This window comes from Burkholderia sp. BCC0322, from assembly GCF_902833045.1.
Lineage (GTDB): Bacteria > Pseudomonadota > Gammaproteobacteria > Burkholderiales > Burkholderiaceae > Burkholderia.
Genome location: NZ_CADFDU010000013.1, coordinates 169,008 through 211,497, shown reverse-complemented (window position 1 = coordinate 211,497; position 42,490 = coordinate 169,008). Strand labels below are relative to the sequence as shown.

General features: G+C 58.8%; 36 protein-coding genes (1 of these 36 running past the window's edge). 19 read left to right on the top strand and 17 right to left on the bottom strand.

From position 1 onward, the window contains the following. From HWX39_RS29080 to HWX39_RS35965, 9 genes are all read left to right on the top strand, one after another. The coding region (locus HWX39_RS29080; protein ID WP_244135121.1) for a hypothetical protein at window positions 1-548 on the top strand (548 nt) is incomplete at its 5' end. Between the two features lie 118 nt (window positions 549-666). Continuing rightward, entirely contained in the window at window positions 667-2,280 is a 1,614-nt protein-coding gene (locus HWX39_RS29075) for a recombinase family protein (RefSeq protein ID WP_175971168.1), read from the top strand. Then, entirely contained in the window at window positions 2,277-3,179 is a 903-nt protein-coding gene (locus tag HWX39_RS29070) for a ParB/RepB/Spo0J family partition protein (protein ID WP_025992349.1), read from the top strand. Before HWX39_RS29075 ends, HWX39_RS29070 begins: the two co-directional genes overlap by 4 nt. After that, window positions 3,176-4,078 carry a plasmid partitioning protein RepB C-terminal domain-containing protein gene (locus tag HWX39_RS29065; RefSeq protein WP_175971157.1) on the top strand — a complete coding sequence of 301 codons (903 nt, stop codon included), beginning with the start codon at window positions 3,176-3,178 and terminating at the stop codon, window positions 4,076-4,078. The genes HWX39_RS29070 and HWX39_RS29065 overlap by 4 nt, the downstream gene beginning before the upstream one ends. A gap of 304 nt (window positions 4,079-4,382) precedes the next feature. Then, on the top strand, window positions 4,383-6,284 hold the full coding sequence (locus tag HWX39_RS29060) for an AAA family ATPase (protein WP_175971155.1): 1,902 nt from the start codon (window positions 4,383-4,385) through the stop codon (window positions 6,282-6,284). Between the two features lie 19 nt (window positions 6,285-6,303). Next, window positions 6,304-7,578, top strand: a complete 1,275-nt coding sequence (locus HWX39_RS29055; protein ID WP_175971153.1) for a restriction endonuclease — start codon at window positions 6,304-6,306, stop codon at window positions 7,576-7,578. Window positions 7,579-8,009: 431 nt separating this feature from the next. After that, the gene (locus tag HWX39_RS29050; protein ID WP_175971151.1) at window positions 8,010-8,234 is read left to right on the top strand and encodes a DUF6471 domain-containing protein; all 225 of its coding nucleotides are present in this window, start codon (window positions 8,010-8,012) and stop codon (window positions 8,232-8,234) included. Between the two features lie 73 nt (window positions 8,235-8,307). Next, complete coding sequence (locus tag HWX39_RS29045; RefSeq protein ID WP_175971149.1) at window positions 8,308-10,299, top strand: N-6 DNA methylase; 1,992 nt, start codon at window positions 8,308-8,310, stop codon at window positions 10,297-10,299. After that, the gene (locus tag HWX39_RS35965; protein ID WP_208458860.1) at window positions 10,296-11,456 is read left to right on the top strand and encodes a restriction endonuclease subunit S; all 1,161 of its coding nucleotides are present in this window, start codon (window positions 10,296-10,298) and stop codon (window positions 11,454-11,456) included. Before HWX39_RS29045 ends, HWX39_RS35965 begins: the two co-directional genes overlap by 4 nt. A gap of 123 nt (window positions 11,457-11,579) precedes the next feature. Here the strand turns inward: HWX39_RS35965 and HWX39_RS36450 are convergent, their stop codons facing one another. The 9 genes from HWX39_RS36450 to HWX39_RS28990 all read right to left on the bottom strand — a co-directional run bounded on the left by HWX39_RS36450 (window position 11,580) and on the right by HWX39_RS28990 (window position 23,884). Beyond that, on the bottom strand, window positions 11,580-12,287 hold the full coding sequence (locus HWX39_RS36450) for a hypothetical protein (RefSeq protein WP_244135120.1): 708 nt from the start codon (window positions 12,285-12,287) through the stop codon (window positions 11,580-11,582). Between the two features lie 24 nt (window positions 12,288-12,311). Then, complete coding sequence (locus HWX39_RS29025) at window positions 12,312-13,121, bottom strand: restriction endonuclease (protein WP_175971147.1); 810 nt, start codon at window positions 13,119-13,121, stop codon at window positions 12,312-12,314. A gap of 359 nt (window positions 13,122-13,480) precedes the next feature. Continuing rightward, complete coding sequence (locus tag HWX39_RS29020; RefSeq protein WP_175971145.1) at window positions 13,481-15,424, bottom strand: UvrD-helicase domain-containing protein; 1,944 nt, start codon at window positions 15,422-15,424, stop codon at window positions 13,481-13,483. Beyond that, a complete protein-coding gene (locus tag HWX39_RS29015) occupies window positions 15,421-17,733 on the bottom strand; it encodes an ATP-dependent endonuclease (RefSeq protein WP_175971143.1) in 2,313 nt (770 codons plus the stop codon). Before HWX39_RS29015 ends, HWX39_RS29020 begins: the two co-directional genes overlap by 4 nt. Window positions 17,734-17,845: 112 nt before the next feature. Then, window positions 17,846-18,316: a 3'-5' exoribonuclease gene (locus HWX39_RS29010; protein WP_175971142.1), complete on the bottom strand. Its 471-nt coding sequence runs from the start codon at window positions 18,314-18,316 to the stop codon at window positions 17,846-17,848. Between the two features lie 50 nt (window positions 18,317-18,366). Beyond that, the gene (locus tag HWX39_RS29005) at window positions 18,367-19,716 is read right to left on the bottom strand and encodes a hypothetical protein (protein WP_244135119.1); all 1,350 of its coding nucleotides are present in this window, start codon (window positions 19,714-19,716) and stop codon (window positions 18,367-18,369) included. A 526-nt stretch (window positions 19,717-20,242) separates the two neighbouring features. After that, entirely contained in the window at window positions 20,243-21,223 is a 981-nt protein-coding gene (locus tag HWX39_RS29000; protein WP_175971138.1) for a TniB family NTP-binding protein, read from the bottom strand. Further along, a complete protein-coding gene (locus HWX39_RS28995) occupies window positions 21,220-23,205 on the bottom strand; it encodes a Mu transposase C-terminal domain-containing protein (protein ID WP_175971136.1) in 1,986 nt (661 codons plus the stop codon). The genes HWX39_RS29000 and HWX39_RS28995 overlap by 4 nt, the downstream gene beginning before the upstream one ends. Then, a complete protein-coding gene (locus HWX39_RS28990) occupies window positions 23,186-23,884 on the bottom strand; it encodes a TnsA endonuclease N-terminal domain-containing protein (RefSeq protein WP_175971134.1) in 699 nt (232 codons plus the stop codon). Before HWX39_RS28990 ends, HWX39_RS28995 begins: the two co-directional genes overlap by 20 nt. A 547-nt stretch (window positions 23,885-24,431) precedes the next feature. On the opposite strand from HWX39_RS28990, the gene HWX39_RS28985 reads away from it, so the two are divergent. Continuing rightward, on the top strand, window positions 24,432-25,700 hold the full coding sequence (locus tag HWX39_RS28985) for an IS256 family transposase (protein WP_175971162.1): 1,269 nt from the start codon (window positions 24,432-24,434) through the stop codon (window positions 25,698-25,700). A gap of 137 nt (window positions 25,701-25,837) precedes the next feature. On the opposite strand, the gene gyrB is transcribed toward HWX39_RS28985, so the two are convergent. The 3 genes from gyrB to dnaA form a co-directional block, all read right to left on the bottom strand. Beyond that, the gene (gene gyrB / locus HWX39_RS28980; RefSeq protein ID WP_175951185.1) at window positions 25,838-28,312 is read right to left on the bottom strand and encodes a DNA topoisomerase (ATP-hydrolyzing) subunit B; all 2,475 of its coding nucleotides are present in this window, start codon (window positions 28,310-28,312) and stop codon (window positions 25,838-25,840) included. Window positions 28,313-28,503: 191 nt separating this feature from the next. Continuing rightward, window positions 28,504-29,610 (bottom strand): DNA polymerase III subunit beta, encoded by a 1,107-nt coding sequence (gene dnaN / locus HWX39_RS28975; protein WP_059605245.1) that lies wholly within the window; start codon window positions 29,608-29,610, stop codon window positions 28,504-28,506. Between the two features lie 169 nt (window positions 29,611-29,779). Then, window positions 29,780-31,357, bottom strand: coding sequence for a chromosomal replication initiator protein DnaA (gene dnaA, locus HWX39_RS28970; protein WP_244135118.1), 1,578 nt, complete (start codon window positions 31,355-31,357; stop codon window positions 29,780-29,782). A 421-nt stretch (window positions 31,358-31,778) separates the two neighbouring features. On the opposite strand from dnaA, the gene rpmH reads away from it, so the two are divergent. The 4 genes from rpmH (at window position 31,779) to yidC (ending at window position 34,405) form a co-directional block, all read left to right on the top strand. Beyond that, window positions 31,779-31,913, top strand: coding sequence for a 50S ribosomal protein L34 (gene rpmH / locus HWX39_RS28965; RefSeq protein WP_004198824.1), 135 nt, complete (start codon window positions 31,779-31,781; stop codon window positions 31,911-31,913). A 15-nt stretch (window positions 31,914-31,928) separates the two neighbouring features. After that, a complete protein-coding gene (gene rnpA / locus HWX39_RS28960; RefSeq protein WP_175971130.1) occupies window positions 31,929-32,390 on the top strand; it encodes a ribonuclease P protein component in 462 nt (153 codons plus the stop codon). A 75-nt stretch (window positions 32,391-32,465) separates the two neighbouring features. Next, entirely contained in the window at window positions 32,466-32,732 is a 267-nt protein-coding gene (yidD, locus tag HWX39_RS28955; RefSeq protein WP_006750110.1) for a membrane protein insertion efficiency factor YidD, read from the top strand. Between the two features lie 8 nt (window positions 32,733-32,740). Further along, window positions 32,741-34,405: a membrane protein insertase YidC gene (yidC, locus tag HWX39_RS28950; RefSeq protein WP_175971128.1), complete on the top strand. Its 1,665-nt coding sequence runs from the start codon at window positions 32,741-32,743 to the stop codon at window positions 34,403-34,405. 107 nt (window positions 34,406-34,512) lie between these two features. On the opposite strand, the gene HWX39_RS28945 is transcribed toward yidC, so the two are convergent. Next, entirely contained in the window at window positions 34,513-34,944 is a 432-nt protein-coding gene (locus HWX39_RS28945) for a transcriptional regulator (RefSeq protein WP_175971127.1), read from the bottom strand. 345 nt (window positions 34,945-35,289) lie between these two features. Here HWX39_RS28945 and mnmE point away from each other — a divergent pair, with 345 nt between their 5' ends. Both mnmE and HWX39_RS28935 read left to right on the top strand, forming a co-directional pair. After that, a complete protein-coding gene (gene mnmE, locus HWX39_RS28940; RefSeq protein ID WP_089426680.1) occupies window positions 35,290-36,684 on the top strand; it encodes a tRNA uridine-5-carboxymethylaminomethyl(34) synthesis GTPase MnmE in 1,395 nt (464 codons plus the stop codon). Window positions 36,685-36,800: 116 nt separating this feature from the next. Beyond that, window positions 36,801-37,496 carry a hypothetical protein gene (locus tag HWX39_RS28935; RefSeq protein WP_175971125.1) on the top strand — a complete coding sequence of 232 codons (696 nt, stop codon included), beginning with the start codon at window positions 36,801-36,803 and terminating at the stop codon, window positions 37,494-37,496. Between the two features lie 314 nt (window positions 37,497-37,810). Here HWX39_RS28935 and HWX39_RS28930 read toward each other — a convergent pair whose 3' ends face one another. From HWX39_RS28930 to HWX39_RS28920, 3 genes are all read right to left on the bottom strand, one after another. Continuing rightward, window positions 37,811-39,169, bottom strand: a complete 1,359-nt coding sequence (locus HWX39_RS28930) for a sensor domain-containing diguanylate cyclase (RefSeq protein WP_175971123.1) — start codon at window positions 39,167-39,169, stop codon at window positions 37,811-37,813. Window positions 39,170-39,278: 109 nt separating this feature from the next. Continuing rightward, window positions 39,279-39,527, bottom strand: coding sequence for a DUF2795 domain-containing protein (locus HWX39_RS28925; RefSeq protein ID WP_175971121.1), 249 nt, complete (start codon window positions 39,525-39,527; stop codon window positions 39,279-39,281). 161 nt (window positions 39,528-39,688) lie between these two features. After that, window positions 39,689-39,859, bottom strand: a complete 171-nt coding sequence (locus HWX39_RS28920; RefSeq protein WP_041492990.1) for a hypothetical protein — start codon at window positions 39,857-39,859, stop codon at window positions 39,689-39,691. A gap of 138 nt (window positions 39,860-39,997) precedes the next feature. Here HWX39_RS28920 and speG point away from each other — a divergent pair, with 138 nt between their 5' ends. The 3 genes from speG (at window position 39,998) to HWX39_RS28905 (ending at window position 42,135) form a co-directional block, all read left to right on the top strand. After that, complete coding sequence (gene speG / locus HWX39_RS28915) at window positions 39,998-40,555, top strand: spermidine N1-acetyltransferase (RefSeq protein WP_175971119.1); 558 nt, start codon at window positions 39,998-40,000, stop codon at window positions 40,553-40,555. A gap of 488 nt (window positions 40,556-41,043) precedes the next feature. Then, window positions 41,044-41,391 (top strand): hypothetical protein, encoded by a 348-nt coding sequence (locus tag HWX39_RS28910; RefSeq protein ID WP_175951200.1) that lies wholly within the window; start codon window positions 41,044-41,046, stop codon window positions 41,389-41,391. 189 nt (window positions 41,392-41,580) lie between these two features. After that, window positions 41,581-42,135, top strand: a complete 555-nt coding sequence (locus HWX39_RS28905) for a YaeQ family protein (RefSeq protein WP_039364653.1) — start codon at window positions 41,581-41,583, stop codon at window positions 42,133-42,135. A 21-nt stretch (window positions 42,136-42,156) separates the two neighbouring features. Here the strand turns inward: HWX39_RS28905 and HWX39_RS28900 are convergent, their stop codons facing one another. Then, a protein-coding gene (locus HWX39_RS28900; protein ID WP_175971118.1) for a VOC family protein crosses the window boundary here: on the bottom strand, window positions 42,157-42,490 show its 3' portion. It continues 80 nt past the right edge of the window; 334 of the gene's 414 nt are visible here — the last part of the coding sequence; its start codon lies beyond the right edge, outside the window; it ends in the stop codon at window positions 42,157-42,159.

The following is a 42,490-nucleotide window of genomic DNA, read 5'->3' as shown; positions in this document are numbered from 1 at the left end:
GAAGCGCTTGCGTTTCATCGTACGGCTCCTTTCATACTGAAAAAGTCCGCCGAAAACTCGCTTACATCATGGCACTGTTTACTGGGGGCCGCTCAAGCACGGCCATGAAATCGGATCGGATCTGTGCCGCCTGCGGCACACCCTTCACTCCGCTCTTACACATCCCGCATCAACGCTTCTGCTCGGCCAAGGCGTGTCAGCGTGCTCGCCGGCGTGCATGGCAGCACCAGCGCATGCGAGTCGATCCCGACTATCGCGAGAATCAGATCCGCGCCCAGGCCAGCTGGCGGGCCCGACATCCTGACTACTGGCGGTACTACCGCGAAACGCACCCGGCCTATCGCGATCGCAATTGCGCGATGCAGCGACGACGAAATGCGCGGCGCACTGCTAGTGCTGTTGCAAACATGGACGTGTGGCCGGCCCATCGCCCGCTGGCATCTGGGTTCTATATCCTGCGCAACGCGGTTGAGGCCGGCGTTGCAAAGATGAACGCGTGGACGGTGCACATTGCCGTGCTGTCTGAGCCGAAGCCAGTTCCGGCGTGATTGCAAAGAGATGACGTGTACGACAAGGGTCTATGGCCTGCTACCTTGGCTGTGTACTCGCTCGCATTCGACGTCATTGCAAGGCGCGACGCGTTCGCCGATACAAATCCCCTAGTTGATGTCGGGGGTGGCGCAGCGAGGGGCGGTTGCCAGTGGGAGCTGGATCGTGGACCTCGATTGCACATGCGAATCCGCTGACGGGCAGGCCTGCAGGATACGGGCTGCTGAATACGTTCGGATGTCGACGGAGCACCAACAATACTCGACGGAGAATCAGCGTGATCGCATTCGCGACTACGCTGCTCGTCGCGATCTTGAGATCGTGCGGACCTACGCCGACGAGGGTAAAAGTGGTTTGCGAATCGATGGGCGCCAAGCGCTGCAGCAACTGATCCGGGACGTGGAAACCGGCATGGCCGATTTCCAGGTGATCCTCGTCTACGACGTAAGCCGCTGGGGACGATTCCAGGATGCAGACGAAAGTGCCTATTACGAGTACATCTGCCGGCGCGCAGGCATCCAGGTCGCCTATTGCGCCGAACAGTTCGAGAACGATGGCTCGCCAGTGTCGACGATCGTCAAAGGTGTGAAGCGTGCGATGGCCGGTGAGTACAGCCGCGAGTTGTCAGCGAAGGTCTTCGCTGGCCAGTGTCGATTGATCGAGCTCGGTTTCCGGCAAGGCGGGCCTGCAGGCTATGCGTTACGCCGGATCCTCGTGGATGAACATGGCCTCATGAAGGGGGAACTGCAACGCGGTCAGCACAAGTGCCTGCAGACAGACCGCGTCATTCTGATGCCGGGCCCGGACAGCGAGGTTCGAATCGTCAACCTCATCTACAGCTGGTTCATCAATGAGTCACTCAATGAGCACGAGATCGCCGCACGCCTGAACGGCATGAACGTTCAGACGGACCTTGGGCGGCCCTGGACTCGGGCCACGATTCGGGAGGTGCTGACCAACGAAAAGTACATCGGCAACAACGTCTACAACCGTGTGTCGTTCAAGCTGAAGAAATCGCGTGTCACGAATCCGGCCGAGATGTGGGTACGCAAGGAGGGTGCGTTCGAATCCATCGTGCCGAGTGAAACCTTCTATACCGCGCAGGGCATCATGCGGGCGCGTGCTCGGCGCTACTCGAGTGAGGAGCTTATCGAGCGTCTGCGAAACCTGTATCGAAGCCGAGGCTTTCTATCGGGCGTCGTGATTGACGAAACGGAGGGGATGCCGTCCACCTCGGTTTATGTGTATCGCTTCGGTAGCTTGATTCGTGCGTATCAGACGGTTGGCTTCACGCCAGGACGTGACTATCGTTATATCGAAACGAATCGCTTCATTCGGCAACTGCACCCAGAGATCGTTGCCGAGACGGAAAAGAAGATCGCGGACCTCGGCGGATCCGTATCGCGTGATCCGGCGACGGACCTGCTGACCGTGAATCGGGAGTTCACTGCCTGCATCGTGCTGTCACGGTGTCAGGTGCGCGGCAGCGGTCGTAACCACTGGAAGGTGCGGTTCGACACGAGCCTGCTGCCGGATATCACCGTGGCAGTCAGATTGGACCAGAGCAACTCGACGGCGCTCGACTACTACCTGCTGCCGCACATCGATTTTTGGCAGCCTCGTATCAGTCTCGCGGACTGGAATCCGATCGAGTTCGAGAGCTATCGCTTCGACACGCTGGACTACTTATACGGTATGGCACAGCGTGCTCGGCTGAGGAGAAGAGCATGACTCAGCGCGAGCAGCCCGGTGAGGTCCGGATGATCCCCATCAGCCAGATCGAAGTGATCAACCCTCGCGAGCGTAACGGTCGCGTCTTCGAGGAAATCGTCACCAACATCAAGACGATCGGCCTGAAGAAGCCGATTCTGGTTACGCCGCGGGCAACGGCCAGTGGCGTGGAGAAGTACCTTCTCGTGTGTGGGGAGGGACGACTGAAGGCGTTCCGATCACTCGGCGAAACGACGATACCAGCCCTGGTGGTGAGCGTGAGCGACGAAGACGCGTTCATCATGAGCCTGACGGAAAACATCGCGAGACGGCAGTGCCGACCGCTCGAGCTGCTCGCCGGCATACGCGAGCTGCAGGAGCGCGGCTATGCACCGAAGGCGATCGCCGAGAAGACGGGGCTCACGCAGCACTACGTGCAGGGGATCCTGACGCTGCTGCATCAGGGTGAAGAGCGTCTCGTGATCGCAGTCGAGAAAGGCCGAATTCCGCTGAACGCGGCGCTATCGATCGTTGGTGCTGGCGACGACGATGAGGCGATCCAGGCCGCACTGCAGGAAGCATATGAATCAGGGAGATTGCGTGGGCGCCAGTTGATGGACGCTCGGCGCGTCATCGAGCGTAGGAAGGCGCTTGGCCGTACGGCGAATCGAAACATGACGCGCAAGGTGATGGACGTGACCACATCGAGCCTCGTCCGAACGTATCAGCATGAAGTTGAACGGCAGAAAACGATGGTGCGCAAGGCAGAGTTTACGCAGCAGCGGTTGCTGTTCATTGTCGGCGCGCTCAGGCAGTTATTTGCCGACGAGAACTTCGTTAACCTGCTGCGCGCTGAAGAACTGGCGACTCTGCCGAAGTATCTGGCAGAACGTGTATGGCCGAGCGGGAGTCCAGCATGACCGGCGTAGCACTTGGGTTTATTCCGGAACCACTGTCGGTTCCGATCACGAGCATCCTGCCGTCGCGGCGCACACCCGCCGGCATGATGATCTCGCGCAAGTTCAAGCAGATCAGAAGCTCCATCGAAGAGGTGGGCTTGATCGAGCCGCTTTCGGTGACGCCGGTCGACCAGGCATCGGGCAACCACGTCCTGCTCGATGGGCATCTGCGATTGATCGCGTTGCAGGAACTTCAGTTCAACACCGTGTCCTGCCTCGTCGCAACCGATGACGAGAGCTACACGTACAACAATCGCGTCAATCGGCTATCGACCATCCAGGAGCACTTCATGATTCGTCGGGCCGTTGAACGAGGTGTGTCCCCGGAGCGGTTGGCGAAGGCGCTGTCGGTGGACGTGTCGCAGATCATCAAGAGGATGGCATTGCTGGATGGGATTTGTGCTGAGGCGACGGAGCTCCTGAAGGATCGGCAGTTTTCGCCAGAACTGGTGCGAGCCCTACGCAAGATGAAGCCAACGCGACAGGTCGAGTGTGTCGAACTGATGGGGGCAGCGAACAACCTATCCGTGTCGTATGCGGAAGCGTTGCTTGTTGCGACACCGGCTTCCCGTTTGGTCGAAGGAAAGAAACCGAAGAAGCTTGCTGGCGTGAGTCCAGAGCAAATGGCGAAGATGGAGCGGGAGATGAGCAATCTGCAGGGACAGTACAAGGTGGTCGAGCAGACTTATGGACAGGACGTGCTCAACCTCGTGCTTGCAAAGGGCTACCTTGTGAGGCTGCTTGAGAATGAATCAGTGCGCCAGTACTTGCAAGCACAACAGGCAGATTTGCTCGTCGAGATTCAGGCTATCGCGGATACGATCGCTTTAGATCAGCCCACACTGGAAGGAATGGCATGAGTCAAGGCCATCGCGCGGGCTCGTTAGCGATGGCCCTGCCTCAACACATCATTTTAGTCTCTGCGCCGGCGGCAATCGTGCCGAACCGCTGACGTTGCATCGCTAGCTGCTCCTGCGGATTGATCGCTATACGAGAGCCTAAACATCGATGATGTGCCGGACAGACCACATGAAAAGCTGCTAAGGTACTCGATAATCCGAGTGACTGGCTCATTCACTGCGGCGCTTCAATTGCGCTAAGTGAAAGCGGGGGATGAGCGCCGCCTCACACATTCATAACACAACGCCGTCGCGCCAGAAGCTAATGAGCCGATTCAATCCCGACCATCCGAATGCCCCGCAGGTATTTAAGGCCGCGCAGGAGTTCAAGCAGCAATGCCTGATCAATCAACAGTCGCTCTTTCTGCCAGGACAGGCGATCTGGACTACGCCGCACTTTCAGAATCTGATCGCGAACTTCGTTGACCAGCCGGATCCGGGAGAGGGCGGGTTCTATCAAAAGCTCGAACTGCAGTTATCTACGTGCACGGCTCTCGACGTTGCGTTGATGGCCGAGATTTTCTGGATCGTGGAGCTTCCCGCAACGAATCTGCGACCGCCCAAGAAGCTAAAACGGCTCGAAGGGATATGGAATCTCAATCCTGCCGCGCCATTTCCAACTCAATCTAGCTTTCTTGGAATACCGGTGCTTTCGGGGCTCGGAAGTGCCGGGCCCGGGTACAACCAGTACCTTCCATCCGAGATGGCGTTCGCAGTTCAGGCCTTCGCTGCGTTAGCCGCCATGCCGCCATCTGAGCGAACGAAACTGTTGAGCGGCAGCGGATTCGACTTCGCAGATTGGCTGAATTCTATTCCGTCAGGAAAGGGCCGTCAGCTTTATCACACGCTTTGCCACGTTTTGTTTCCAGAGTCGTTCGAGCGGATGTTCAGCCAGGACAACAAAAACAAGGTTATGCGAGCGCACAAGGTTTGGGCAAAGTCGATGGCCGGCAACCGCCCGTTGCAGGACGCTGCGCTGCTGGATCTGCGCAACAAGCTGGAGATCCAGTTTCCTGGCGCAGTTGACTACTACGTGGCGCCTGTAGGTACGCTTTTGAAGGAGAAGCCGGATCCGCAGGATCCGTCGGGTTCCGATATCCTCAATTTGCCAGGTGTGCGGCCGTCGAAGGAAGTCGAAGAGGAGGCCGAAATCGATGATGAGGAAAGTGACGATACCCCTCCTCCGCATCGTATTTCAGACAACGTAATATTCTATGGACCGCCTGGGACGGGAAAGACGCATCGGATGCAGTACCGTATGCGTGAAGCTTTCGAAGCAGGCGAGGATTTCGCGTTCGTATCGTTCCACCCGAGCTACTCGTATGAAGAGTTTGTCGGGGGCTTGAGGCCAATTGCCGCGCCGAGCGGCAATGGAATTGCCGTGGTTTATGAAAAGGGTCCATTCCGAAAGCTCTGCGAACTGGCTCATGCGGACCCAAGTCGACGTTTCACCCTCTTCATCGACGAGATTAACCGCGCAAACGTTGCGAAGGTTTTTGGTGAACTCATCACATTGATTGAACCGTCCAAGCGTGCAAGGGCGGGGAGTGAACCGAACGAAGGTGACGGTACATGGATTAGATTGCCAGGCTCGACGGACGAAGAATTCAGCGTACCTGACAACCTCGATATCGTCGCATCCATGAATACTGCGGATCGATCCGTAGCGACAATGGATGTCGCATTACGAAGACGTTTCCGCTTCGTGGAGTGCCCGCCGCAGCCAGAGCTTATCAGTGTTTCACCAGCTCTCGGCTCGATCGATCTCCGCAAACTCCTGACGCGGCTCAACGACCGGCTCGAGTTTATGCTCGACCGTAACCACGCTATCGGTCACGCAACGTTTATGTCCATCGACGACCTTCCTGAATTGCGGAGGCGGCTTGCGGAGCGCGTCATTCCGCTGCTGCAGGAATATTTTTTTGACGACATGGAGAAGGTCCGGTTGGCATTGACTGGGCGCGACAGGACCAGTGTTTTCTTTCTCGCGCGAACGCTCACACCGACGAATCTTTTTCCGGGTAGCGCCCATCTCGTTGGGACCGCGGCGCGCGTTTCGCTAACCCTTAGCGATCCATCGTCTTGGACTGCAGCGGATATCGTCGCGTTGTACGATGATGGCGTGGTGAACGCACCGGATATGCCGGACGAGGCGACAGTATCCTGACACGAGGCGAGGACCATCGATGCAAGTCCTACGCACTGTGACAGCGGTCGAACACATGCTAATTCCGGTGATAGACGAAGTCTCGCCCGCTGACGCAAACTGTCGACTGATACCGGTCGCTGCGCATCTCACTTCGCCAGAAGCGGAAGCACTGCTCAAGATCAACGATATGCGCCCGGGGTTCTGTCAGCGAACTGTCGGGGGCGTGAAGCTCGCTCAGCATTGTGGCATTGTCCGGACCGCGTCTTGTGTACTTGAGATCGTGCCCAAGGTCGACCTTGGGAGCCAAGCAGATACTGCATCGCGCGGGCGCGCCGCGCTGCTATCTATGCTGCAGCATGCAGGAAGGCTTAAGGTATCGTCGATGAGCAGCGCCCAGCAGGGTGCAGTGCACGCGCCGCTGCTCGAGATTTTCATCCGGGAATTTTTGCTCTGCGCCCTCGGCGTGGCGCAGACGGGACTAATTAGGCGCTATGTTCCGGAATTCGGTGACTTAACCGTGGTGCGAGGGCGTTTTCACGCCCGGGGACAGCTACGGCACAACATCGCGCGCCCTCATCTGCTTCATTGCGAGTACGACGAGTTCACAGTCGACAATCCATACAATCGCATCATTCGAGCGGCGCTCGATGCATGTCGTCATTGGGCGAAGCTTGCGTCGACGCAGCGCTTGTGGTTCGAATTGCACGCACGGATGACGAGTGTCGCGCAGGTTCATGTGACATCTGCCGATGTTCGACTGCTGCGTTACGATCGTCAGACTTTGCGTTATCGCGCGGTCATGCAATGGTGCGAGTGGTTGCTTGAGCTAGCGAGTCCCGACCTACGTAGCGGAAGCGCGGCTGCACCCGCGTTGCTCTTCGATATGAATAAACTGTTCGAAGACTATGTGTGCCACCGGGAAGAGTTGAAGGAGGCGGAGTCGCTGAACATTGTTATTCGGCAGGGGCCGCAACGTGCACTCATCGAGCAGGGCAAGCAGTCTTTCTTCACTCTCAAGCCGGATGTCACGGTCTGGACGAAAGCGTCAAAGGACGCACCCTACTCGCTTGATCGGATCATCGATGCGAAATGGAAGTCGCTGAATCCCAGCTCGGACGATTGGGGTGTCGATGAAGCGGACGTGTACCAGATGCTCGCGTATTCAAAGCGCTTTCGTTGTGCGCACCTCGAACTAGTCTATCCTCAGCCCATCGATATGATTGACGGTTGCGTGCCGCCCATTTTCCGAATCGACGATGGCGAGTCTGGCGGTGTTACCACGATTACGATTACGATGGCGCCCCTCTTGTGATAGAGAGTCGAAGTTGTGCACCGACACCAAGACACTTTGGGTGCACGAGTACGATTGTCACTGGCAGCACAACGAGCAGTGCATCGGACACGTTCTTCGTCCTTCTCCCGGATGCGGTGTCATTTCGCACTTGATTGGCTGAAGTAGATGGTGCCGATGCGGTTTGTTCGGGCTCTCCTATGCCCAAGACGATCGCGCGATCAGTGGCACTACTTCGTCGTCTCTCATACTGTCAATCGCGTGAGTGATAGTGAGCAGCCGTTAGTCGACGGCAAGAAGACTTGAGTGTGCAGATCCAAGGCCTGCCAGGACGCTGAAGTAACAGTGAACACAAGTTCGAGCCCCAAGCTTTACAGACTTCAAAATCAATACATTTGTGGAATGTGATGCGTTCACGTAGAATTTCGGACGTTAAACAATGACTGCTGCCGATGATTGCTGACGAGTGGAGCCGCTATGCATGTAACCTGCTCAAAGCCGAGCTGGCACGGGCGGGCGTTGGCTATGAAGAGCTAGTGAGTCGATTGAATGCAATCGGAGTGCACGAGACCTACAAGGGACTAGCCGCGAAGATTAATCGTGGCACGTTCAGTTTTGCATTCTTCGCTCAGTGCATGGCTGCATTGGGCATCAAGACGGTGCGGTTGGGCGAATAGCGAGTAGAGTTGTTCGCTTTGCGGAATGTTCTTGAAACATTCGACACAGACTTTGACATGGAGTGGGGTGTAGATGGGCAACGAGAAGGCCACCGATCAGTTCGTGCGCGACCTCCTGCGCGATATCGGAGTAACGAGACCGTGGGAGCAGGACGGTGGGCCGAAGTGGAAGCGTGATGCTCTCGCGGGCAGCTCCAAGTCGAAGACCGCAAAAGGCGAAGGCAAACCGGAGTTCGTGTTTGTCGTAGATCACTTCATTGTGATTGTTGAAGACAAGAAGGAGACGCGTTTCACACGGTTCCTCGAAGATGGTGAGGTGAATACCGACTTCCCGTACAGGCAGGACTATGCGCTCAATGGCGCGGTCCACTATGCGAGCGGGATGTTGCGCAACGGTGTGCCGTACAAGGGCATCTTCGCAGTCGGCATCGGAGGAGAAGAGCACCACCATGAGATCGCAGTAGCTTACGTCGGGCCCGGCCAGATCAAGTTGCTGGACGACCTCGACAATCTCGATGTCTTCGGAGCAGAAGCGATCGGCGAATACCATTCGGTTGCGGTGCTCGGGAATAAGCCGCAGGCGGAGGTTAGGCTCGACACCGTAAAGGCGGCTGCCTCGCGTTTGCACGAGGGAATGCGCAACTACGGCTCGGTCGAGAACGATCGCAAGGCGCCGCTTGTGTCGGCAATTCTGCTGGCCTTGGAGAAACCGGGCTTCGAGCTCGATGAGCTGAAAGGATCTTACGACCAGAATTTACCAGACGACTGGGACGGTGCTCGGATCTACAAAGCAGCGCATGCCTACATGCTCTCTAAGGGTTTTGGGCCGCAGCAGAAGATCGGTACGCTGCTTGATCAGTTCGCGTTCATCGAAAAATCGCCAGCATTGAACCGCGTACATAAGGAGCTGGGGATGACCCCGCTCAGGTGGTTCGCGCAGATCCTGAAGTCAGACGTGCAGAAGGTCGTCACTGACCCCACGATGAGCTCGTTCGATGTGCTCGGAAACTTCTACCACGAGTTTATTTCGTACGGCGGTGGAGACGGCAACACACTCGGCATCGTGCTTACCCCCGAACACGTCACTTCGCTAATGAGCGAGCTGATCGACGTTGGTGCTGGCGATTGGGTCCTCGACCCAACGGCAGGTACTGCATCGTTCCTTATCGCTGCGATGCACCGAATGTTCAAAGACGCCGGCGACGACGAGATTTTGAGGGAAGACATTCGCAAGAATCGACTCCACGGGATCGAGCTCCAGGACAAACTGTTCGCCATTGGTGCAACGAACATGATCTTGCGTGGTGACGGTAAGGCGAATTTCCGTCGCGACTCGATTTTTGAGGCTCCCTTGCATGAGATGCGTGGAGATAAGCGTGGTACAGGGGGCAGCTGGATCCCTGGGCACGGCTTCACGAAGGTGCTGCTGAATCCGCCTTACTCGCAGGCAAAGGATAAGACGACGCGCCACTTATCTGAACTGGCATTCATTGAGAGAGCGCTGGAGTTTCTCAACCCCGGTGGTCGTCTCGCAGCGATCGTTCCGCAGTCGGCTATGGTCGGGAAGACGACGGACGACAAGGGCCGAAAAGTGTCACTGTTGAAGAAACATACGCTCGACGCGGTGATCACAATGAACGGTGAAACCTTTGCTGACTCAGGCGTTGGGGTGCATGCGGTGATTGTGCTGTTTACGGCAGGACGACCGCATCCGCTGGATGCGAAGGTGAAGTTCGTCAACTTCCAGCACGATGGATACAAAGTGCAGATGCACCGGGGGCTTACGGATGACGGCACAGCAGCGTCGCGGCGTAGGCACCTGCTTGAGGTGCTGCGAGGAGATGCCGTCGATGACACCAGGTTTATCGTGCGATCGGAGGTCACTGCGCAGGATGAATGGCAGCATTCGTACTTTTATTTCAATGACCAACCTCCGACCGTCGAAGATTTCATGGCGACAGTTGCCGACTACCTCGTCTGGCAGGTGGATATGCACGCTCACGGCAATGGCGATCTCATCAAGTCCGCGAAAGAAGAGCGACGGAATGAGGGAGATGGCACGTGAGCGCATTTGAAAAGCTGACATTCGCCCCGGTGTATGTTGTTGACGTCAAGGGGCGTCAGACGGGACTCTTCCACGCTCACAAGGGAAGACGGTTGATCGCTGCTCATAGAAAGTCAGGAGCCACACCGTTTGTCGGCGCGTCGAGAATGAACAACAGCATTACCGATTTCGCTGATACCCCTGTACTATTTCCAGGGGGGTGGGTGACGCTGATATACAACGGAGACGGGGGAACTGGTCACGCGAAATACCAACCCGCTCCGTTCAGCGCGTCGGACGACGTCATCGCGCTTGAGCCGCTGTCCGACCAGGCCACTGAGCCAGCGTTGCTGTTGATCGCGAGCATGCTCACGCAACAATGTGTCCCGAAGTTCGGGTTCGGATACAAGCTGACGTTGCATCGGCTTGGTCGCCAGAAGATTATGGTTCCTATGACAACCAATGTTGACGGAGAGCATGTCGTCGATTGGGAAGGGATGACGCGGCTGGGTGAAGAGTTGCTCAGAGTTGCGAAGGAGCGAATGGTCGAGGCTCGCGTATCATCGTCAGACGATGACGATACGTTGCCGGAGTTCACCTTTGAACCGATGCTCATTACCGATGTCTTCAAATCGATGAAGGCGTCGTCGGCCTGGTACGATAAGTCGAAGTTGGTTCCGACAGGTGAGGGCCGGTATCCGTTTGTGTCTCGGACTCGTGAGAACAACGGGATCGACGGAACGTGTGTTCGTCAGGAGAAGAACCCAGAGCCCGGAAACGCAATCACCATTGGTCTTGACACCCAAACCGTCGCGTACCAACCGATGGCGTTCTACACGAGCCAGAACATTCAAGTGCTTCGGCATGAGCGTCTGTGTGCTGACAGTGCGCTTGTTCTGTCGACGCTCATCAAGCAGCAGATGAGCCGGTTCAGCTGGGGAGGAAACGGCGCAACGCTTGGACGCCTGCGGAAGACCCGCATCATGGTTCCGGTGACGACTAACGCCAGCGGTGAGCGGGTAGTAGACTGGGAAGGGATGAGTTGCTACGGGCGTGCACTACGCGTTAAGGCGGAACGCGCGATAAATGTCGTATTGGCAGACGTTCCGGAGCCTGTTGCACCAGTTCGCAACTCTCGGGGCGTGCGAAGTCGGCCACGAAGCGCAATCGCTGCTTAAGCTGTGGTGGGTTGAGACCTCTCGACTGTAACTCTTACTAAGGTCGACACGGCGCTCAGCCTCACCACAAGTAATTCAATGGCGTGCTAGCGATGCGCAGGCGCTGCAGACGGAATGCTGGTCTTAGTTGGTCTCAGCAGCCGGCGTTCTCGGCTCCGGTGCATAGATCTGAGACAAGATCTCCGCGACCAGTTCAATGGTTCCGATCACTTGATTTGTCAACATCGATGAGCCGTGAGCTAACTCGTTTCGCAAACTGGGAAGGTGCTTACGAAGTATCTGCACGAGATCCCAGCTTTGATCTTCAGGAGTGCTTGTGACTTGTGGGCTCTCGTCGATTTCTATGCTTTCGAGTTGCTGAGCAATCATGGATTGGAAGACGTCCATTGATCGGCGTTGTCGTGCACGGTCTTCTGCGGCCTGATGCCAGCGACGGAAACCCTCGTTTCGGATGAGACCTTGGTCTATCGCGTACGCCAGCAGGCCGGCCAGCATCGGTTGGGGCAGCCGCGGACTCTGATATCGCTCGGGCAGTCTATTGGGCAGCCGTGTTCGGAGCCCTAATTCCAGCGTGAATAGTGCCTGGCTTTGGGACACCGGGAAGAAGCGGTACACGTACCAAGCATAAAGGTAGAGATTCCGAGCCGTCTCGAATTGAATGCAAACAGCTTCCGGCACGTGGTCAGGGAGCTGAATGGCTTCGATGTCGCGGTGGTGAGCAGCGAAAGATGGCAGGTCCAGTCCAGTGAACATCGTCGTTCGCGGGTCCGGATCCAATGCGGTATCAGGATTCCGCAAACTTTCAGCGACATTTAAGATGATTGATTTCATTTTAGCCAATTGCGAGACAAACGCTCACGAATGACGATTTACGGCGTCTTCTATTGATGGAATTGGTTCGCCATAGTACTCTCGAATAAGATCGTCGCGCGATGCTGGAACTCCGATAAATTGAGCATTCGGTTTGGCGCCGGGTGGTAGATAACATATCACGGCACCACCTCCCATTTTCTTCTCATACAATTCAAGCGTTATAAGAAAGGCACGCAAAGCGAAGCGAGGCAGTCCCCGGACAGCCCACCTCGTAGGGTCTAGATTCGCCTCTTTGAAGATACGAAGAGCATGTTGTCGAGAGTACGTAAGCGGGATTGCTAACTTCCCACTCCCAGAGAACTGGGTCGCAAAATGCGATCCAGTAGCCTTTCCGTCCTCGATTTCCATTATCGTCCAGAATGGTTCGCCGTGGTAAGTTTCGTCTGGCAAGGCCACTGTCTTTAGTCGTGCAGCTAGCAAGACGTTGAAGGACGGAAGGTCTTCGAATTTTAGAGGCAGGATATCGTGATATTTGGCGAATCCCTCGGCTCCACTTTGATATCCATTTCTGGAGACGATTACTCCAGTGATATTCCCGATGTCTCTTAATTTTGATTCAAAATCTCGGATCTCCCCTTTTGATATCGGAGTTGCCCAATCTTTACATTCAATTGCAACGCGATGTCGGATTCCGGCTTTTAAGAACTCGTAATAGACATCGATCTCATGTTGCTCTCCAGATTTTCCAGTCATGTACACCTGATTGCCGACGACAACACCCTCATCTCGCATGTTGAGGAGAAAGGTGTAGACTCGTTGGACGTCCTTTTCGAGTGAGCTTCCTGGTTTCATAATCAGTTTGTTAAACCTAAAAATTAGCAATTATCCAATGCACAGCAACAACCCTCGGATCGGCTCAGGCCGTGTCACGGATCTGAGCAGCCGTGCCAACTGCACTCCGATGCTCATTCGCATCGTGCTGGCCATTCAACGATAAGTGGTCGACGGCATACAGCAATGCGGGAGCGTATGGGGCGGATCATTGTTAACCACTCGGACGCTTTTGTCGATTGATCTACTCTGATCAAAGTTACGGAGAAGTCCACGGCGAACGGCGATCCGTCAGATAGTTCCGCATTGGCAGAGTAAATCGACTTTTGTGTCCCTGCTCCGGTGACCCAGATGGTGAATGGCACGCAACAATCGTCGCATTAGTATCCGTTCAGCTCGGCCTCGAGATGAATCGCTTCCTCTGGAAATATTCCGCGTTCCACGACGTGCCGCCGAGCAGTCTCAATTTCGTCTGTAAACAACACGACGACCAGATCTTTCAATGCGCGCGTACAGCAGACATAGAATAGCCGTCGAGTTCGTTCGACAGCCGTATCTTTGCCTTCCCGAAGGTTGGCTTGATCGCGTGTCGACAGTGGCTTTATTCCCAGATACTTCTCGTACGAAAACTGAACGTGTGTACCTTCGTCGTCGTCGAGAATGACAAGCACGCGCTCAAATTCGGCACCCTTGATACCTTGCTGTGTTGAAAATGGCGATTCGTCGTTGATGTATTTGTAGTATCCCCAGAGCTGCGACGTCGGGCACGCCAGAAACGCTTCCATTGCGGAGATTTCCTTGGTCAGATCCTCTCCATCCTCTTCTGGCTCAGCTTGTGCACCGGCGTTCTCCCCGGCTTCCGCCCAGTCTTGCATTTCCAGATACGAAAGTATCCTTGGATCAAGCTCGATGATATGCAGATCGCGGATTGACTGGAGCACGTCACGGTTCGTCGCATTCGAACCTGGTTCCATCATTATTTTCAGCTCTTGCGTGAAGGTGCGCAATGTGGCCAGACGCTCCGCAACATTGACACCACCAAGGTTCTCTTTTCGCAATAACGGCGAGTGTGTTCGAAGAACTTGCATCACCTCGAAATCGTCCTCATTTGCAATCGCATCCGCAAGCGGCAGAAGAAAACTTTTGAAAGGACGTACGGGCCAGGCCGTCCCGTCAAGGAAGCCGTTTTTGAACGAATCAGGCGCATTGTCATTCAAGGCCGCGTACAGATCGCCAAATCCAAGCCGTTTGGCCGCCATCCGATGGACGATAACGAGAACCTTGACCGCGTCATCCGGCGCATCCCGATTCCAAAGAGGGTCGTCGTTATTTACGGCCCCCCAAGCACGAACTTGTGCGAGACGTTCATCGCGTCGATCATCGACGGGTAGGATGAACAAATGCGCGCTCCCGGGCATGCTTACTTCAGCCCCCGATTCTCCCGTTGTCCTCCCGCGAGTTTGCACCAACCCATCTCCGTCTCTGCGAATCGCATTGGCGACATTAAGCACGTTTGTCGGACAGCGGAAGTTTTCCGGCTTTGTAATGTTGGCCCAGTTTGTGGCGAACGGAATGGCTCCTATTCCAGTTGCGTAAATCTGCTGCATCGGGTCTCCAAAGAAGCCAAGACAGAACCTGTCACCGAAATCATGATCGACCGCTTTGAAGGCCTCCACAACGTTGTCCATTGTGTCCTGACTTTCATCGACGAACAGAATTGGATATTGATAGGCAAGCAGGCTCCGCATCAACGGACGCTCACTGATCAGTTGCGGCACCATCTTGATGACATCGTCGTGACCTAGTACACCCTTGAGATAGTCACTGCCCGTGCCATATGTGAATGATTTAACCTGACCTATGCGTGCCAGCTGGGCTTCCGCGCGATCTATATCGCTTTGGTTCTTGTCGCGAGTACGCTGCTGAACTCTTGGCCCGAACCCGGCTGCTGTCGCGCGCAGTTGGGTAATGCGTTCGTCGATGCGACCTACGACCCATTGCTGGATGTCGGATTGAAAAGAACGGACCAGCGACCAAAGGAAGCTGTGAATCGTGGACACATGCACGAGCGGATTGTTACCGACATCAGCCCAGATTTCACCTGCTGCAATTTCGGTATACGTGATGCAGGCGACTTTCTGACGCCGGAGGTTCAGCTGTTCGCCGTGGCTGCGGAGGATTTCGGTGAGCCCTTTGATCAGCGATGTCGTCTTGCCTGACCCTGCGCCCGCGATCATCATGAAACTGCGCGGAGGCTTTGCATTCAGGCACTCGTAGAGTTCGACATCCGCATTTGTATCTCGTTGATTGGCGCGGCTAGTCATGCGGGTGCTCCGTCTGGCGTGGGCTCGGGGGCGGCCGCAGCTGCAGCGGCGGGTTCGGTCGTTTCCGGTAACGGTGCAGGTATCTCCAAGCTTACAACGCTGGACAACCAGTGAAGGCCCTGCTTGATATAAAGGGGCACTGTCCAGCTCGACGGTTGTTCAGTCAGCACTCCAAGCGCGAACTTTGTTTTGTCGAACGATTTCCCTCCGACGCGCTTGTGAAGCCCCTCAGCGAGGGCATCCGGTGTGACAGGAGCGCTTTTCAGCTTCAGGCCGAGATGACGCTGGGTGACATCCTGGCACCATGCAGCATTTTCAAGGCCGAACGCCTCCTCCAGCGTGCGCCCGCAAAGGTTCACCGTCGCACCGTTCCACGTCACGTCAGTCGCCACCTGATAAGCCACTCGTACTCGGAAACCTTTTCCCCCCGCAGCCTGCTTCAGTTTTTCGTCCTCGGTCGCGACAAGCAGCTCAGCGATAGTTTGCTTGGCGGGAAGCCACTGGATCAACGTCTGGTTCGACGTAAGCGCTCCCGGAATCGATGGAAGGCAGGCAGAGCCAGACTTCTTTACGGCGGGTTGGCCGGGCGTGTCGTTCGGCACCTCAAATTCGGTTCCGTCGTCTTCGTCATCCGTGACTTCCGCGTTGGCCGCGCCAGGTGCTGCTGCGACACCGGTAACCGCTACACTATCCAGATCAGTAATGACGAGCGTGATCAGGCCGAGAAATTCGACCAGCGATTTGAACCGGTGCCCGAACGCACCGCCGACCTCAAGAATGGAAAGACAGGCTGAACGTAGCGAGCTGGCTTCCTTCTCGATCATCACGGGTAACAGGAGACGCTCAACATTCCCCTCGACCAGAATAGCGGCGTCTGCGAAAAAGAGATCGCAATGGGTCAGCTTCAAGTATCGCTGAAGGAACTCGCGCTCATCCGGATTCTGGTCGTAAAAGGCAGAGAGATTGAGGACCTTGGTGGATTGGCCGTCGTTTAGCGATTGCCGACGGAAGTATCTAATCGGCTTAAAGCCCCGCTCGTACAAGATGTGGGAGGAGTGTGTTGTCACGACCAGTTGGCTCTGAAATGCACTTCCGTCTTCCGTGCTGGCCTTGACAAGTTCAAGTACGTTGCGAATAAACACCTGCTGCAACTGCGCGTGCAAATGGGCCTCCGGCTCTTCGATAAACATCAGGTGGAGTGGTGCGCGCTGCTCTTTGTCAGAAACCCATCTGGCATGAAGATCAAGTATTTCAACAACCATATAGATAAGGTTTTTGAAACCGAGTCCGTTATATGTGTCCGGAAGTTGCAACGCGTTGTCACCGTCACCAAGAATATAGTGCACACGCGTATCTTGGCTGCTCATTATGGACGCGGGATTGAGCGCTGACTTAATTTCAAGGCGAGGATTGTGCAGGCCTGGATAGCCGAGTTTGGAAAGTCGGTTGAGAGTACCCTTGAAGACGTCGGCGAGATGCTCGTTAAGTCCGATCTCGGAATCGAATAGGGCTCGGAGCGCCTTATGGTCCTCTTGGCGTTGATCAAGATTCCGTTTGTAAAATCGACTCAACCTCCTGGACAGGTCCTCAGCCCTTCCGGTTGTCCCGCTGGCACTGCCGGTTGGATCTGCGAGATGTCTTTGAGCGCTTAGGTTATCAACCTTGATCAGAGAACGCAAAATTGCCCCGCCACCAGGATCCTTGGCGAGTGGTAGAGGCTTATAGTCTGCCGGTGCCTCGTGCTGGTCGTTGAACTGTGCACGATCGAGGACAAAATACTGAAATTCATACTCGTTCAGTAGTTCATTTTTAAGATAGTCAGTCAGGCTCTTCGGCCACGGGACGTACTTTTCATTTTCTCGGTGCTCAAGTGCGGCGGCCTTCGCTTGGGCATCGGCGCGTATCGTGCGAAATTTTTCGATAAGCTCAATCGGACTTCTTGGGGAAAATTCTATGCGCATTCCAACTTGAGTTCCATGCCACGAGGTGCTCGGTAGTAGCGGAATGACAAGGTAAAGATCGTGCGCGCTGACTTCGAACCAGAGGTCGAGACTGATCGACGGTAATGAAGGTGCTTCCCCGCCACTCTGAAGCTCCCCAAGTTCGTCGAATATCTTCCAACATGATGAGCTGAAGTCGTAAAGCGAAAATCGATCTTTTGCGCCGGACACAAACGCGTGAAGGACTTGCGTCGCGGAAGTCTTGCCGCTGTTGTTCGAGCCAACGAAAATGGAGATGTCGGATGCAAGCTCAATGCGTACGTCGCGCAGTCGCCGATAGTTTCTGATCTTATACGAATGAAGATGCATGTTGTATGGCCTCGCGTTATATAAATTATTAGTTTGAAACGAATCGGTGCCTGATTGTGCCCCACGTCACTAAGGTCAACAACGATCAGGCGTGGCTATTTGTGCCTCATGTCTATCGGTATGCAGCCCGGTTTGCACGCGCGTCATGAAGAGCGTGGTGACGTTCTCCATGCACCGCAAAATATTCCTCCTTCGCGGTGGAATCAATTCTTGAGCTGATGAGCTTTACTTTCCAGCCAACAGTTCGTTCGCCGAGGAGCTCCCACAGCAGCTGTAGATCAACGGGGTGATCGTAACAAATCACCGGTCGCTGCGTTTTTCCAGTGAACTTTGACATCCAAATTCGTACTGCCTCACGCAACGCTACTCGGTCCATTACACGCGTCGGATCCGCACCGAGTTGTGGCAAGACATAGGTCTGAACAAAGGGACTGCAAGCGTGGCTGTCCACGTCTGCTTGCTCAGCATAAAACTCAGGGCCGTCCTCAGCAACCATGGCCAAGCTAATTAAGCGTGGAGTCGCAATATCCGTAAATTCCGTGTCGATGAAGATTTTACGTTCCCATGGATGCAAAGTGCCCATGCTCTTCCTCCTTCTCAGTAGAGGCCAATACACCTGAGCAGAGAGTCTGACTATAAATGACTTGCTCTGGCATCGGCAAAAGCCTTTAGCGCTTCCGAAACGAGATCCACATCCTTACGTCGAAAGAAGTTTTGACGGCTACCGTCCGATCGTGGTCCGCAAATCGGCGATACACCGAGATCAGAAAGAACTGCTACGACCTCTACGGCTGACAGCGATATTTCAACAGCAAGCTCGACTGAGGAAATATAGCGCTGTTCGAAGTCCGAAAGCGAGTCCGACGTGATCAATATGGCGGTTCGTCGTCCACGAACAGCTACACTTCCTCTCAATAGACCCGATTTGACCAGGTGATACGCCACTTCTTGTTTGACATGAAGATGGACAGCCGCCTCTGAAACTGTCATACCTCCCATGCAACATTGTCGTCGATGCCAGTTGAGAAACTCTCGACGGCTGAAAGTCGCTCCTCCGATGCCGGGAGCATTCTCGTTCCACCTCCTTATGACGATGCGCCGTTCTTGCATTGCCCGGACAAGGGATACGAAATCTGCTCGTTGCGAGAGAAAGTATCTACATACTTCAGCGATCGAGATTTCTTGATCTGTGCATGCCGAGGCAAATCCACCACTTCTGATGCTATCGATCAATGCCAATGCCTCACGGCGTTGGAAAAGGGACGTTGAGACCATTCCGTGTGTAACTGTTCTCCGCGTTAGCATTCCTACGTCGGCAAGTTGTTCTACCCTCGAGGCCGAGATTCCGAGAAGTTTGCTCATGGCCCGAAGGCTTATTTCGTTCGTAAGATATTGCCTAAGCGACGATAGTGCGGTTCGCTGGATAAGGGTAAACTGCCGCCTCGTGCGCCCCGGCTTTCGAATCTCCTTGACGTCGACCCTTGTGGCCAACGCATGCAACGTGGAAACGCGAATTCCAAGCTGGCGCGCAGCAACATTTGCTGCTACGTATGCCTGTGACTGGATATCGTCCTCGGTTGCCCAAGGATGGCGATGGTCCAGAGTACGCAAGGACTGATCTCGCATGTATCCGCGAAAGCCGTCGAGCAGGAAGTTCAGATCAGGTGGCAGCTCGGAAAATAGGAACTTCTTCAATCGGCGCACGCGCGGTGATGGCCGCAACGCTACGGTGTCGTCCTCAATAGATTGATCTTCTTCGCGAAGGAAGTCGTGAAACTTGAGTGGCCAGTCAGTCAGGCGCGAATAGGCACCGGCTATGAGGCGGTGCGTGTCTGATGACGTGAGGTTGCGCCACACTTTGGGGGACAGCATGTGCTCTGTGGTCTCTGTCGTCGCTCCAAGTTGGCAAATTAACGACGCAATAGAAGGAAGGCTAACACCATCGAGTACGCCAACCTGTAAACGCTCGGCGTCGTTCGACATACCTATCACTTTCACAAACGCGCGCCAGATATGCTGAGCAACGTCCACGCTAACGTGAGACGCTTCGAGTTGTTCCCATGATGAGATCTCGCTCCCGCAGTGACATCTCGTCATGGATGCGCGCTTCCAAGAGAGTGCGCTTCCGCACGCATGGCATGTGCTTACCAACTGCATGCCGTGTAGGTGGCAAGCGACATACAGCCGATGTTCCCATATCGCTCGCCAGTATGGCGCCGCCGACAGGCATGCAGCGCAACATCGTGCTCGCCGCCCGAGGCAGAACCTTTGTTCGAACGCCGACGGAACTACGGCGTGCGTTTGGGATATGTCGAGCCATTTGGGTACGAATCCAAAAACGGTAGTGCCCACTAGAGCCCTAAGTTGCACTTGGAGACCGTCGACGCGCTGCAGCCACTCGACACTGGGATAGGCATTGGCTTCTGCCAATCGCAGAAGAAATCCCTGAGCGCTTTCGAAAGGGTGAGGTGGTGGGAGATTAATCAAAGATGATTTCATGGATGATCTTTTAATAACCGCCTCGTGTGCCCCGGGTTTCACCCCGACGACTTGTGGGCGCGAACGGCTCCCCTGGTCGATCCAGACGTCGAAACGAAAACTTCGAATGAAATGGATTTAGCTCATCCTGCCCACCTCGCCAGATCTCTTGGGTGAAAGCCTCTTGTAGCAATTCCTGATCGATACTGCATCGGTTCGCAGCTTCCATCAGTTCATACGCACCGGTTGTTAGCCTTCGGACATATCCGATAAGACCGTTGGTTGCCATGTATATCCGACGCGCAATTTCGGGCTCGGCAAGTCCTGAGCGACTTCGAGAGGGAAGCATTTCGTCCAACGCATTCAATATTGACCGGAACTCCATCTCTTCCTCATCGCGCTCGATTGAGAACGGAAGAAGCTCTATGCGAGCAGAGAATCGACGTCGCAGTTGCTCGTTAAGCGCAAGAATAGCTGTTGATCTCGGCAGCCCCATCAGCAAACATGGTATCTGCGCATCCTCCACGAAATTCTTTAGCCAATCGGCTACAGATTGAGGTGAATTGTGGGAGCCGTGATCGAGGAAATGCTGAAGCTCATCAACAATGAGCATCTGTACTCGGCACTGGCGAATGAGCGCCAGCGCCCTTAGCCTCTTGACTTCAGCGTTGCCAAGGCTTGCGAGCGGGTCTCCGAGTGCAACCAGTATGGCCTGCGCGAGGCTCTTCAATGTCGGTGACGTGGGCGTTTCCACAACAAGAACTGGCTTGACTCGTATACCGTCGTTTTCGGTTTCCGGCAGTATCGACCGGAGATAGCGCGCGATCCATGTCTTACCGGTTCCAGACTCGCCCACAAGGAGGGTATGGCGTGGGTCCGCATCGTGTCGCGCCAAGTCAAGTACGTGCTGCAAGCGATTAACCACGACCGTGAATTGTCGATGAGGAATGAGGATCCGCTCTACTTTGCGCACCCTGGCGTAGTAGTCATCGCTGGGCTGTCGATCAATCATGACGCACCCTTTCCGCGCGGAGGACTATCCAGCAGCAACCCGGTTAGTTTTGGTAGTTCCGACACCGGAACAGCCGACTGTGTCTCAAAGTGGGGTTGGGTCTTTGTGGACGGTGTCTTGGTCGGCGGCGTAGCAAATATGTCCGCAGCCTCAGTCCCAATGCCACGCCAGGTTGCACTTCTTTGCCGCTTCCGTTGTGACTTGCTCAAGGCAAACTCAGAAATCAACGTTCGGATTTCGCCTTTCGCCCGCGCAAGGGCGCTTTGGTCGACTAGCCCTTTACCGGTCTCGCGCGCACGTGCACATAGCAGTCGGTGTTGCTCTCGCGTTAGACCATTTGCGTATTCCTGGTCAAGTGCCGGCACAATGACGGGGACCTTGCTGTCGGGATCGATGACGGCAATGCGTGACACATCATCGAAATACGCGATGACGTCGACCTTGATTCGCGGGCCGTGTTTTCTGCGAATATGCAGAAGTGCGGGATCGTTGTAGCGTAAGTTGTCGAGTTCAATGCCCTGATGAGACAGAGTTCGGGTCTGCGTCTCGCCAATCATGATATCGATGTCTCCGACGCTCGACGGCAGAACCGGGGGGAAATGTGCTGCCCCCGTAACCCATTTCTCATGTGGTGTAGTTTGGATTCCTCGATGGAGGGAGTGTGCGTAGACATCTACTATCCAGCGCGTCAGAACATGCATCAGCTGATCGTACGTAACCAATGCCTGTTCCTGCGGATCGTAGTCCTCTCGATGAAACCATCGTGCGAAACTCGTTCCAGGCAGCGCGTGTGCAAACTGAAAATTCAACGTCTTTAGGAAGCGTTCAACGGCGCCTTTGAACCACGGTTGGCGTTTTGGACAAAACGTCACCATCATGCCCAACTCGAGCCCAACCCTTTTCAGCGTGTCACTGTGAAACTCCATTCCGTTATCGCAAACAAGTTCACGGATTCTTCCATGGCATGGCCAGTCATGCTGAAGGTCCGGATAGCGATCTCGAAGGTCCGCCTTAGGGACTACAGCGTGCCTCAGGCAGCGCAGCACGGATTGGACTGAGGGCCCCTGAAATCCAATGTGCATACCGACTGGCATTCTCGAATACCGATCAAGTGCGATGGTCACTGTCGGACGGCCTAAAGGCAGCATCGTCCTCTCGTCGATCACAAAAAGGTCCAGAGGAGAGTGATCGATCTCGACGCGCTCAAGGATTCGTTCAACATGGACGCCGAGACCACTCGTGCGAAATGTGATATTTGCTATGCGCTTTCCGCGGCGGGCCACTGTGACGTCAAAAGCATCAAGTGAACGGATCGCCCGATACACGGTGGCGAGACTCGGCATTGGAACCTTGTCGTTCCCGCTGCGAAATTCATTCTCGCGATCTACCCGGTAGCGAAGATCAGCGCACACGTCAGTCACAGAGCCTCGTTCTCGCGCCATGTATATTGAGTCGATCGATTGCTGGAGCAAAGTCAAACTCGTAAGGGGTAGCCTGCTGCCACGTCCCCTGCGGTCGAACCGGTCAATCAATGCCCTGTTGTCACCACCTGCGCGTGAAACTCGACGAGCCCATCTGTAAACACTGATCGTGCTTGGCGGATGAGGGTCGTTCAATTCTCGTGCACATTCCTGAATAAGCGGCGCAAGTACTGTTGGCGTCGACACTATTGGGCCACGAGAAAGCAGCATGTCAAGGTACCTCTTTTTTCGGATAGCCTTTTCTTGAACACCGCTAGGAAACGTCGACAGCGGGCGCCCTAACCGTGCGTGCGCTGGATCGCCTATAGTCATGACCTCGTCCAAAAAGCGAAGCTGGCCAGATTGGTACTGCCTCTGCAGCTCGGAGAGTGATGTCACTGTCATTGCACCGTTGGACACTGCTATCAGGTGTATCAGTCCATCCGCCGTAAGATGCACGATCCTATGAGTTTGGTCGTCCAGCACGACGGACACCCCAACTTTAAAAATATAGCTCTTCATCGCTCGGCTCACGTTTTTGTACGGACAATGCAGTCGAGTCGCTCAACGGCTGACGTAGGTCGCAGAACAGTAGATTGAGCGCGAGGAGCCGCCAAACTTCCGTGGTCGATCCGAGACGAGCGCGGGCATGTGCGACCGTTAGGAATGGCTCGTCGAGGAGCGGTGCTATAGCCATTCGTCGTTGAAGCCCTGACATCGAGTCACTTAGATAAGGGAACAACGTGTTCAGGTTCGACAGAAGCGCTCCGCTACGAATCTGGGTGTCCGTCAAAACTCGAAATGGCACACTGAACTCAGCGAAATGGTCGGTGATTCGGCGAAGCCGTTTGTCTTCGTCTGGTGCGCGCGCTCGTTCTTCTGGTTTGACCTCAATGAGTAGCACTGCGCCGCTGGCGAGAGTGAGTTCAAAGTCCGGGGTGTATCTCCGCGACCGACCGTTGAACGAGTAATAGATCGAGTAAGGTTGCTCTCGATAGCTGACGATGCCGCGAGAGAACTCGAAGAGAAGCAAAGCGTCACGCTCAATCAATGACTCGAACGCCACTGATCTGCCTGACTTTAAGGAAGGGAACCAGCCACGGAAATTCCCACCGGTCGGCCGTACCACGTGTCGTGCAGGAGTATGATGAATCCCCTGCCTAGCCATCGAACTGATAGCGGCATGCGGTTTGTTTTGCATGATTCGCTCCGATCGCAAATTAAAAGGGCGTATTAAGCCCTCTCGACTTGCGAGATCAGAAAAAATTGGGCGCAAAAACTTGACCGCAGGCGGGGGATTGACGATACTTCGATTGTCCAGATCGGGTAGCGCCAGCTCCCACCAGCGGGGCAAGCTTCCAATAGGGGGTTTGCTCCGTTTTTACATTCTGTCCTCCAGTTTTTGGATCACTGCAAAATCAATCGGCAAGCACAGTCCTGCTTAAAATTAGCATCTTTTTCCAGCGAAGACGTTATTTTATTGATTGTCGGCGCGCGGTCAATGATTATTGCAGTATTTTTGTGCCGAGAATTGCTCTTGCTGGGTGATATATGCAATGCCTTGAGATTATTGGTGCGCTGATTATTTTCACTAGTGCAATATGCAATATTTATTGCATTAACGTTGCCAGCTCGGGGGCGCCGTAGAATAAAATAGCCCGGAAGACATGGGTAGTCGACCGGGCTGGACCTATCCGTGATTTCGTGGGCGGGGCATATCATAAGAGGTAAAAATCATGGATATGCCGATGAAGCAGAAAAGACGAACGGTAGCCTCACAGGCAGCGGCCCGCGGGCCGCTGCCTGAACTGCCCAAGGAATTGCTGGACCAGTTGGTCAAGGGGCCGATGTCGCCCGCCGAGGTGCAGGACTTGATGCTGGCGTTCAACAAGGCGCTCATCGAACGCGCGATGGGCGCCGAGATGAATCTGCATCTGGGCTACTCGCCGGGCCAGCCCAAGCCGGCCGGGCAAGCCAACGAGCGTAACGGCGCCAGCGGCAAGACAGTCATCACCGATCGAGGCCCGGTCCGGGTCGAAGTGCCCCGCGACCGCGACGGCAGCTTCGAGCCGATCCTGATCCCCAAGCACGAACGCCGCTTCACCGGCTTTGACGAGCGCATCATCGCGATGTACGCGCGCGGCATGAGCGTGCGCGAGATTCAGGCGTTTCTGGCCGAGCACTACGGCACCGAGGTCTCGCCCGATTTCATCAGCTCGGTCACCGACGAGGTGATGGCCGACGCGCTGACCTGGCAGAACCGCCCGCTCGAGGCGATGTATCCGGTCGTGTTCTTCGACGCGTTGCGGGTCAAGATCCGCGACGACGGCGTGGTCAGCAACAAGGCGGTGTATCTCGCGCTGGGTATCCAGGCTGACGGCCAGCGCGACGTGCTGGGACTATGGATCGAGCAGACCGAGGGCGCCAAGTTCTGGCTCAAGGTGTTCAACGAGCTCAAGACGCGCGGCTGTCAGGACATCCTGATCGCCGTGGTCGATGGCCTGAAGGGGCTGACCGAGGCGATCGGCGCGGCCTATCCCAGGACGACCGTCCAGACCTGCATCGTGCATCTGATCCGCAACAGCCTCGAATATGCCGGCTGGAAGGACCGCAAGGCCGTTGCGCAGGCACTGCGCCCGATCTACGCGGCCGTCAGCGAAGACGCGGCAAGACAGGCGCTGCAAGACTTCGCTGACGGCCCCTGGGGCGAGAAATACCCGACCATCGTGCAATCGTGGCAGCGCGCCTGGGAGCACGTCATACCGTTCTTCGTGTTTCCGCCGGAGATTCGACGGGTTGTGTACACGACGAACGCCATAGAAAGTCTAAACATGCAGTTGCGCAAGATCATCAAGACCCGCGGTCACTTCCCGAATGACGAGGCTGCCATCAAGCTGCTCTGGCTCGCGCTGCGCAACGTGCTGGCCAAGAACGTGCGCGCGACCTTCGACTGGAAATCAGCGATGAACCAGTTTGCTATCCTGTTCGGTGAGCGTTTTATGCAGGCGCGCGGATAACACCTTGTTCAACCGCTTCGCCCACAAAAATGCGGACAGGTTCACCGGGCTACAAAAATGGCCAAATTTTCACGATCTCTGAGAATTTTTTTTCATCTCAGTGACACGTTTTTCACTATCTCTGACAACCTACAGCCTCAAACGTCAATATTCCCCGCCCTCAACGCATTCGACTCAATAAACGCCCGCCGCGGCTCGACATCATCCCCCATGAGCGTAGTAAAGATCCCATCCGCCGCAATCGCGTCCTCGATCTGCACACGCAGCAGTCGCCGCACTGCCGGATCCATCGTCGTTTCCCACAGCTGCCCGGGGTTCATCTCGCCGAGCCCCTTATAGCGTTGTTTGGAGACGTTGCGTTCAGCATCCGCCAGCAACCACTTCATCGCGCTCTTGAAGTCCGTCACAGCCATACTGCGCTCACCACGCTTGATAACCGCCCCTTCCCCAATAAGCCCCGTGAACGTATTCGCAGTAGCCACGAGCTGCTGATAATCCGCCGTGTGCTGGAACTCCTGGTCGATAACCGAAACCCGCACATTCCCGTGATGGGTACGTTCGACATGCAGCGACCGCTGTTCACGAACCGCGTCATACGCCGGCACCACGCGAACTTCGTTCTTCAAAGCCTCGTCATGCAACGCAGCGTGAAGAGCCTTCGCCGAAGCCTCCGTCGAAGCCTCGTTCGAAAGATCGATCGACACCCCGTCCATGATCGCCTCGAGCGCCGCCGGGTCATACAACCGGCTCAACCGATCGATCACGCTCTGCGACAGCAGATACGACCGCGCCAGCTCCCCGAGCGCATCGCCGGAAATCGCCGCCGCATTCTCGCCAGGCACCAGCTCCGACCCTTGCAGCGCCAACCGCAGCATATGCGCGTTCAGCTCCACATCATCCTTCAGATACCGCTCGTCCTTGCCCGCCTTGATCTTGTAAAGCGGCGGCTGTGCGATATACACATACCCGCGCTCGATCATGTCCGGCATTTGGCGATAGAGGAACGTGAGCAGCAGCGTCCGGATGTGCGCACCGTCGACGTCCGCGTCGGTCATGATGATGATGCGGTGATAGCGCAGCTTGTCGAGGTTGTAATCGTCCTTGCCGATCCCGCACCCGAGCGCCGTGACCAGTGTCACGATCTGCTCCGACGACAGCAGCTTGTCGTAGCGCGCCTTCTCGACATTCAGCACCTTGCCGCGCAGCGGCAGGATCGCCTGGAACTTGCGGTCGCGCCCTTGCTTGGCCGAGCCGCCTGCCGAGTCGCCCTCGACGATGTAGATTTCGCACTTCGCGGGGTCTTTCTCCTGGCAGTCCGCGAGCTTGCCCGGCAGGCCGACGCCGTCGAGCACGCCCTTGCGGCGCGTCATTTCACGCGCCTTGCGTGCCGCATCGCGCGCACGCGCGGCTTCGACGATCTTCCCGCAGATGATCTTCGCGTCGATCGGCGTTTCCAGAAGGAACTCTTCCAGCGCCTTCGCGACGACTTCCTCAACCGGCGCCCGCACTTCGGACGAAACCAGCTTGTCCTTCGTCTGCGAGCTGAACTTCGGCTCCGGCACCTTCACGGAAAGCACGCACGACAGCCCTTCGCGCATGTCGTCGCCGGTCGTCTCGACCTTGGCCTTCTTCGCGATTTCGTTGTCGGTGATGTACTTGTTGATGACGCGCGTCATCGCGGCCCGCAGGCCGGTCAGGTGCGTGCCGCCGTCGCGCTGCGGAATGTTGTTCGTGAAGCACAGCACGTTCTCGTTGTAGCTGTCGTTCCACTGCATCGCGACTTCCACACCCACGCCGTCCTTCTCGCCGATCGCGTGGAAAACCGTCGGGTGCAGGTTGGTCTTCGTCTTGTTGATGTACTCGACGAAGCCCTTCACACCGCCGGCGAACGCGAAATCGTCTTCCTTGCCCGAGCGCAGATCGGTGAGACGAATCCGCACGCCGTTGTTCAGGAACGAAAGCTCGCGCATCCGTTTCGCGAGGATGTCGTAGTGATACTCGACCGTGCCGAAAATGGTCGGATCGGCCATGAAGTGCACTTCGGTGCCGCGGTTCTCGGTATCGCCGGTCACCAGCATCGGCGACACTTCCACGCCGTCCACCTTCTCGATCACGCGCTCCTGCGCGATGCCGCGATGGAACTCCATGAAATGCTTCTTGCCGTTGCGGCGCACGGTGAGGCGCAGCCAGCTCGACAGCGCGTTCACGCACGACACGCCCACGCCGTGCAGGCCGCCGGACACCTTGTAGCTGTTCTGGTCGAACTTGCCGCCGGCGTGCAGCTCGGTCATCACGATCTCGGCGGCGCTGCGCTTCGGCTCGTGCTTGTCGTTCATCTTCACGTCGGTCGGAATCCCGCGGCCGTTGTCGGTCACGGTAATCGAGTTGTCGACGTGAATCGTCACCTGGATGTCGTTGCAGTACCCGGCCAGCGCTTCGTCGATCGAGTTGTCGAGCACCTCGAACACGAGGTGATGCAGACCGGTGCCGTCCGACGTGTCGCCGATGTACATCCCGGGGCGCTTGCGCACCGCTTCCAGACCTTCGAGGATCTGGATCGACGAGGCGCCGTAGCTGCTGTTATCGGGTTGCGAATTGTGCTGTTCACTCATGGATATCTTCCGGTTCTGCGGGGCCACTCTCGTGGCGGCGCGGTGCGTTTCAGCGAGAAATCGCCGGGCCGCTCCAGTTTCCTGGCCCGTCCGAGGTGCCGTTAGGGCACCAAAGGGACGGGTTGTCGGTTCGCCATAAAAACGCCAAAGGGGCTTGCCGCCCCCTGGTGTGTGTCGCGATGTCGAGCGCGTCAGATGCGCATCGGCATCACGACATACTTGAACTCGTCGTTCTCGGGCACGGTGATCAGCGCGCTCGAGCTGGCGTCGCCGAGGCTCACCTGCACGGTGTCGACCTTCAGGTTCGCGAGCACGTCGAGCAGATACGTGACGTTGAAGCCGATGTCGACGGTATCGCCCTGGTAGGCGATTTCCAGTTCTTCCTGCGCCTCTTCCTGATCGGCGTTGGTCGACATGATCTTCAATTGGCCCGGTGCGATGATGCAGCGCACGCCCTTGAATTTGTCCGAGGTCAGGATTGCCGCACGCTGCAGCGAACGCTGCAGTTCCTCACGGCCGATCTCGAACGTGTTCTTGTGCGCCTTCGGGATCACGCGCTGGAAGTCGGGGAACTTGCCCTCGACGAGTTTCGACACGAGCTCGACCTGGCCGAACGTGAACTTGGCCTGGGTTTGCGCGATGTCGATGGTGACGGTGTCGTCGATGTCTTCGAGCAGGCGTTGCAGCTCGAGAATCGTCTTGCGCGGCACGATGACTTCCTGGCGGCCGAACGTGCCGCCTTCGATCTTCATCGACGAGAACGCGAGGCGGTGGCCGTCGGTGGCCACGGCCATCAGCTGGTCGCCGTCGACGACGAGCAGCATGCCGTTCAGGTAGTAGCGGATGTCCTGCTGCGCCATCGCGAAGTGCACCATACCGAGCAACTGGCGGAACGACTTCTGCGGGACGGTGAGGGTGGCGCCGAAATCCTTCGCCTGCGCGACGGTCGGGAACTCGTCGGCCGCCAGCGTCTGCAGTGCGAAACGGCTCTTGCCCGATTGAACGGTGAGGCGCTTGTCGGCGAGCGACAGCGTGACCTGGCCGTCAGGCATCGCACGCAGGATGTCGAGCAGCTTGCGGGCCGCGACGGTGGTGGCCACCTGGTCGCCGCCGACGCCGAAATCGGCGCGCGTGGTGATCTGCAGCTCCAGGTCGGTCGACAGGAATGAAACGTCCGGGCCGTTCTTGGTGATCAGCAGGTTGGCGAGGATCGGCAACGTATGGCGGCGTTCGACGATGCCGCTGACCGTTTGCAGCGGCCTGAGGAGGGTGTCTCGTTCGGTCTTGACCAGTTGCATAGAGTTCCTTCGTTGAGTAACGGCCTGCAGCGCAGCAGCCACGCAGCGCCCCGCCGGCCGGGCTCTTGGCCCGCCACCGCCGGAGCGGTCAAACCAGTATTGTGCCTCAAAACCGAACCGCCCCCCTTAAATTGGGGCGGAGGCGGAATTATCAAGCGCGCCCGCGCGCTCAGCCCTTCAGCGTCTGTTCCAGCACGTGCAGCTCGTGGTTGAGCTGCGCGTCCTTGCTGCGCTCGTCGGCGATCTTGCGCACGGCGTGCAGCACGGTGGTGTGATCGCGCCCGCCGAACAGCTCGCCGATTTCCGGCAGGCTCTTCTGCGTGAGTTCCTTCGCCAGGTACATCGCGATCTGCCGCGGCCGCGCGATGTTCGCGGGACGCTTCTTCGAATACATGTCGGCGACCTTGATGTTGTAGAAGTCGGCGACGGTCTTCTGGATGTTCTCGACCGAAATCTGCCGGTTCTGCACGGTCAGCAGATCCTTCAGCGCTTCCTTGGTCAGCTCGATCGAGATCTCGCGGCCGTGGAACTTCGAATACGCGAGGATCTTGCGCAGCGCGCCCTCGAGCTCGCGCACGTTCGAGCGCAGGTGCTTCGCGACGAAGAACGCGACGTCCTCCGACAGGTTCACGCCTTCCGACTGCGCCTTGCGCATCAGGATCGCGACGCGCATTTCCAGCTCGGGCGGCTCGATCGCGACGGTGAGGCCCGAGTCGAAGCGCGAGATCAGGCGATCGTCGATGCCCGAGATTTCCTTCGGATACGTGTCGCTGGTGATGATCACCTGCGCCTTGTTCGCGACCAGCGCCTCGAACGCGTAGAAGAATTCCTCTTGCGTGCGCGACTTGCCGGAGAAGAACTGGATATCGTCGATCAGCAGCAGGTCGAGCGAGTGGTAGTAGCGCTTGAAGTCGTCGAACGCCTTGCGCTGGTATGCCTTCACCACGTCGGACACGTATTGCTCGGCGTGGATGTAGCGGATCCGCGCGCCGGCCTTGTCGAGCAGCAGCTGGTTGCCGATCGCGTGGATCAGGTGGGTCTTGCCGAGGCCGACGCCGCCGTACAGGAACAACGGGTTGTACGAGATGCCGGGGTTGTCCGCGACCTGGATCGCGGCGGCGCGCGCCAACTGGTTCGCCTTGCCGGTCACGAAGTTGTCGAACGTGAGCACGGGGTTCAGCTTCGAGCGCTCGTACATCGAATCGGCTTCGCCGTTGGCGGGGGCCGCACCGGGGCCCGGGCGCCACGTGCGGCGGCCGGCGGCCGCCTCGTGCGCGGGCAGGCTCGGCAGGTCGATGTCGGCGTCGTCGGCGTTCAGGTGGTGCGCGGCGGCGGCAGGCGGCGTCATCGGCACGTCGGCCGGCGCGGCGGGTGCAGCGGCGGCATTCGCGCTCAGGTTCGCGGCGATCGCAGCCACCGCGGCGGCCGGGCCGCCCGGTTGCAGCGGCGCGCGCGGGGCGGCAGCCGACGTGGCGCCTGTCGCGGCGCTGCGCATGCCGGCCTTCGGATCGAGGACGAACTGGACTTCGATCGGCGCGTTCCAGAAATCCCGGGCCAGATCGGAGATCCGGCCCGAAAACTGGCTCTTGACCCAGTCCAGCTTGAAGCGGTTCGGCGCGGCGATGGACAGCGTGTTCGCCGACGCATCGAAGGCCACCGGGGCCAAGGGTTTGATCCACGTCACGTACTGCTGGGGCGTCAGCTCGCGCTCCAGCAGTGCGGAACAGTGTTGCCAGAAATCGTTCATCAAGTAGCTGTCGTTTTTTGCATGCACAGCGCGGCTCGCCGGCGCCCTTGTCGCGATGGCGCGACAAGGCCCGAAGCGGTCGTGCGAGCGCGCCTCGGACGCCTGCGTCACAGTCGTGCAGAGGCAGGCGGGAGCCGAAGCGGCGTGCGGGATTCTTGGAGATAAGGCGAGATTCTACCGCCAAACGCAGCCACAGCGGGACTTATCCACAGGCTGGGTTGGTGGGTCGCGGGGCCGGATCGGCGCGGGCCGGCACAGGCGCTTGACTCGTAAAGTATTGACCGTCAAGAGAAAAACGGTTTAAATAGCGGGTTCCGCGAAAACCAATCCTGTATTCCCGGCGATTGCGTTCGCCCGAATGCCTCCGGTTAAGGGCACGCGGTCCCCTGAATTTCGACATTCTCGAACAAGTGAGAACATCATGAAACGTACTTACCAACCGTCCGTGACGCGCCGCAAGCGCACCCATGGCTTCCGTGTCCGCATGAAGACGGCAGGTGGCCGCAAGGTCATCAACGCTCGCCGCGCGAAGGGCCGCAAGCGCCTCGCCATCTAAGGCAGGTTGCGCGCTGTGTCCGCCGTCCGCAGTCCTGCGGAAGGTGCCGTCGAGCCGGGTGCGAATCCGTCGCAGACGAAAGCCGCCTTCCCGAAATCTGCGCGACTTCTGAAAACGGATGAATTTTCATCCGTTTTTCGTTTGCGTCCCTGGCGGCGCTCCGCGCACTTCGTGATTTACGGCAAGCCGACCGGTCAGCCCGCGCGTCTGGGGCTCGTCGTCGGCAAGAAGTATGCGCCGCGTGCAGTCACGCGTAATCTCGTGAAGCGGCTGGCGCGCGACGCGTTTCGCTTGCGCCGGGCCGAATTCGCCGGTTACGACCTGCTGCTGCGGCAGCACACGCGCTTCGACAAGAAAGCGCTGCCGAGCGCGGCTTCCGCCCCGCTCGCGGCGATGTGCGCGGCCGAGATCCGCGAGCTGCTCGACAGGGCAGTCCGGGAAATCGCCCGCCGTGCGTCGAAGCCCGCGTCCGAGTGACGCATCCGTGCCCGGTGCGGCGTTCGCGCCTGCCCGGCCGGTTTTGACGCGGCGCTGAACGGCGCCGCCCAAGGTATGGAAACGGTCTTGATCGCGTTGCTGCGCTTCTACAAGGTTGCCGTGAGCCCGATGCTCGGCAACCGTTGCCGTTTTTATCCTTCCTGTTCGGATTACGCGCGCGAGGCAATCCAGTATCATGGCGCCGCGCGCGGCACGTATCTCGCCGTCAGGCGCGTGTGCCGATGCCATCCGTTTTCCGCGGGCGGCATCGACCTCGTCCCGCCGCCCAACTCCGACACTCGCGCTCGCGGCGAAGCCGACGCGCGGTCCCATCGACTCTGAGACAACGCATGGATATCAAACGCACCGTCCTATGGGTGATCTTCTTCATGTCAGCTGTCATGCTGTACGACAACTGGCAGCGTTCCCATGGACGCCCGTCGATGTTCTTCCCGAGCGCCACGCAGACGGCCCCCGCGGCCGCTGCCGGCGGCGCATCGGGCACGGGCGCGACGACGACCGCAGGTGAAGTGCCTGCCGCCGCAGCCGGCGCCGCACCGTCGACGACGGCACCGGCCGCCCAGGCGCAGCTCGTGAAGTTCTCGACCGACGTGTATGACGGCGAAATCGACACGCGCGGCGGCACGCTCGCGAAGCTGACGCTGAAGAAGCAGGGCGACGGCAAGCAGCCCGACCTGTACATCACGCTGTTCGACCACACGGCCGGCCACACGTATCTCGCACGCTCGGGCCTGCTCGGCGGCGATTTCCCGAACCACAACGACGTCTACACGCAGCTGAACCCCGGCTCGACGTCGCTGACGGGTGACCAGAATTCGCTGAAGCTGTCGTTCGAATCGCCGGTGAAGGGCGGCGTGAAGGTCGTGAAGACCTACACGTTCACGCGCGGCAGCTATGTGATCGGCGTCGACACCAAGATCGACAACGTCGGCACGGCGCCTGTCACGCCGACGGTCTACATGGAATTGGTGCGCGACAACACGGCCGTCGAAACGCCGATGTTCTCGCACACGTTCCTCGGGCCGGCGGTCTACACGGACGCGAAGCACTTCCAGAAGATCAACTTCAGCGACCTCGACAAGAACAAGGCTGACTACGTGACCTCTGCCGACAACGGCTGGGTCGCGATGGTGCAGCACTACTTCGCGTCGGCATGGATTCCGCAGCAGGGCGTGAAGCGCGACATCTACGCCGAGAAGATCGATCCGACGCTGTACCGCGTCGGCGTGAAGCAGCCGGTCGCCGCGATCGCGCCGGGCCAGTCGGCCGACGTGCAGGCACGCCTGTTCGCCGGTCCGGAAGAAGAGCGCATGCTCGAAGGCATCGCGCCGGGCCTGGAGCTCGTGAAGGACTACGGCTGGGTGACGATCATCGCGAAGCCGCTGTTCTGGCTGCTCGAGAAGATCCACAGCTACATCGGCAACTGGGGCTGGTCGATCGTGCTGCTGACGATCCTGATCAAGGCCGTGTTCTTCCCGCTGTCGGCTGCGAGCTACAAGTCGATGGCGCGCATGAAGGAAATCACGCCGCGCATGCAGGCGCTGCGCGAACGCTTCAAGAGCGATCCGCAGAAGATGAACGCCGCGCTGATGGAGCTGTACAAGACCGAGAAGGTCAATCCGTTCGGCGGCTGCCTGCCGGTCGTGATCCAGATCCCGGTGTTCATCTCGCTGTACTGGGTGCTGCTCGCGTCGGTCGAAATGCGCGGCGCGCCGTGGGTTCTGTGGATTCACGACCTGTCGCAGCGCGATCCGTTCTTCATCCTGCCGGTGCTGATGGCCGTCTCGATGTACGTGCAGACGAGCCTGAACCCGACCCCGCCGGACCCGGTCCAGGCGAAGATGATGAAGTTCATGCCGATCGCGTTCTCGGTGATGTTCTTCTTCTTCCCGGCCGGCCTCGTGCTGTACTACGTCGTGAACAACGTGCTGTCGATCGCGCAGCAGTACTACATCACGCGCAAGCTCGGCGGGGCCAAGAAGAAACCGGCCTGACGCCCGTTGCTCGCACGGGGCGGCGCGTTCGCCCCGCGACGCACGAAAAAAAGCCGCATGGTTCGCCCATGCGGCTTTTTGCTTTGTGCGGATCCGGTGGTGCGGGCTCAGCCCTTCTTCGATTCGCCCGCGTCGCCGTAGAACTGCTCGACCAGTTCCTGCACGAGGTAGCGATGATGCGGCGCTAGCGCTTCGATCTTCGACGCGAGTTCGATCGTCTCGGGCGTCAGCGGATAGCGCTCGTCGCGCGGCAGCGGTTGCGGCGTCGGGCGTTCGATCACGCTCGGCGACGGGCCGTAGTGCAGCCAGTGGACCTCGACGCGCAGCCATTCGGCGAGCGTGGCGAGTTTGTCCGACGTCGGGATCGTGCGGCCCGTCAGCCATTTATGCGCGGTTTGCGGCGAAACGGGCTGCGCTCCGCGATGGCGCAGATTGAATCGGTTCGCCAGCTCCGTCGCACCCGCGATCTTCTCCGGGCTGCGCCGCAGGGCGAATTTCAGGCGTTCCGAGAACGCGGCTTTTTCTTCGGATGTCGGCATGGGGGAGATTGTGCAATTCCACCGCCGCATTTCAGACAACCATTCGGGATAAACGTATCTCGTTCGGACGAATCCCGGTCTTGACCGAGGTGCGTGGCGGAATTGAGGGCCATAGCATTGGGCCGCTCCAGCAGGCATACTCGTCCGAAACGGTGGCTGTGACATTGCGCCGGGATGATACTCGGCTTATCCCCAGCGGGATAAATTCGAGCGTGTCCGAATCCTGCGCGGCGGCCGGTGACGTGCGAGCCGGCACGCTACAATGCCGGCGTTCCGATGCCCGACCTGTTGCGCGGGCGCACCATATTCACCGATCACCCGATTCATCCCATTCATCCGATTCCCATGCTCGCTACCGATTCCGATCCGATCGTCGCCATTGCCACCGCTGCCGGCCGGGGGGGCATCGGGGTCGTCCGCGTGTCGTTCGGGCGCGGTGGCGAGGCGGCCGCGTTGCCGCTGATCGACGCGTTGTGCGGGCAGAAGCTCGCACCGCGCCACGCGAGCTACGTGCCGTTCCTCGACGAGCACGGCGCGCCGCTCGACCGCGGAATCGCGCTGTACTTCCCGGCGCCGCATTCGTACACCGGCGAGCACGTGCTCGAGCTGCAGGGGCACGGCGGGCCGATCGTGATGCAGCTGCTGCTGCAGCGCTGCCTCGATGCAGGGCGCGGTTTCGGGCTGCGGCTCGCGGAGCCCGGTGAATTCACGCGACGCGCGTTCCTGAACGACAAGCTCGATCTCGCGCAGGCCGAGGCCGTTGCCGACCTGATCGAGGCGAGCACCGAAGCCGCCGCGCGTTCGGCCGGGCGTTCGCTCGATGGCGCGTTCTCGCGGCAGATCCATGCGCTCGTCGACGACGTGATCACGCTGCGGATGCTGGTCGAGGCGACGCTCGATTTTCCGGAAGAAGAGATCGATTTTCTCGAAGCGGCCGACGCGCGTGGCAAGCTCGCGAAGATTCGCGCGCAGCTCGCGCACGTGCTGGGCGACGCGCGCCAGGGGGCGTTGCTGCGCGAAGGGCTGTCGGTCGTGCTCGCGGGGCAGCCGAACGTCGGCAAGTCGTCGTTGCTGAATGCGCTGGCCGGCGCGGAACTGGCGATCGTCACGCCGATCGCGGGCACGACGCGCGACAAGGTCGCGCAGACGATCCAGGTCGAAGGGATTCCGCTGCACATCATCGATACGGCCGGGTTGCGCGAGACGGAGGATGAAGTCGAGCGGATCGGTATCGCACGCACGTGGAGCGAGATCGAGCGCGCGGACGTCGTGCTGCATTTGCTCGATTCACGCACGGGGATGACGGCGGACGACGAGACGATCGCGGCGCGGTTTCCGGGCGGCGTGCCGGTGGTGCGCGTGCTGAACAAGACGGATCTGACCGGCGTGCCGGCTTGCGTCGAACATCCGGCCGCGGAAGGCGATCTGACGGAGGTGCATCTGTCGGCGAAGCGCGGCGACGGGATCGACATGCTGCGTGCGGAGTTGCTGCGGATCGCGGGGTGGCAGGCGGGGGCCGAAGGCGTGTATCTCGCGCGCGAACGGCATCTGATCGCGTTGCGGGCCGCGCAGGAGCATCTGGCGCAGGCCGCAGATCATGCGGAGCAAAGGGCGCAGTCGTTGGATCTGTTTGCCGAGGAGCTTCGGCTTGCGCAGGAGCAGCTCAATGCGATTACCGGGGAGTTCACTTCGGATGATCTGCTGGGGGTGATTTTCAGCAGGTTTTGTATCGGGAAGTAAGTCCCGCGCATTTGAAATTCGACAGTCCTTCGTCGCGCGCCAATCGCTGACGTCTGCCGAAGTTGAATCCCGTCGCGCTGCCGACGCTGGCCGTGCGCATTACGCCGAGGGCTCCAATGCCAACCCATCCGACTGATCGCAACGCCATTCTTCGCGCCGTCTTTGCCGACGACGCGCCGTATCCCGACCTGGCGCCCCGTCACGTCGCATTGATGAGAAAGCTGCGCGTCGGGTGGCTGCCAGTCGAATCGGGCGCACCGGCCATCGTTCCCGAGCAGCCGCTGACGGGAGACGGTGCCACAGTCGATCTGGCCAAGGCGATCCTCGAAACCGACGATGACGCGATGGCCATTCGCACGCTGGCAGAACTCGGCCACGTCATATCCGAATTCGTCACGGTCGCGGGCGAGTTGGCGCCGGGACAATACATGATCCCGGCGGAATTGCGCGATGCGTTCGATTACCCGGAAAGTGGTGTCGACGCGTCGGGGCGTTTCGAATTTCGCGCCGAACATCTCGCTATCCTGCAGGGGACCATCTGGAGAACGCTCGACGATTACTCGATCGACGCGGTGCTGGAGATGGATGACTTCTGGCCGCTGTCCTACATCGACGGCAAGCGGCCGTACGGCGAGTGCACGTACTTCCAGATCGACATGGCCGAACTGCTGGGCGAGCCCTACCAGTTCGATGACGTGCGCAATCTGATCGAAGACGCTGAAAAGGATGCGCGCCTCGAGCGTCTCCACTACGAAACGCGGGCAGCGCTACAGATATTTCTGCTGCATGCCGAGCTGACCACGCCGGCCTGATCGCGTGAGCGGGTCCGGCTCGACTCGTCCGGACCCCATCCGCCTCAATCCCAATGATGGTGATGGTAATACCCGCCACCACCGTAGTACCCGCCGTCCGGCACCACGATACAGCCGCTCAATAGCACGGCGACGCTGGCAATCAGCAAAAGGGTTTTCTTCATCGCGTCCACCTGCTCGGGTTCAATGTGAAACCCAGCATAGCGAGCGCCCGCAACACCGGCTGTAAGCGATCGTTTCCCTGCTCCGCAATCCGTAACGGCGGATTATTCCGGTCACAATGACCGTAACAAATAGCCAAACAGCAGACGTTTTCAGGCGGTGACGACCCTGTTTCGCCCCGTATCCTTCGCACGATACAGCGCGGCATCGGCGGCTTCGATCAACGCATCGGGTGTCGACAGATCGTCGGCCGACACGGTCGCGCAGCCGACGCTCACGCTCACGCGCCCGGCAGGCGACGCCGGCATCGCGAGATCGAGCCGCAGCACCGCTTCGCGCGCTTCCTCGGCGACCACCCGCGCGCCGCGCGCGCCCGTGTTCGGCAGCACGATCGCGAACTCCTCGCCGCCATAGCGCGCGACGATGTCCGCCGGCCGCCGCACCGCGCCGGCCAGCGCATTCGCGACCGCGATCAGGCATGCGTCACCCTTCACGTGACCGAACGCATCGTTGTATGCCTTGAAGTGGTCGACGTCGACCATCAGCAGCGACAGCGGTTCGCCTTGCCGCCGCGCCTGCAGGAACAGCATGTGGAAATGATCGTTGAAGTGGCTGCGGTTGAACGCGCCCGTCAGGCCGTCACGCGCGGACGAACGAATCAGCGTCGCGTGCGCCTCGAACAGCTGCTGGTACAGCTTCGTCACTTCCCACGCGAGCACGCACACGAGCACGCCCGGCGTGAACATGCTGAACACGCGCGCGAGATACCAGCCGACCGTGAAGCGGTTGGTGCTCATCAGGTTCAGCGTCGTATCGGTGAGGCACGCGAGCACCGCGATCGCGAGCCACAGGTCGAGCGTCGTGCGCAGCCGGCCGGTGGCCAGCACGGCAACGAGCGCCAGCGCGTTGAGCAGCCACACGACCAGCGCGACCGCGTTGACGGGCAGCACGGCCGCGTCGCCCGGCGGATGAAACGCGGGCGGCAGCGACACGTTCAGCGCGAACAGGCAGAGCAGCCCGGCGACGACAGCCGGCCCGCCGATCAGCGCGAGCGTCCACCAGCGTGTCTGCTGCGCGCCGATCGGTGCGCGCGCCAGCCGCTCGCGCGCGAGCAGCGCAACCATCACGAAAGCCGGGAAGCCGGCATGCCAGAAGATCCACATCCACGCGGCGCTTTGCGGTTGCGCACCGAACAGCCCGTGCGGCGCGAACACGCCGGGAAAGGTGAGCAGTTGCAATGCGACGGCGAGCGCGGTGAACGCGTAGGCGCCGCCGAGCGCGCCGAGCACCGGCTGGCGCGTCACGGTGAACTGCGCGCCGAGAAAGAACGCCGCGATGCTCGCGGTGGTGAACACGGTGAGCGCGCACATCGGCATGAACGGCTCGACGGCCGGCAGCGCGACGTTCGCGTGCGGCGCGGCGATCCCGAGCGCGAGCACGATGACGAGTGCCGTCAGTGCGCCGAACCAGAGCTGACGGCGCGTCGTGTGCTGGATCAGGATGCCTTCCATGGAGTTCCCCGGGCACGTAGGCGAAAACGCCCGGTCTCGCGCCGGACGACAGGCAGCCAGCCGCTACGCGACCGGTGCGGCCTGATGCTATCGCGTTATGGATACGCGCTCAAACCCCGAGGCCCGGACCGAAGTTGCCGGCGACCCACTGCGTGACGGCGTTGACGTCCGCGTAGTCCTGTTCGGGAAGGCCGTCGAGCATCGACAGCACTTCGTTGCTGGCGCCGGCGTCGCGCGCGGCATCGACGATCGCGTCCTTGTTGGCCGGGTAGCGGACGGCTGCCAGCACGTCGGCGATCTGCAGGTCGATCGTTTCGTTGGGAATGTCGTGCGGAGGCGGGGCGGGCTGGTCGTTCACGGCGGCATCTCGCGGAGTGAGCGGGTTGGGCGGCTTGAGCGGTATTCGGATCGAGGCGGAATTCGGGTGCTTGACGGGGCACGTCGCGGGGCGCGTGACGCGCTCGCATGCCGGGGCGGCCAGGCCGGCGCGCCCCGCCCCGCGGATGAACGGCGATCGACTCAATGCTCGCGTCGCACGCGGCGCCACGGATGCTTCCAGTCGATGTGCGGTGCGTTTTCGTCGCGCGGATGCTGGCGCCGATGTTCCTGCCAAAGTTCGTCGGAAAACAGCGCCGCCACGATGACGAGCGGCAGCACGAGGAAAATTCCGAGGATAACTTGCTCGAACACGATAGCCTCCTTGCGGTGGCAGGAACCCTTGCTCACATTCTAGGCTCTGAACTTCGCCCGCGTTCAATTTCTTACAGTGCAGGACAGGCCCGGATGCGGCCTTGCCGCACGTGCGCCGGCATCAAAAAGGACATGAACATGCAACTCCAGAACGATACCAACACGCTCGCACTGCGGCCGCTGGAGCGCCAGGACCTGCGCTTCGTCCACGAACTGAACAACGACGCAAAGATCATGCGCTACTGGTTCGAGGAGCCGTACGAAACCTTCTCGGAGCTGTCACAACTGTACGACCGCCACGTGCACGACCAGCGCGAGCGCCGTTTCGTCGCGGTCGATGCGCAAGGCGAACTGGTCGGCCTCGTCGAGCTGATCGAGCTCGACTACATCCATCGCCGCGGCGAGTTCCAGATCATCATCGCGCCGCAATGCCAGGGGCGCGGCTATGCGGGGCAGGCGACGCGCCTCGCGATCGAGTATGCGTTCAAGGTGCTGAACATGCGCAAGCTGTACCTGATCGTCGATACGTCGAATGCGGCGGCGATTCATGTATACGAAAAATGCGGATTCCAGCACGAGGCTGAATTGAAGGAAGAATTTTTCGGAAACGGCGCGTATCACAACGCTTATCGCATGTGCATTTTTCAGCGCGATTATTTCGAGCGCCAGCAATCCACCCCGAATAAGGCAGGGTAAACGCGCTGGCGAAAGGCGCTTGCGGCGGGGCTTCCGCGGGCGCTGAATACATGCGGAGAAGTACGGATAAATACGGATTTGCTTATACCTGGCATTTTTCTTGTGTCAGGTAAATGCGATTCCGCGTTGCGGTAAAGTCGAATCGTTTCGGATGACTTTATGTGCAGCGCATCAAAATGATCCGGATAGCGAAATGGATTATCCAAACCGTTCAATCGCCGCATTGTAACTTTGATGAAAGTCTTGCTGCGTAACGCTTTCCGCCTGGCGGCGCGGGCCGGTTCGCAGGGCGGTGCGCGTCGTCGTGCCTGCGCAGGGTGCGAAAAACGGGCTGCGCACGGGGTGCGACAATCCGCCGCTATTGCGGTCGCACAACAAATGTGCTTGATATCGCTTGCCGGTCTTCTAAAGTGAAAAACGCGGGTTCACGATCACCTTTAAACACATAGCTAACCCAAGCCTGGTGCCCGCAAGCCTGGAGACAGAACATGATGAAGCGTACCGGTATCCTCTTTGCCCTCGTCGGCGCATGTTGCGCGGTGTCGATTGCCCAAGCCGGTGGCGATTCGGCCGTCAAGCCGAAGCAGGAAATCCAGTTGACGAAGAACGCATGGGGCTGCCTGTCGAAAGACAATCTGGACTCCGTACTGAGTCACGAGCGTGACGGCAAGTCGCAGGCGAAACAGCAATACTTCGACGACTATCGTTGCCTGTCGGTGCCGGAAGGCCAGCGCTTCCGCGTGGTGTCGGTCGACCAGGGCGACGTGCAGTTCGTCAGTGCCGACAACAGCGACCAGCAGGGCCTCTGGACCGATTCGCGCTTCGTCAAGCAGTAACCGTCCATTCACCGCGCTGTCACACGACGCGCGAGCGCGCCGGCCCGATAAGCCGGCGGCGGGAACCGAACACGGCCCGGCACATGCCGGGCCGTTGCGCTGTGGGTGGCGCATGACGCACGCCGGACGGCGCGCATTCGGTATCATCACGGCCCGACCGAACCGAATGCCCGCCCGGGCCGTATCCGCATGGCGCTGAAATCCACGATCTACAAAGCCGAACTTCAAATCGCCGACATGGATCGGCATTACTACGCCGATCACGCGCTGACGGTGGCGCGCCATCCGTCGGAAACCGACGACCGGATGATGGTGCGCATCGTCGCGTTCGCGCTGTTCGCGCACGAGCGGCTCGAATTCTGCAAGGGATTGTCGGACGTCGACGAACCCGATCTGTGGCAGAAGGACCTGACCGGTGCGATCGACGTCTGGATCGAAGCCGGCCAGCCCGACGAGCGGCGCATCTCGAAGGCGGCCGGCCGCGCCGGGCAGGTCACGGTGATCGCATACGGCGGCAAGACGTCGGATATCTGGTGGCAGGGTGTGCGCAGCAAGGTCGAACGGCTGCGCAACGTGCAGGTGCTGTCGCTGAACGACGGTGTCGCGGCCGCGCTCGGGAAACTCGCGGAGCGCACGATGCGCCTGCAATGCACGGTGCAGGACGGCGCCGCGTGGATCTCGAGCGCCGACCACGATCCGGTGGCGGTCGAATGGACGGTGCTGAAGGCGCGCGCGGACGCGTGACGGCCTGCGCGCCGGCTGCGTTCAGCCGATCGCGGCCGGCGGCCCCTTGAATTCGAGCATGTTGCCTTCCGGGTCGAACAGGTAGATCGACGGCCCGTAGCCGCCGGCGCCGTAGCGCTCCGCGGGCGCGCCCGGCCGTGCGCCATGTGCGGCGAAATGGGCGGTCAAAGCGTCGGGGTCGAACGGCTCGACGCGCAGGCACAGGTGATCGAGATTGCGTCCGGTGCCGGGCGGGCCGCTGTCGGGACGGTCGATCGGGCCGCCGACCGACAGCAGGTCGATCAGCGCGTCGCCGGCGCGCAGCTGCACGAGGCCCAGATCGGGCTGCTCCTTTTCCACATGGCAGCCGACGACA

Bases quoted from the DNA above. Each gene is read 5' to 3' on its own strand.
- HWX39_RS29075 (WP_175971168.1), top strand. From the start codon at position 667: ATGTCGGGGGTGGCGCAGCGAGGGGCGGTTGCCAGTGGGAGCTGGATC.
- HWX39_RS29070 (WP_025992349.1), top strand. From the start codon at position 2,277: ATGACTCAGCGCGAGCAGCCCGGTGAGGTCCGGATGATCCCCATCAGC.
- HWX39_RS29065 (WP_175971157.1), top strand. From the start codon at position 3,176: ATGACCGGCGTAGCACTTGGGTTTATTCCGGAACCACTGTCGGTTCCG.
- HWX39_RS29060 (WP_175971155.1), top strand. From the start codon at position 4,383: ATGAGCCGATTCAATCCCGACCATCCGAATGCCCCGCAGGTATTTAAG.
- HWX39_RS29055 (WP_175971153.1), top strand. From the start codon at position 6,304: ATGCAAGTCCTACGCACTGTGACAGCGGTCGAACACATGCTAATTCCG.
- HWX39_RS29050 (WP_175971151.1), top strand. From the start codon at position 8,010: ATGATTGCTGACGAGTGGAGCCGCTATGCATGTAACCTGCTCAAAGCC.
- HWX39_RS29045 (WP_175971149.1), top strand. From the start codon at position 8,308: ATGGGCAACGAGAAGGCCACCGATCAGTTCGTGCGCGACCTCCTGCGC.
- HWX39_RS36450 (WP_244135120.1), bottom strand. From the start codon at position 12,287: ATGAAATCAATCATCTTAAATGTCGCTGAAAGTTTGCGGAATCCTGAT.
- HWX39_RS29025 (WP_175971147.1), bottom strand. From the start codon at position 13,121: ATGAAACCAGGAAGCTCACTCGAAAAGGACGTCCAACGAGTCTACACC.
- HWX39_RS29020 (WP_175971145.1), bottom strand. From the start codon at position 15,424: ATGACTAGCCGCGCCAATCAACGAGATACAAATGCGGATGTCGAACTC.
- HWX39_RS29015 (WP_175971143.1), bottom strand. From the start codon at position 17,733: ATGCATCTTCATTCGTATAAGATCAGAAACTATCGGCGACTGCGCGAC.
- HWX39_RS29010 (WP_175971142.1), bottom strand. From the start codon at position 18,316: ATGGGCACTTTGCATCCATGGGAACGTAAAATCTTCATCGACACGGAA.
- HWX39_RS29005 (WP_244135119.1), bottom strand. From the start codon at position 19,716: ATGTCGAACGACGCCGAGCGTTTACAGGTTGGCGTACTCGATGGTGTT.
- HWX39_RS29000 (WP_175971138.1), bottom strand. From the start codon at position 21,223: ATGATTGATCGACAGCCCAGCGATGACTACTACGCCAGGGTGCGCAAA.
- HWX39_RS28995 (WP_175971136.1), bottom strand. From the start codon at position 23,205: ATGAAGAGCTATATTTTTAAAGTTGGGGTGTCCGTCGTGCTGGACGAC.
- HWX39_RS28990 (WP_175971134.1), bottom strand. From the start codon at position 23,884: ATGCAAAACAAACCGCATGCCGCTATCAGTTCGATGGCTAGGCAGGGG.
- HWX39_RS28985 (WP_175971162.1), top strand. From the start codon at position 24,432: ATGAAGCAGAAAAGACGAACGGTAGCCTCACAGGCAGCGGCCCGCGGG.
- gyrB (WP_175951185.1), bottom strand. From the start codon at position 28,312: ATGAGTGAACAGCACAATTCGCAACCCGATAACAGCAGCTACGGCGCC.
- dnaN (WP_059605245.1), bottom strand. From the start codon at position 29,610: ATGCAACTGGTCAAGACCGAACGAGACACCCTCCTCAGGCCGCTGCAA.
- dnaA (WP_244135118.1), bottom strand. From the start codon at position 31,357: ATGAACGATTTCTGGCAACACTGTTCCGCACTGCTGGAGCGCGAGCTG.
- rpmH (WP_004198824.1), top strand. From the start codon at position 31,779: ATGAAACGTACTTACCAACCGTCCGTGACGCGCCGCAAGCGCACCCAT.
- yidD (WP_006750110.1), top strand. From the start codon at position 32,466: ATGGAAACGGTCTTGATCGCGTTGCTGCGCTTCTACAAGGTTGCCGTG.
- yidC (WP_175971128.1), top strand. From the start codon at position 32,741: ATGGATATCAAACGCACCGTCCTATGGGTGATCTTCTTCATGTCAGCT.
- HWX39_RS28945 (WP_175971127.1), bottom strand. From the start codon at position 34,944: ATGCCGACATCCGAAGAAAAAGCCGCGTTCTCGGAACGCCTGAAATTC.
- mnmE (WP_089426680.1), top strand. From the start codon at position 35,290: ATGCTCGCTACCGATTCCGATCCGATCGTCGCCATTGCCACCGCTGCC.
- HWX39_RS28935 (WP_175971125.1), top strand. From the start codon at position 36,801: ATGCCAACCCATCCGACTGATCGCAACGCCATTCTTCGCGCCGTCTTT.
- HWX39_RS28930 (WP_175971123.1), bottom strand. From the start codon at position 39,169: ATGGAAGGCATCCTGATCCAGCACACGACGCGCCGTCAGCTCTGGTTC.
- speG (WP_175971119.1), top strand. From the start codon at position 39,998: ATGCAACTCCAGAACGATACCAACACGCTCGCACTGCGGCCGCTGGAG.
- HWX39_RS28910 (WP_175951200.1), top strand. From the start codon at position 41,044: ATGATGAAGCGTACCGGTATCCTCTTTGCCCTCGTCGGCGCATGTTGC.
- HWX39_RS28905 (WP_039364653.1), top strand. From the start codon at position 41,581: ATGGCGCTGAAATCCACGATCTACAAAGCCGAACTTCAAATCGCCGAC.